46 protein-coding genes and 1 tRNA gene are annotated in these 54,297 nt (G+C 58.0%); 16 read left to right on the top strand and 31 right to left on the bottom strand.

Annotated features, from left to right (window positions below; translation table 11 throughout):
- The first annotated feature begins 391 nt into the window (after positions 1 to 391).
- From mobC to B5F27_RS08180, 5 genes are all read left to right on the top strand, one after another.
- The gene (gene mobC, locus B5F27_RS08200) at positions 392 to 847 is read left to right on the top strand and encodes a plasmid mobilization relaxosome protein MobC (protein ID WP_087366334.1); all 456 of its coding nucleotides are present in this window, start codon (positions 392 to 394) and stop codon (positions 845 to 847) included.
- Positions 795 to 2,372 carry a relaxase/mobilization nuclease domain-containing protein gene (locus B5F27_RS08195; RefSeq protein ID WP_087366332.1) on the top strand — a complete coding sequence of 526 codons (1,578 nt, stop codon included), beginning with the start codon at positions 795 to 797 and terminating at the stop codon, positions 2,370 to 2,372. The genes mobC and B5F27_RS08195 overlap by 53 nt, the downstream gene beginning before the upstream one ends.
- Positions 2,353 to 3,681 (top strand): phage/plasmid primase, P4 family, encoded by a 1,329-nt coding sequence (locus tag B5F27_RS08190; RefSeq protein WP_242962128.1) that lies wholly within the window; start codon positions 2,353 to 2,355, stop codon positions 3,679 to 3,681. The genes B5F27_RS08195 and B5F27_RS08190 overlap by 20 nt, the downstream gene beginning before the upstream one ends.
- 390 nt (positions 3,682 to 4,071) lie before the next feature.
- Positions 4,072 to 4,362: a helix-turn-helix domain-containing protein gene (locus B5F27_RS08185; RefSeq protein WP_087366344.1), complete on the top strand. Its 291-nt coding sequence runs from the start codon at positions 4,072 to 4,074 to the stop codon at positions 4,360 to 4,362.
- 14 nt (positions 4,363 to 4,376) lie between these two features.
- Complete coding sequence (locus B5F27_RS08180) at positions 4,377 to 5,762, top strand: site-specific integrase (RefSeq protein WP_087366330.1); 1,386 nt, start codon at positions 4,377 to 4,379, stop codon at positions 5,760 to 5,762.
- Between the two features lie 521 nt (positions 5,763 to 6,283).
- Here the strand turns inward: B5F27_RS08180 and B5F27_RS08175 are convergent.
- From B5F27_RS08175 to B5F27_RS08150, 6 genes are all read right to left on the bottom strand, one after another.
- Positions 6,284 to 7,135 carry a hypothetical protein gene (locus B5F27_RS08175; protein WP_087366327.1) on the bottom strand — a complete coding sequence of 284 codons (852 nt, stop codon included), beginning with the start codon at positions 7,133 to 7,135 and terminating at the stop codon, positions 6,284 to 6,286.
- 9 nt (positions 7,136 to 7,144) lie between these two features.
- Positions 7,145 to 8,599, bottom strand: coding sequence for a restriction endonuclease subunit S (locus tag B5F27_RS08170; RefSeq protein ID WP_087366324.1), 1,455 nt, complete (start codon positions 8,597 to 8,599; stop codon positions 7,145 to 7,147).
- A complete protein-coding gene (locus B5F27_RS08165) occupies positions 8,596 to 10,071 on the bottom strand; it encodes a class I SAM-dependent DNA methyltransferase (RefSeq protein ID WP_087366319.1) in 1,476 nt (491 codons plus the stop codon). Before B5F27_RS08165 ends, B5F27_RS08170 begins: the two co-directional genes overlap by 4 nt.
- Positions 10,072 to 10,086: 15 nt before the next feature.
- Positions 10,087 to 12,636, bottom strand: coding sequence for a DUF4268 domain-containing protein (locus tag B5F27_RS08160; RefSeq protein ID WP_087366316.1), 2,550 nt, complete (start codon positions 12,634 to 12,636; stop codon positions 10,087 to 10,089).
- A gap of 5 nt (positions 12,637 to 12,641) precedes the next feature.
- On the bottom strand, positions 12,642 to 14,984 hold the full coding sequence (locus tag B5F27_RS08155; RefSeq protein WP_087366313.1) for a DEAD/DEAH box helicase family protein: 2,343 nt from the start codon (positions 14,982 to 14,984) through the stop codon (positions 12,642 to 12,644).
- 494 nt (positions 14,985 to 15,478) lie between these two features.
- Positions 15,479 to 16,297, bottom strand: a complete 819-nt coding sequence (locus B5F27_RS08150) for a helix-turn-helix transcriptional regulator (RefSeq protein ID WP_087366309.1) — start codon at positions 16,295 to 16,297, stop codon at positions 15,479 to 15,481.
- A 360-nt stretch (positions 16,298 to 16,657) separates the two neighbouring features.
- On the opposite strand from B5F27_RS08150, the gene B5F27_RS08145 reads away from it, so the two are divergent.
- From B5F27_RS08145 to B5F27_RS08125, 5 genes are all read left to right on the top strand, one after another.
- On the top strand, positions 16,658 to 17,260 hold the full coding sequence (locus B5F27_RS08145) for a CHC2 zinc finger domain-containing protein (protein ID WP_087366341.1): 603 nt from the start codon (positions 16,658 to 16,660) through the stop codon (positions 17,258 to 17,260).
- Positions 17,257 to 18,597: a phage/plasmid primase, P4 family gene (locus B5F27_RS08140; protein ID WP_087366307.1), complete on the top strand. Its 1,341-nt coding sequence runs from the start codon at positions 17,257 to 17,259 to the stop codon at positions 18,595 to 18,597. The genes B5F27_RS08145 and B5F27_RS08140 overlap by 4 nt, the downstream gene beginning before the upstream one ends.
- 983 nt (positions 18,598 to 19,580) lie before the next feature.
- The gene (gene mobV, locus B5F27_RS08135) at positions 19,581 to 20,531 is read left to right on the top strand and encodes a MobV family relaxase (RefSeq protein WP_164474873.1); all 951 of its coding nucleotides are present in this window, start codon (positions 19,581 to 19,583) and stop codon (positions 20,529 to 20,531) included.
- 15 nt (positions 20,532 to 20,546) lie between these two features.
- On the top strand, positions 20,547 to 20,858 hold the full coding sequence (locus B5F27_RS08130; protein WP_087366304.1) for a helix-turn-helix domain-containing protein: 312 nt from the start codon (positions 20,547 to 20,549) through the stop codon (positions 20,856 to 20,858).
- 13 nt (positions 20,859 to 20,871) lie between these two features.
- On the top strand, positions 20,872 to 22,257 hold the full coding sequence (locus tag B5F27_RS08125) for a site-specific integrase (RefSeq protein WP_087366301.1): 1,386 nt from the start codon (positions 20,872 to 20,874) through the stop codon (positions 22,255 to 22,257).
- Positions 22,258 to 22,419: 162 nt separating this feature from the next.
- On the opposite strand, the gene B5F27_RS08120 is transcribed toward B5F27_RS08125, so the two are convergent.
- Positions 22,420 to 22,495, bottom strand: a tRNA-Lys gene (locus tag B5F27_RS08120).
- Between the two features lie 242 nt (positions 22,496 to 22,737).
- Between B5F27_RS08120 and B5F27_RS08115 the strand changes: the two genes are divergently transcribed.
- Positions 22,738 to 23,919 (top strand): DUF3048 domain-containing protein, encoded by a 1,182-nt coding sequence (locus B5F27_RS08115; protein ID WP_087366297.1) that lies wholly within the window; start codon positions 22,738 to 22,740, stop codon positions 23,917 to 23,919.
- A gap of 19 nt (positions 23,920 to 23,938) precedes the next feature.
- The gene (locus B5F27_RS08110; protein WP_087366294.1) at positions 23,939 to 25,033 is read left to right on the top strand and encodes a DUF3048 domain-containing protein; all 1,095 of its coding nucleotides are present in this window, start codon (positions 23,939 to 23,941) and stop codon (positions 25,031 to 25,033) included.
- A 110-nt stretch (positions 25,034 to 25,143) separates the two neighbouring features.
- On the opposite strand, the gene B5F27_RS08105 is transcribed toward B5F27_RS08110, so the two are convergent.
- Positions 25,144 to 25,818 (bottom strand): histidine phosphatase family protein, encoded by a 675-nt coding sequence (locus B5F27_RS08105; RefSeq protein ID WP_087366292.1) that lies wholly within the window; start codon positions 25,816 to 25,818, stop codon positions 25,144 to 25,146.
- A gap of 288 nt (positions 25,819 to 26,106) precedes the next feature.
- On the opposite strand from B5F27_RS08105, the gene B5F27_RS08100 reads away from it, so the two are divergent.
- On the top strand, positions 26,107 to 26,811 hold the full coding sequence (locus B5F27_RS08100) for a helix-turn-helix transcriptional regulator (RefSeq protein WP_087366287.1): 705 nt from the start codon (positions 26,107 to 26,109) through the stop codon (positions 26,809 to 26,811).
- Between the two features lie 56 nt (positions 26,812 to 26,867).
- Here the strand turns inward: B5F27_RS08100 and B5F27_RS08095 are convergent, their stop codons facing one another.
- From B5F27_RS08095 to trpS, 3 genes are all read right to left on the bottom strand, one after another.
- Entirely contained in the window at positions 26,868 to 27,809 is a 942-nt protein-coding gene (locus B5F27_RS08095; protein ID WP_087366284.1) for an alpha/beta fold hydrolase, read from the bottom strand.
- The gene (locus B5F27_RS08090; RefSeq protein ID WP_087248447.1) at positions 27,806 to 28,105 is read right to left on the bottom strand and encodes an AbrB/MazE/SpoVT family DNA-binding domain-containing protein; all 300 of its coding nucleotides are present in this window, start codon (positions 28,103 to 28,105) and stop codon (positions 27,806 to 27,808) included. The genes B5F27_RS08095 and B5F27_RS08090 overlap by 4 nt, the downstream gene beginning before the upstream one ends.
- Before the next feature lie 321 nt (positions 28,106 to 28,426).
- A complete protein-coding gene (gene trpS / locus B5F27_RS08085) occupies positions 28,427 to 29,437 on the bottom strand; it encodes a tryptophan--tRNA ligase (RefSeq protein ID WP_087366281.1) in 1,011 nt (336 codons plus the stop codon).
- A 575-nt stretch (positions 29,438 to 30,012) separates the two neighbouring features.
- Between trpS and B5F27_RS08080 the strand changes: the two genes are divergently transcribed.
- On the top strand, positions 30,013 to 30,648 hold the full coding sequence (locus B5F27_RS08080; RefSeq protein WP_087248451.1) for a phosphoribosyltransferase: 636 nt from the start codon (positions 30,013 to 30,015) through the stop codon (positions 30,646 to 30,648).
- A gap of 183 nt (positions 30,649 to 30,831) precedes the next feature.
- Here the strand turns inward: B5F27_RS08080 and B5F27_RS08075 are convergent, their stop codons facing one another.
- From B5F27_RS08075 to B5F27_RS08000, 16 genes are all read right to left on the bottom strand, one after another.
- Positions 30,832 to 31,443 (bottom strand): hypothetical protein, encoded by a 612-nt coding sequence (locus B5F27_RS08075; RefSeq protein WP_087366277.1) that lies wholly within the window; start codon positions 31,441 to 31,443, stop codon positions 30,832 to 30,834.
- Between the two features lie 107 nt (positions 31,444 to 31,550).
- Positions 31,551 to 32,180 carry a hypothetical protein gene (locus B5F27_RS08070; protein WP_087366275.1) on the bottom strand — a complete coding sequence of 210 codons (630 nt, stop codon included), beginning with the start codon at positions 32,178 to 32,180 and terminating at the stop codon, positions 31,551 to 31,553.
- A gap of 69 nt (positions 32,181 to 32,249) precedes the next feature.
- Positions 32,250 to 32,732, bottom strand: coding sequence for a hypothetical protein (locus B5F27_RS08065; RefSeq protein ID WP_144066500.1), 483 nt, complete (start codon positions 32,730 to 32,732; stop codon positions 32,250 to 32,252).
- A 392-nt stretch (positions 32,733 to 33,124) separates the two neighbouring features.
- On the bottom strand, positions 33,125 to 34,504 hold the full coding sequence (locus B5F27_RS08060; RefSeq protein WP_087366270.1) for an MATE family efflux transporter: 1,380 nt from the start codon (positions 34,502 to 34,504) through the stop codon (positions 33,125 to 33,127).
- Positions 34,505 to 34,587: 83 nt separating this feature from the next.
- Positions 34,588 to 35,412: a histidinol-phosphatase gene (locus B5F27_RS08055; protein WP_087366337.1), complete on the bottom strand. Its 825-nt coding sequence runs from the start codon at positions 35,410 to 35,412 to the stop codon at positions 34,588 to 34,590.
- Positions 35,413 to 35,420: 8 nt separating this feature from the next.
- On the bottom strand, positions 35,421 to 36,056 hold the full coding sequence (hisIE, locus tag B5F27_RS08050; protein WP_087248461.1) for a bifunctional phosphoribosyl-AMP cyclohydrolase/phosphoribosyl-ATP diphosphatase HisIE: 636 nt from the start codon (positions 36,054 to 36,056) through the stop codon (positions 35,421 to 35,423).
- Positions 36,057 to 36,120: 64 nt separating this feature from the next.
- A complete protein-coding gene (hisF, locus tag B5F27_RS08045; protein ID WP_087366268.1) occupies positions 36,121 to 36,876 on the bottom strand; it encodes an imidazole glycerol phosphate synthase subunit HisF in 756 nt (251 codons plus the stop codon).
- 6 nt (positions 36,877 to 36,882) lie between these two features.
- On the bottom strand, positions 36,883 to 37,608 hold the full coding sequence (gene hisA, locus B5F27_RS08040; RefSeq protein WP_087366265.1) for a 1-(5-phosphoribosyl)-5-[(5-phosphoribosylamino)methylideneamino]imidazole-4-carboxamide isomerase: 726 nt from the start codon (positions 37,606 to 37,608) through the stop codon (positions 36,883 to 36,885).
- Positions 37,609 to 37,635: 27 nt separating this feature from the next.
- Positions 37,636 to 38,244 carry an imidazole glycerol phosphate synthase subunit HisH gene (gene hisH / locus B5F27_RS08035; RefSeq protein WP_087366262.1) on the bottom strand — a complete coding sequence of 203 codons (609 nt, stop codon included), beginning with the start codon at positions 38,242 to 38,244 and terminating at the stop codon, positions 37,636 to 37,638.
- A complete protein-coding gene (gene hisB, locus B5F27_RS08030; protein WP_087248469.1) occupies positions 38,241 to 38,831 on the bottom strand; it encodes an imidazoleglycerol-phosphate dehydratase HisB in 591 nt (196 codons plus the stop codon). Before hisB ends, hisH begins: the two co-directional genes overlap by 4 nt.
- Before the next feature lie 43 nt (positions 38,832 to 38,874).
- Positions 38,875 to 39,936, bottom strand: a complete 1,062-nt coding sequence (gene hisC / locus B5F27_RS08025) for a histidinol-phosphate transaminase (RefSeq protein WP_087366259.1) — start codon at positions 39,934 to 39,936, stop codon at positions 38,875 to 38,877.
- A complete protein-coding gene (hisD, locus tag B5F27_RS08020) occupies positions 39,933 to 41,228 on the bottom strand; it encodes a histidinol dehydrogenase (protein WP_087366256.1) in 1,296 nt (431 codons plus the stop codon). The genes hisC and hisD overlap by 4 nt, the downstream gene beginning before the upstream one ends.
- Entirely contained in the window at positions 41,225 to 42,835 is a 1,611-nt protein-coding gene (gene hisG, locus B5F27_RS08015; protein ID WP_087366253.1) for an ATP phosphoribosyltransferase, read from the bottom strand. The genes hisD and hisG overlap by 4 nt, the downstream gene beginning before the upstream one ends.
- A gap of 183 nt (positions 42,836 to 43,018) precedes the next feature.
- The gene (locus tag B5F27_RS08010) at positions 43,019 to 43,348 is read right to left on the bottom strand and encodes a hypothetical protein (protein ID WP_087248477.1); all 330 of its coding nucleotides are present in this window, start codon (positions 43,346 to 43,348) and stop codon (positions 43,019 to 43,021) included.
- A 165-nt stretch (positions 43,349 to 43,513) separates the two neighbouring features.
- The gene (locus B5F27_RS08005) at positions 43,514 to 44,476 is read right to left on the bottom strand and encodes a GTP-binding protein (RefSeq protein ID WP_087366250.1); all 963 of its coding nucleotides are present in this window, start codon (positions 44,474 to 44,476) and stop codon (positions 43,514 to 43,516) included.
- 64 nt (positions 44,477 to 44,540) lie between these two features.
- Positions 44,541 to 45,788 (bottom strand): GTP-binding protein, encoded by a 1,248-nt coding sequence (locus B5F27_RS08000; RefSeq protein ID WP_087366244.1) that lies wholly within the window; start codon positions 45,786 to 45,788, stop codon positions 44,541 to 44,543.
- A 390-nt stretch (positions 45,789 to 46,178) separates the two neighbouring features.
- Between B5F27_RS08000 and B5F27_RS07995 the strand changes: the two genes are divergently transcribed.
- Positions 46,179 to 47,972, top strand: a complete 1,794-nt coding sequence (locus B5F27_RS07995) for an aminopeptidase P family N-terminal domain-containing protein (protein WP_087366241.1) — start codon at positions 46,179 to 46,181, stop codon at positions 47,970 to 47,972.
- Positions 47,973 to 48,072: 100 nt separating this feature from the next.
- Here B5F27_RS07995 and B5F27_RS07990 read toward each other — a convergent pair whose 3' ends face one another.
- Positions 48,073 to 49,098 (bottom strand): glycosyltransferase, encoded by a 1,026-nt coding sequence (locus B5F27_RS07990; RefSeq protein WP_087366237.1) that lies wholly within the window; start codon positions 49,096 to 49,098, stop codon positions 48,073 to 48,075.
- A 66-nt stretch (positions 49,099 to 49,164) separates the two neighbouring features.
- Here B5F27_RS07990 and B5F27_RS07985 point away from each other — a divergent pair, with 66 nt between their 5' ends.
- The gene (locus B5F27_RS07985; protein ID WP_087366234.1) at positions 49,165 to 49,908 is read left to right on the top strand and encodes a LytTR family transcriptional regulator DNA-binding domain-containing protein; all 744 of its coding nucleotides are present in this window, start codon (positions 49,165 to 49,167) and stop codon (positions 49,906 to 49,908) included.
- Between the two features lie 4 nt (positions 49,909 to 49,912).
- Here the strand turns inward: B5F27_RS07985 and B5F27_RS07980 are convergent, their stop codons facing one another.
- The 3 genes from B5F27_RS07980 to B5F27_RS07970 form a co-directional block, all read right to left on the bottom strand.
- On the bottom strand, positions 49,913 to 50,560 hold the full coding sequence (locus tag B5F27_RS07980) for an HAD family phosphatase (protein WP_087248490.1): 648 nt from the start codon (positions 50,558 to 50,560) through the stop codon (positions 49,913 to 49,915).
- 197 nt (positions 50,561 to 50,757) lie between these two features.
- Entirely contained in the window at positions 50,758 to 52,413 is a 1,656-nt protein-coding gene (locus tag B5F27_RS07975) for a putative PEP-binding protein (RefSeq protein ID WP_087366229.1), read from the bottom strand.
- Entirely contained in the window at positions 52,410 to 53,582 is a 1,173-nt protein-coding gene (locus B5F27_RS07970; protein ID WP_087366225.1) for a patatin-like phospholipase family protein, read from the bottom strand. The genes B5F27_RS07975 and B5F27_RS07970 overlap by 4 nt, the downstream gene beginning before the upstream one ends.
- Positions 53,583 to 54,297 lie beyond the last annotated feature (715 nt).

Below are 54,297 nucleotides of genomic sequence, written 5' to 3'. Positions count from 1 at the left end.
TGACAACTTTATCAGCCGTCCGGACTGGATACAGCGCCATGACCCCGCAGAAATGCGGGCGAGCCTGACAACGCCGCTGCAAAACAGGGGCAGGAACTTAATTCGGATGTGAACGGCGACCCCACCAAACAGGAGACACTGTGCACTCCCTACTTTGACCGATTGGAGACCGTTTTGAAATGGAAATTTTCAAACTTCTGGGAAAAGTAAAAAGCAAGTATCGACCCGTGGCCACAATTTCACAAATTGAAATTGATGCCGCACGCTCCGGTCGTACTTGTTGGGGAGTGCCTTCCCCAAACCCTGCTCATTTCGCGCTCTGCGCGTTCTTCGGCTGCGCCGCACCATACATAGCTCCAAAGAGGAGCTAGTCAAACAGCAAGGAGGTACAATGACCAAGACCAACACTCGTTCGACTAGCCACAAACCCCAGCACAGCGGATCGCCGAGGAAAACGCAGCTCATCAAGTTCAGAGTCACCCCAGAAGAAAAGCGGGACCTGGAAATCATGTGTGAGATTCTTCACGTCAACATGTCCACCCTGCTTCGCCGCTGCTTACGCACCAAACCCATCAAGCAAACCATTGTTGTCACCGGCGGCGGAGAGGATGCACTGAGCATCCTCTCTGACCTGCTGGGACAATGCGGTAAGATCGGCAGCAATCTGAATCAGCTTGCCCGCCACTTCAACAGCGGCGGCAAAGATTCAGAAGAAATTCGGGCACAGCTTTTGACCGAATTGTCTGCGCTCACACTCTTTCGGCTGAACGCCGAGAAAAAGATGGGAGAACTGTATGGCAACCATCAAGCATACAAGCTCGAAGAACTCCGATCTTACGGCACCTGAACACTATCTGACCTTTCAGCACAACGAGTACACCGGTCTTCCAATTCTGGATGAGAACGGCCGGCCCAAGCTGCGGGAGGAGTACTTACTGGACACCCTGGAATGCGGCGGGCAGTCCTTTGCTATGGCCTGCCTGCTGGCAAACCGGAAGTACGGAAAGAACTTCTCTCCTGACGATGTGAAAACCCACCAATATATCATCAGCTTCGACCCGCGGGACGCTGCGGATAACGGACTAACCCTGGAAAAGGCCCAGGCTCTTGGCCTGCAATTCTGCAAGGAAAACTTTCCGGGTCATCCTGCTATTGTCTGCGCCCACCCTGACGGGCACAACGGAGCTGGGAATATCCATGTTCACATTGTCATCGGCAGCGTCCGAATACGGACCATCCCGAGGCAGCCCTATATGGAAAAGCCCTGTGACTGGCAGGAGGGCATGAAGCATCGCTGTATAGCCGCGATGCTCCGGCACCTGCGGGTCGAGACCATGGAGCTGTGCCAGAAAGCCGGCCTCTACCAGATCGACCTGCTGAACGGCACCGGCGAACGGATTACTGAAAAGGAATACTGGGCGCAGCGGCGCGGCCAGCGCCGCCTCGACCACGCCAACCAGAAGGCAGCCGCTTCCGGTCAGCCCATCCGGCAAACCAAATATGAAACCGAGAAAGCGGCCCTTCGGAGGCAAATCCGTTCTGTTCTGACCAAGGCTGCCAGCTTGGAGGAATTTTCCGCTCAGCTTTTGCAGGAGCATGGCGTCACGGTTCGTGAAAGCCGCGGCCGGTTCAGTTACCTTACTGCCGGCCGCACCAAGCCCATCTCCTCCCGCAAGCTGGGCGATGACTTTTCCAAAGAGAAAGTTCTGGCTGTTCTCGCTGAAAACGCCGAACGGAAGAAAACCGCCAGGCTCTACAGCTCTGATCCTCACCCCGACCGTATCAGCCGCCTGATTGACATTCAGGCCAAGCTGGCCGCGGGCAAGGGCGCTGGTTACGAGCACTGGGCCAAGATTTTCAATCTCAAACAGCTGGCAAAGTCCATGGCACTATTCACCCGATACAACCTGAACAGCGAGGAAGAACTGGATGCCCGTGTAACTGAACTTCAGGAAAAACGAGACGAGAGTCTCAAGGTGGTCAAAGACCTGGAGAACCGCATCAAAGCCAACCGGGAATTGAGCCGCCATGCCCTGGCCTACGTTCAGAACAAGAAGTTTGCCCAGCAGGTCAAGACCGCCAAGAACCCGGAGACATTTTGGGAACAGCACCGCGCTGAACTGACAGCCTACCAGGCGGCAGCCGCCTATTTCAAGGCTCAGAAGATAACGAAACTGCCCAGCCTGAAACAGCTGGAAGCGGAACGCGAGCAGCTGATCTCAGAAAAAGCCCAGTTCTATGAGGCGTACCGCGAAGCGAAAAAGGCATGGATGGAACTAAGCACCGCACAGCAAAATCTGTTGTCGATTCTCCATCGGGAAGATCGCCAGCAGATCCAGGAAGGAGGGCTGCATGACCTGGACAGACGATGATGTCCGCGACGAAATGGATGAGCAGGAAGAGGACCAACTTTGGATTGACAGCAAGGGCAAAATCGTGGAGTCTGCATTCTGCGCCTATTTTCTGCAGAAGCGTCCACTGATGTGCCTGGACCAAAAATTATTTGATCTGGACGGTGAGGTCAACGAGGAGCGGCTGCGCCATGAAATCCATCAGGAGATCCGGCCAGCTGCCCGCAATGACACCGCCAAAAAGACCAAGCGAATTGTGGATGCCATCAAGATGGAGTGCTACCGGGAAGAATGGGACACCCAGCTGGACCGGATTCATTTGAAAAACGGAACCTACTACCTGGATGAGCGGGGCTTTGTGCCTGAAAAGGAACTCTGCCTCAACCGCTTCCCGGTGGAGTATCAGCCGGATGCACCGGCACCGGAAACCTGGCTGAGCTTTCTGAATGGCTTGCTGGTACCGGAGGACATCCCAACCTTACAGGAGTATCTGGGATATCTTCTCATCCCTTCCACCAAGGCGCAGAAAATGATGATCCTCACTGGACGGGGCGGCGAAGGCAAATCCCGCATTGGGCTGGTGGTCAAAAAGCTGATGGGCGATTCCGTTCACATGGAATCAATCCATCGGCTGGAAACCAACCGCTTCGCCAGCGCCAACCTGGAACACAAACTGGTGATGGTGGACGATGATCTCCAGATGACGGCTCTGCCCGACACCCGGAACGTGAAGTCCATTGTCACCGCCGAGGACAAGACCTGCATCGAACGGAAAGGAAAACAGGCCACCCAGGGCCGGCTGTATGTCCGGCTGCTCTGCTTCGGCAACGGCAATCTGATCGCCGTCAATGACAGCAGCGACGGCTTCTGGCGGCGTCAAATTTTGATTTCGGTGAAGGATCGTGACCCCAATCGGGTGGACGATCCTTTTCTGATTGACAAGATGGCTGCCGAGCTGCCGGGGATTTTTCTCTGGATGCTGGAGGGTCTCAAGCGGCTTCTGGCCAACCAGTATCGCTTTACCCTCAGCGAACGGACCCGAAAGAATCTGGAAGCCGTGATGGCCGATGGGAACAACCTGGATCAGTTCATGGCCTCGGACAAGTATCTTCGTTTTGCCGAAGATGCAGCTGCCCGGTCTACCCACCTGTTCTATGCCTACTCCAAGTGGTGCATGGAAAATCTGGAGACGCCCGTCTCTCAGAAGCGGTTCAGCCAGTTTCTTTTCAAGAGTGCCGGCAAGTATAACCTTACCTTCTCAAAGCACATCGGGGGCGAGTACCGGGGCTATAAGGGCGTATGTGTCCGCCCGGATTGCGCCCGCTCATAAAAAAGAGCAGGAAGTGAAAATTTCCCGCCCTACGCGCCCGCCCGCTTGGAAAACGCTGTATTTTCATTGTAATATCGTTATTTTTCAAAAATCACATCCGTCCGCTTTGCCGCCCTGGGACCTGCCCGAGAGGGCGTTTCCGGGCGCATCCGGGCGGAAGGGCGGATCGGGCGCGTATTTTTGAGTTCCTGCACAAAAAATTTCACAGGCAACAGGGCCGGAGCTGAACTGTCAGCTTCGGCTGTTACATCAATCTGGCCGGATTGAAAATCATCCGCCCGGGATGGTTTGCCGGTCAAGATAGAGAAAAGGAGCGTGCGCTTGAAAACAAATCAGAATACCGTAAATTTTGCCTGTGAAACCTTGCAATCCAATCCAGCATCCGCTACAATGGAAGTGTCAGGAGCCAAGCTCCATGCGAATTTTCTGTCAGAAATTTCTAGCGCAATTTCTGACGAAACTTCGGATTCAAACCCTGCCGTGGAACCTGAAAACAGACCGCGCGCAGCCACGCTCAAGCCTCTGGTTTACCGGGTAGATGAGATCGCCCAACTGCTGGCCATCTCCCCTCGTGCTGCCTATAACTTGTGCAACACCACCAAGGACTTCCGGGTGGTTCGCATCGGTACCAGCATCCGTGTCAACCGGGAGAGCTTTGAAGCCTGGTTTGCGGCCCTCTGAGAAAGGGTTCAGCCATGGCATCCATTATGAAGCGCGGAAGCGCTTATTCCGTCCGATACACCTACACCGACCACCGGGGCAAAAAACATGAAGGCTGGGAGTCCTTCAAAACCAAACAGGAAGCCACCGAACGAAAGATCACGATTGAAAAGGAATTGCAGGACGGCACCTTCCTGATACCCGATTCCATGACGGTACAGGAACTGCTGGAAAAATGGATTCCGATTCAGTCCAGCAAGCACAAGTGGGCACCCAAGACCTACACGCATACGGTTGCAATGGTGCAGAATCTGATCGTCCCCTACATTGGGGGATTACAGGTGCAGAATGTACGCACCTTTGATCTGGAACAATTCTACACCACCCTGAGCCAGACCCCCAAGGGCCTGTACAAGCAGGGCAAAAAGCAAAAGCTGAGTGCGGAGCAGAAGAAACGTCACCTTACCGCCGCCTCAATCCACGAGGTTCACGCGCTGCTCAAGACGGCGTTTTCTTATGCGGTCGAATGGGAGCTGATCCACAAATCCCCTGTTCCCCGCGAGGCACCCAAGTTCACCTCGGAAGAACGCACCATCTGGGACGAGCACACCATGCTGGCAGCCCTTCAGACCATGGAGGACCCCGCTCTGCATCTGGCGGTTCACCTGAGTATGATCCTTTCGCTGCGAGTCGGTGAAATCCTCGGTTTGCAGCCGGGAGATCTGGACTTTGAAGCCGCCGATGGGCGTGGAACCATCGCCATTCGGCGCTCCATGCAGCGTACCAACAAGGTATCCCTGGAAAAAACCGACTCCAGCCAGATCCTCTACGTGTTTCCCGACCAGCGGGAAGGCAGCACTTCCTCCTTGATTCTGAAAAAGCCAAAGACCAAAAAGTCTCAACGTATTTTGTACATGACCAAACCTTTAAAGGATGAACTTTTGGCCTGGCTTGAAAAACTCAAGGAGGACGAGGCCAACGCCGACGGCCGCTACCGCAACTGCGGGCAGCTGTTCCGGCTTCCCAACGGGCTGCCGGTTGCCCCGGAAGCTCTGTCCAAGTGGTACCGGGAATGGCGGGACAAGCACCCTGAATTCGAGAAGATCGTTTTTCATGGGCTGCGCCACTCCAGCGCTACCTATCAGCTGATGCAGTCCGGGGGCGACTTCAAGTCGGTCCAGGGGAACACCGGGCACGCCACCGCAGGCATCCTGATGGACACCTACGCCCACACCCAGGACAAGCCCCGGATTGAGCTGGCCGAAAAGATCGAGGCCAATTTTTATCATTCGGCTTCTTCTCCCGCTGCCCCAACCGCCCCGGCCGGGACTGCCGGAATGACCGCAGAAAGCCTTTTGGAGCTGGTCCGGCAGATGAAACCCGAACAAAAACGGGAATTTGCCCGTCTCCTGTTCTCGTAAATCCCATGGACGAATCGCCCCCGATGCACCTCATGCAGCCTATGCAAAGGGTGCAGGCCCTTCCCCGCCGATGTGCAAAATATGTGCAAAAATGTGCAGCGGCCCGAAAAAAGAAAAATCCCGCGATAAATCTTACGATTTATCGCGGGATTTTGGTGCGCTCGTGGGAACTCGAATCCCAGGCCCTCTGATTAAAAGCGCAACCCGTGCGTCAATCATCCACCTTGGATTTCTCGATTTATCGCAATTTAATGACGTATCAACGCACGATATTCAACTTTTTGTTTTGCATCAAAAGGCGGATTTTGCACCTGTTGCAACCAGTGTACAGCTCTGAAACCGTGCAGATTCCGTGCAAAAACCGTGCAGGGCACTTTTAGAAACTCTTAGGTAATTCACATATAAATGACTTGACGGCATTGTTTTGGGTGAGCTCTATAAAAGCAAGGTAAGTTTCTTGAAACATGTACCACCTAGCCACACACTTGATGGGATTTCCAGCAATAGGTAACTTGAATTATTTAGAATACTCTCTTTTGCTGTCCCTGTAAATTTATATACTTCTTAATTGTTTTGGTTTCACCATCACTTTTAAGTTCAAGATCATATTTCTGGGAATATGTGCTCCCCCGAATATCGTTATATATAAATTCCAAAATGTATTTTCCGCAAATAATTGCATTGTCTTGCTCATCAGAAAAAATGTGGCAATAAGCGCTTTGTCCTACTTTCAAAGTAAAAATATTTACACCACGCTTTTCTTTCCCTTCTCTGTAAAAGCAGACTTGAAAATTCAATGCCGGCCCATTCCCTACATTTTCGATTTCAAAAGGCATAGATATCAAATTGCCAGCCTGAAATGAATATGTAGCTCCCTCTTTATTCCATCTAAAACCTGAAGAAACAAGTATGTCTTCTTGATCCCCAGTTAGGCCATCCTTGAATTCAATTTTATCTGACTTTATGATAATATACACCTTATCAAATCGGTATTCCTCGTAAAAATTCTGTGTTTTCTCTCTTATCTGATTATCTTCCAGGCTGCCTATCAGACTATCCAGAGTCATGCGTGACTTTGATATCAGATGTGTTAGTGCAAGATATGGTCTAACCTTGTTGATTTCATCTTCATGATAACTTTTCTGTGCGGCATCTATTGACAGATATACCCCCACTATTGTTGCAGCTGAACCTAGTAACGTTCCATAAAAACCTAACGCATCACCCGCTTCCCATTCGGCACCCAAAAGCTCACATATTGGCGAGTACTTAAAAAGAATGTTGATAATTGCAGGTATCAAAAAAATTAAAGCAAAAGTTGCTAAAGCGATTTTAACTTTATGCTTGCAAATATATTCTTTTAACTCTTTCATATTTACCCACTATTCTTTCAATCTCTCACACATCACCAGCAGCTCCTCCAGCTTCTCCACAATGCGCTTTTGCTCGGCAAGGGGCGGGAGAGGGAAAGCCATGCTCAATACGCTTTTTCTATCAATACCCGGAATTACACCTTGTCCCTGCTTTTTGAGATAATGAAAGTTTGCTTGCAAGAAGAATCGAATATAGCACATATCCATCTTATTCATAAGTCTTATAGCCATGATTTGACGCGCTATATGTGCTTTGTCAACATCACAGAATACTGCTTTTCCATAACCAGAACCTTTGCATACAAGCAAAATATCGCCTTTATATGCAAAGTTTTTGGGACCTTCAGTCCATCTCGAAACGATTACTCCAGTATTTGACAAACTGCTTGCACCGGTAATGTAGACCGTTCCCCTGCCTTGGTCGTTGTATTCATTAGGCTTAAAGTCAGTCCCTGAAACTAGGCTTATGATACTCCCCAACCTCACCCACATCCACCCCTCGGGTATCTCAAAGGGCTTCTCATCCTCTGTGATCTCCGGCAGGGGTTTTTCTTTTTTGAGTTTGCCTTCCTTAATAAGCCGCCGTTTCTCGGCCTGTATTTGGGCATACAGTTCCTGGGCGGTGCCTTCTTCGGGGCGCTGTTCCACCAGTTTGCCCTGGATGGCCTGCTGGAGGATGGATTTTTTCATGTCCTCGGGGAAGCGGCGGTTGAAGTCCTCCAGTTTAGTCCATGCCTGCTCGTAGCGGTCCACCAGGGGCAGGAGTTCTTCAATTTTGGCGACGATGCGCTTTTGTTCGGCAAGGGGTGGGAGTGGAAAAATATACTGTGCCATACGTACCATAGTCAAAGTTGCAACGGTTGTCCCTCCCGAATTACTGCGGATTTGTCTCATCATCATCTCTGATGACATGATGTACTTTAAATATTCTGGCAAAATATGTCCGTAGTTTTCAAGACAAATCACACTTGCATCTTTGTAATAAAACTTATCCTTATCTTTAACTACATATGTTTTACCCAAGGTTCCAACCGCAGACACCATTAGATCACCTGATTGAGGCACACCTGATTTTGAAAATTCTTTATACAATTCTGGTGAAATAAACAACTCATTATCCACAAATCCGTCAGATGCCAACTTTGCAATTTCTCGTGCACGGTAAAATGGAACACCCTCTTTCTTCCAATCTGACTGATGCACTCTTCTTGCTGAAACAATGTTTACAACATTACCAAACCTCACCCACATCCACCCCTCAGGTATCTCAAAGGACTTCTCCTCCTCGGTAATCTCCGGCAGGGGCTTTTCTTTTTTGATTTTGCCCTCTTTTATCAGTCGCTGCTTTTCGGCCTGGATCTGGGCATACAGTTCCTGGGCGGTGCCTTCCTCCGGGCGCTGCTCCACCAGTTTGCCCTGGATGGCAAGCTGTAAAATGCTGTTTTTGAGTTCCTGCGGGGTCATTCGGCGGCACCTCCCAGGGCGGCGGTAATTTCGGCCAGGACGCGGTCGATCTCGGCGTTCAGCGAGGCCCGCTGCTCCTCGTAGCGTTGAATCAGGTCCAACGGGGCCAGGATCTCTTCTTCCTCGTGGGGATAGCCGCACTGGTCCAGGTTGTAGCCCAGCTCTTCCTCCAGCTGCCGGACGGTGAACTGTCGGGCCTTGTCGAAGCCGTCCTCCGTCAGCTCCTGACGGTCGTTCCACCACGCTTCCGCCGGGGTGAAGTGTTCGAGCTTCATAGGTTTGGTCTTGCTGAAGTGCTTGTACCCTTCGGGCATATCCAGCCGGTAGAACCAGGTGGAGCGGGTGGGGCCGGTACGGTCAAAGAACAAAATATTGGTGGTGATGGAGGTATAGGGGGAAAAGACGCTGCCCGGCAGACGGATGATGGTGTGCAGATTGAATTCATGCAGCAGTTTCTTTTTGATGTTCAGCTTGGCGTTGTCGGTGCCGAACAAAAAGCCGTCGGGCAGGATGACGGCCGCTCGGCCGCCGGGCTTGAGCCGGTACATGATCACCGACATGAACAGGTCGGCGGTCTCGCTGCTGGCCAGGTCGGCGGGAAAGTGGTTTTTCACGTCGGCCTTTTCACTGCCGCCGTAGGGCGGGTTCATCAGAACCACGTCGAAGCAGTCCTCCGGGGTGTAGTCCAGCACGTCGTGCAGCAGGGTGTTGTCGTGGTAGACCTGGGGGTTGTCCAGGTTGTGCAGCAGCAGGTTGGTGATGCAGAGCATATAGGGGAACTGCTTTTTCTCGATGCCATAGACGGAATTGCTGAAAGCCGCCTCGTCCTCAGTGGTCCTGACCTGCTTGTGCAGCTCCTTCAGCCAGCTGGTCAGAAAACCGCCGGTGCCGCAGGCAAAGTCCGCCATCCGCTCCCCGATTTTGGGGCGGATCATCCGGGCCATAAAGTCGGTGACGGCACGGGGCGTATAGAATTCGCCAGCCGTCCCGGCACTTTGCAGCTCCTTCAGGATGGTCTCGTAAATCTCGCCGAAAGCGTGGCTTTCCTCGTAGTCGTCCAGGTGCAGCTCGTCAATGGTATTGATGACCTGCCGCAGCAGGACGCCGTCCTTCATATAGTTGTTGGCGTCGGCAAAGGTGGTCTGGACAATGGCCTTGCGGATGGGGGTATCGGCATCCACCGGCAGGTTTTTCAACGTCGGGAACAGGGTATTGTTGACAAAATCCAGCAGCTTGTCCCCGGTCATCTCTTTTCCGTTTTTCTGGGCGGCCCAGTTTTCCCAGCGGCAGGGCTCGGGAATGATGGACTGATAGTTCTCGTCCTCCCATTCCCAGTCCGCCTCTTTGGTGGCGTACACCTTCAAAAACAGCAGCCAGGCAATCTGCTCGATACGCTGGGCGTCGCCGTTGATGCCGGCATCGTTGCGCATAATATCCCGCAGCCGCTTGATAAATCCAGATAAGTTGCTCATAAAAATGATACCGCCTTAAACGTTTTGCTTTAAGTATGGAACAAAAGCATCGTAGAATTTCTTACTCCACTCTGCATGGAACTTGGCCATTCTTGTCCAATCCTCTTCGTTTTCGATACTTACTCCGTCGAGCGTGAGGACAATATAGGAACTCTTTTTATCATCCATTCTGAGCCAAGACACCGGTGTTCCAAGCCTCGTTTCAATCTCCTCTTTATGCTGAAACAGGAAATCAAAAGATTGTTTGTTCCTTTCTTTTTTGAAGTGTTCCAAACACAGCTCTATCTTCGCCATCTTGTAATTTGCCACGCAGGCAAACGAGAATCCTCCAATTCCAAAGAAACCGTTGATCCAGTTTTCTTTGGATGTCGTACAACCCGAGAAACACCCATGTCCTGTACCGTCGTCATTGGCCTTCTGAATATAGGACAAGGCAAATGCCCAATATTTTCGCCGCAATTCTGCGCGGGTCCCTGCTTCCTCGGCGCTCTTGTCTGTAGTTGAATCCTTTAGAATAAAGATTAGTGCTTCTTCATCTGCACCATAGGCTTTAAAGAATTTTCTTAGAAGAGAAATCTTGGTGGCTGTACTGGTATTCCGCTCTACAAAAATATTCTCGTCGATTTTAAGAGCATTGCGCAGATCATCCGGATGGCTGCTTACATAGGCATCCAGTTCGTTATCAGGGTCCGATTTATAAGCCAGCCTCGACAGCACCGACCGGTCCTCTGTATGGAGGATTTTCAAAACCTGTTCCATCATATCGATCCAGCTGGTGACCGGCTGCTCCGTATTTTTATATCTGAAGCGCAAAATGTCCCGACCGCTCAGATCCACATCATCTCCCAGAGAATAGGAGTCCATTTGCTTTTCCGCCGGTCTATAATTTGTCTCGGGCATGGGCCAGATGGTCACCGCCCGCTGCATTAACAGCTGATTTCGTGCTTCTAGTTCGGCCAGCCCCCAATGCTGTTGCTGTCCGATCCAGCTGTTCAGGTAAAGATGACTATTGATAAACCCATTTTCCATATCTCGCTTTTCTGCGAATGGGCTGTTGCTGTATTTGGAATTGTATCCAGTCAGGGTTAGGTTTGCAATCCGGTGCAGCCACCGCTCATGGATCTTTTCATAATCTTCTCCCAACTCCTTGACCCATGCCGGAGTGAGATGCTGTGGCATGATATGTTCAATGGAGTAGACCCCCTTGTCAAATTGCTTGTAGACATTCTGGACTTCTACTGTGCCAAAATTCTCGAACCGTTCTAGGATGTAGATCTTGTTTTTGCTATTCATCTGGTAAACTGGACGAATGGTAAAAGCCTCCACAAACTCAGCATCATCCGGGAAACGGCCGCGGTCCGTCTTGGATTTAAGAGCATATTTAAACTTTTCCAGATAATTCGCTTCCGTACCATCGTAACGGATGATTTCCCGATGAAGCATCAAAAAGATTTTGTTCAGGGCGTTGGTGGGCAGGTCACAGATACTTCGACGAAACAGATAATTTTCCGTTAGAAGGAAAATCTCCCTCACCTGCGCAAGGTCCAGCTTTCCTTCTGCTTGTAAGCGAAGCACTTCGAGAAAGAAGGGACGGGTGACAGTAGTCTCCAAGCGATTTAACCGGTAAATACAGGCGTTTAGTGCCGTATCCGTCGTCTTGCCTTTAAGTAAAGTCTCATACCACCGTGCATAATCCAACAGCTCCTGAAGGAGCTGCTCGATCTCCAGCGCACGATCTTCCACAAAAGCCTTAAACGTGAAATAAACGTTGTTCATTGCAGGAATTATCTGCTGCTTGATACTCAGATAGTCCCGAATGAAACCGCTGACGTTGTAGCTGGTGTAAATTTCAATTTTATTCCAGTATTTTTCGTAAAAGTCATTTTGCTGCTTTGGCGGCTGGCCCATTAGGATAAAGTTCCGGATTTTATCACCTTCACTCAAAGCTACGCCAGTGGAGTTCAAGCTCTCAAAGATTAGCTGTGGGTTATCTTCCTGATTCAGGATAATGTTGATGATTTCAAGTTTTGTAATGGCGTCATAGAGTTCATCCAGGGTTACTTCTTCTTTCCGAAGCCGGGAGTAAAAATAATTGTAATTGATGGTAAGGTTGGAATCTGGGAAATATCCTGATTCTTCGTCGAACAGCCGTCTAAAAGCTTCCCGATCATTTTTTACCGGCTTTAGTTTAATCCGGGTCTCATCTTCCTGCCACTCGTCGATCAAATAAGTTTTATAGATCTTTTCAGCAAGATTTCCTTTGGAAGGGGTGAGAATCCCTTGCTTCATCAAATTGTACATTGCAAGCAGCAATAACGAGATTGTAGTAAGCCGCTGCTGTCCATCAATCACAAGCAGTTCGTTGAATTCACCATCATTGTGAACCGATACAATGCTGCCAAAGAAGTGACTTTTCCTACCTTTGCGGACTACTTTTACCAAATCATTATACAACTGCTTGCAGTTTTCTGTCTTCCAGTCATAGTTCCTTTGGTATACAGGGATGACAAACCGTTTATCCGATCCCTGCATATATGCAACCAGTTTTGTCTCAGAACCCTTCATTTTTATTACACTATCCCTTCCTGATAAATCGCCTGTTCCAATTCTCGTACCGCTTTGAGATACCCTTCCTTCCCGCCAAAATAGCTTGCGATCTTGGCGGGCTTGCCCATCTTGAGGAAGGGGTCCAGCTTGAGGACTTCCGTTTTCTCAATCTCATAGATACCGATGTTGCAGTATTTATCCAGCAGCGCCTCCAGGACCTGATAGGCCGCGCCGCTGTACTTGCTCAGGAAGTCACGCTTTTTAACGTTGTTGGCCCGCTCCCTGCGGGTCAGGGGTTTCTTGTCGAACGCCACATGACAGATGAAGTCGAAGTCATCCACATCGGTCATCCCCTGCTCTGCTTTCACCTGTTCCAAGTCAATGCCCCGCTGGCGCAACAGATCGCGGATGGCTTCCTTCTTGTCTTGCGTGCTCCATTGGTGGATGAAGTTGTCCAGAGAGGCATACCGGCCAAGGATGTTTTCTTTGGTATAGTCTATGATGCTTTCCTGCCGCAGCAGTTTGCCGTCGGTGTCGTAGATGGAAACGGTTTTCTGAATGATACGGACCTTACAGCCGTTTTCGTCCACGATGGGGGTAGGCAGCTTTGCGCTGCCGTCGTGATCATCCTTGCCCGGCGTTTTTTCCTGCGGGGGCAGGTCCTTCCCTTGTCCTTTGGCTGTTCCGAATTCCTCGTCAATCTCCAGAGGGCCGTCCCAGTCGGGGTCAGCAAACAGCCGGGTGACGTTGCGGAAATCCATCACGGCGAAATGGGTCTTGCCCTCTTTTTCCCGCAGGCGGGTGCCCCGCCCAAGGATCTGCTTGAACTCGGTCATTGAGCCAATCATCTCATCCAGCACGATCAGCTTGGTCATTTTGATATCGGCCCCAGTGGACAGCAGTTTGGAGGTCGTTGCAATCACCGGATATTTCTCTGTTGTAGAACGGAAATAGTCCAACTTGCTCTTTCCGACCTCGTCGCTGCCGGTGATCCGCACCACATAGTCCGGGTTTTGTTTCACTATGTCCTGGTTCAACTGGGCCAGCATATCCCGCATACGCAGGGCGGCATCCTCAGTGGCGCAGAACACGATGGTGCGGGCCATCCGGTCGGTGCTCTTAAGGTATCGGGTGATCTCCTGGGCCACTTCGCGGATGCGGTCCTCTATGATGATGTTGTAGTCGTAGTCGCTGTTGGTATAGATGCGGTCAGGGATCTCATTGCCGTAGATGTCCAGCTGTCCCTTTCGAGGCCGCCAGCCCTCTCCAATGTTGGTCATAATATTGATGACCTTGAACGGCGCAAGAAAACCGTCCTCGATGCCTTCTTTCAGGCTGTAGGTATAGACAGGCTCGCCAAAATAGCTGAGGTTGGAGATGTATTTGGTTTCCTTGGGGGTGGCGGTCATGCCGATCTGCACAGCATCCGAGAAATATTCCAGCACCCGCCGCCAGCGGCTTTCCTCCTTGGCCGATCCTCGGTGACACTCGTCCACGATGATCAGGTCGAAGAAATCCGGCGCAAACAGCTCACTGAAGTGTTCCTGGTCATCGTCTCCCACCAGCTGCTGGTACAGGGAAAAATACACCTCATAGGATGTGACGGTGTTTTTCTGGTCCTTTTTCACATTGACCTTGTGGATGGTCTTTTGCAGCGGGGCAAAGTCCTGTTCGATGGATTGGTCCACCAGCATATTGCGGTCTGCCAGGTAAAAGACCTTGTGTACCGTTTCGCTCTTCAAAAGCCGGTAGACGATTTGGAATGCGGTGTAGGTTTTGCCGGTTCCGGTGGCCATCACCAGCAGCAGCCGTTTTTGTCCCCGGGCGATGGCGTCAACAGTCCGGTTGATGGCGATCCTCTGGTAGTAACGTGGCGGGTAGGTAGCCTGGCTGGAAAAATAGGGCTGTGCCATGGCCGCCTCCTGAGCGGGCGTCAGGCCGGATTCCCGCTTATAGCGGTCGGACAGTTCGGCCTCCGTGGGGAATTCATCCATTCTAAATTGCCGCTCGGCCCCGGTGAGGAAATCGTGCTCGGCAAAGCCGTCCCCATTGGAACTGAAAGCAAAGGGCAAATCCAGCATTTTGGCATAGTCCATCGCCTGCTGCAGCCCCGCCGATACCTGGTGATTGTTATCTTTTGCTTCCACCACTGCGATGGGATTGTTTGCGCTGAGGTAGAGCAGGTAATCCACCCGTTTGCCAGGCTGCCGCACCGCAAGGTTACCCTTCAGGCTGATCTTGCCATCGGTAATTTGGGTCTCCATGGTGATCTTTTGGCGTTCCCATTTGGAAGTCAACGCAGGGGTAATGTATTGCAGCTTAATATCCTCTTCTGTCATGTTCTGCTTCAGAATGATCGGCTCCATAAACGTCCCCCCTTTTCCCTACATGACAGGAACAAACCATCGCGCTTCGACAAACTGTTTTATTCAGTATAGCATAATGGACAGGGCGGCTCAAGGTGACAGATGCCATTTTAGCAAAGATGCCGGGTCATAAATTGGACCGCTTTGTGTTTTCTTTTGCCCCACGGTCCTCTCCATCCTTGCGACGGCTACTCATTTATGGAGTAGCTGCCCGGCAATGCGCAAAGAACCGCTTGCCGCCCGTTGCAGCCGGAAGAATCCAAAGAAACCGCGTAGGGGTTTCGTGGCACACGACTTTGCTGGCAAAGTCTAGTGTGTTATACCTTTGCAAAGGAGAGGGCAGCACGGATAGGCTCCGCGCTCCCATCTCAGCAGTAAAGATAGTAGAACACAGGCTGGCAGATGGTGCAAACTGCACCTGTCTGCCAGCCTTTTTGCCCTCTGCGGAACAAAGGTATACAAAGCCCCGCCGCAGCGGCCGTGTTATTGTTGTATTAAAGTTGTGTTTTGCCCTGCTTCCCACGTTGGCTTATGCCGTGGTTGTTATACTCTGCCTTCTTGCAGATTTGCAGCAATTGGCGCTTTTCCTCGTCTGTCAGTTTTTCATAATTGATTTGGGCCAAATCGCAGAACATCCTTGCCCGTTTTTCTTCTCTATTGCCTTCAAGTTGGGTAAGCCTTTCCAAATATTTTTTGAAGGTCTCCGCCGAATCCTTTTCTGACGCGCTGGTGCTGTCTTTGCCGTGCGTCTGCTTCAATTCTCGCAAAATTCGCTCTACATCGTCGGTGATTACTTGGGCAAAATACTTATCTTCGTCGATCTGTGCTGCCTTCAAAGTTCGCAGGGTGTTGTCCTCTTTCGGGTCGTACTTTTCTATGATTGAGGTCCGTACCGATTCCAGCAAGGCGTTCAGGTTCCGAATCTGCATAGATACCATGCCATCCACATAAATCTCCATGTCTGCCATCAGGCGCGGAAATTCCGGGTGGGTAATAAGCTCACAGAAAAGCCGGTTGTTTATCCTTCCACTTTTTAGCATTTCTATTGCTTCATCGCTCAGGTGCAGGTCCGCAAGGACTGCGTCTGGGTGTTTTTTGTTTTCCACCAGACCCAGAAGATAGTCTGATGTTACGTCGTAGAAGTTGGCCAGCGTAGTAATGGCAAATAGGCTGACATCTCCCGACTCGTTGGTTTCGTACTTACCAAGGGCCGCTTTTGACAGGCCCGTTTGAGCTGCCAGTTCTTCCAGGGTGCAGCCCCGCTCAATCCGCAGGTCCTTGAGGCGTTCGCCTAACGTCAGCTTTGTATGCATTTCTTACCTCCATCCGATGGGTGGGTTGGCGATTTATTACTTTAGTATACCATATTGATGCTGTTTTGTCCAAGAGCGTGGAAATCGAGGTGTTTTGAGGCAAATTTCCAACCTCTTGGACATACGGGAAAGCTCTGGATTTTCTGTTATACTGTCTCCAATGCAAAATTGAATGACCGTCCTCACCGCCCAAACCGCCACGACCTCCACCCGGAGCGAGCGCCCGAAAGGGATGACACAGCGCCCTCAGAGATGAAGGGTTGCCTGCCAGAAGCGATGAGGGAGACCGGCAAACTTTATCCGCCCGGGCACACGGCAAGGCACCGTGTGCCCTCACCCTATCAAGATTGCGAGGTGCAAGTGAATCTTTTTCAAACTGTCAAAGCCGCCGTCACCGTGAAGCAGGCCGCGGCCTTATACGGCCTGCCAGTCACACCGAATGGCATGGTCTGCTGCCCCTTCCATGAGGACCACACGCCCAGCATGAAGCTGAACGACGCCTGTTATTACTGCTTCGGCTGCGGAGCCACCGGCGATGTCATCGACCTCACCGCCCGCATATTCGACCTTAGCAGCCTACAGGCTGCCCGGAAACTGGTTCAGGATTTTGACCTCAGCCCGGACAAGCCCCCATCCGGCGCGGTTGCACTGCCCAAGCCACCTATCGCCCCCTCGAACGCCCAGCAAGAGGATATTGCCTACTGTCTCCGGGTCCTCCATGACTACCATGGCACTCTGACCAAATGGCGAACAGAGTTTGCTCCCCGCTCACCGGAGGAAGCGCTGGACGAGCGCTTTGTGGAAGCCCTGCACATGCTGGATGTCGTAGATGACCTCATGGATCGTCTGGCTTTTGGGCCGACCTCTCAGAAGGTGACCACTGCCAAGCGCTTGCTAGATGGTCAGCTGCTGCCCAGAATGGAAGCCCGTTTGGATACCCTCAAAGCAAAGGAGACCGCATGAAAAACAACACCTACCAGCCCAGCTCCAACGACCCAGTTTGGTTGGAAGAAGGGCACCGGATCAACGAAGCGGTTTTCTGTGAGACCTTCATGTCTATGCACAAAATTGTTTTCTGCAACGGCTTTTTCTTTACCGAATACGGTCGTGTCACCGACGAGATGCCCCTGCGCAGCATGATTTATGAGGAGCTGCGGGACCATGCCAGCAACAACGTAGCCCGCAAGGTGGGCAATATCCTGGACCTGCTCAAACTCTCCGCCCAGGTAGATGACTTCCCGCCAGTCACCAACTGTATCCACCTGGCCAATGGGACCCTGAATCTGAACGGCAGCTTTCAGGAGGGCAAGCCAGAAGTGGTCCGCAACCGGCTTCCCGTTCGGTATGACCCCGCAGCGGCCCAGCCTGCCCACTGGCTGCGGTTCCTGTCCGACCTGCTCTACCCGGAGGATATTCCCACGGTTCAGGAGTTTATCGGTTATTGCCTCATTCCCAGCAACAAGGGCCAGCGGATGATGGTCATCAAGGGCCGGGGCGGCGAAGGCAAAAGCCAGATCGGCGTGGTGTTGTCCAGGCTGTTCGGCACCAATATGAAAGACGGCAGCATCGGCAAAATATCAGAGAACCGCTTTGCCCGGGCCGATCTCGAGCACATTCTGCTCTGCGTGGATGACGATATGCGCATCGAAGCCCTGCGGCAGACAAACTACGTCAAATCCATTGTCACCGCCCAGGGCCAGATGGATCTGGAACGCAAGGGTAAGCAGAGCTACCAGGGCTGGATGTATGCCCGGCTGTTGGCGTTCAGCAATGGAGACCTACAGGCTCTCTATGACCGCAGCGACGGTTTCTACCGGCGGCAGCTAGTCCTGACCACCAGGGACAAGCCCGCTGACCGGGTGGACGATCCTGATATCGCCGAGAAGATGGCTACTGAGGCCGAAGGGATTTTCCTGTGGGCCTTTGAGGGGTTGCAGCGCCTGGTCAGGAACAGCTTTAAGTTCACCGAAAGCGACCGCGCCCGGCGCAACCGGGAGCTTGTCAAACGGGACAATAACAACTTATTTGACTTCATGGAGGCGGAGGACTATATCCGTCTCAAAGCGGACGCCTGTATCAGCTCCAAGGACCTCTACACCATTTATAAGATGTGGTGCGAGGAGAACAATCTGGTTCCACTGAAAGCCCGAAGTTTCAGCGATAACCTGATCGCCAATCTGAAAAAGTACAACCTGGAGCACACCAACAATATTGTCAACTCGGCAGGCCGCCGTGTATGGGGCTACCTGGGAATTGAAGCCCTGGTCCGGCCGGAGATGCCTACCTCTTCCTGGGGATAAAACTGTATATGGGAGAACTTGGCCTTTTTGCTATGTACGTATGTACGAGGCCAGTACAGACGCATCCGGCATAAGGCTCCAGAGAGTGTAACCGTTTGTTACTCCCTTGAAGTGGCTGTGACCAAATTGGTCACTACCAGAATCTCTTGATTTGACGCTCGAGTTCTGATTCACGAAATTGAAGTGGCTGTTCCCATTTTGGGAACAGCCAAAATCATGTATATGGGAGCACTTCGCCTTTTTGCTATGTACGTATGTACGAAGTCTGTACACGCACGTACATAGCGAAAATCCTAAAACACGCCATATACGCAAATCCTTTATAAGGCTAAAGTGGTAGTGGGCATTTTGTCCACTACCACACTGAGTTGATCAAATTTTCACGGTGGCAACTCGGCTTTAGTGGCAGTGGATCTTTTCGGAAGTGCATCTGCTTTGGTCCAATCCTTGTAATCAAGTGGTCAATTTGACCACTTGATCTTGCACAATAGAAGTTCGAGTTGATGTAAAAGAATCAACGGACAGATTTTGTCCGTTGATTTTCTGGAATGCCGAGATGTTCACCTTTCACCGCTATGTACGCACTAACCCCCCCGTACGCACGTACATAGCGAAAAGCCCAAAACGTGCTATATACGCAATCCTTTATGACACTGAAGTGGCCTGGGTCAAAATGACCCAGGCCACTCCTCTCCGATCAAGTTCCCATTTTGAGAACTTGATTTGAGATGGAACACCTTCTATCCCCTTATATAAATCAGTTGGTCATTTTGACCAACTGATAAAAGAGGATGTATCAATAATCAAGTGGTCAAAATGAACACTTGATTTTAGTTTGGTTGGTGCTGGACATTTTGTCCAGCACCACTTTTGTAATCGAAGCTCATCCATCCAAAAGAAAGGAGTTTGTACTATGCCCGTCACCAATATGATTGAATTGCCAAAAAGGAGGGCCGTCCTTGAGCCAACCACAATATGCCATCATGCGCTTCGCCAAGTACAAGGGGCCGGAGATATCCAACATCGAAGCCCACAACGAGCGTACTAAAGAAAAGTACGCCAGCAACCCTGATATTGACCGCTCCCGCAGCAAGTACAACTTCCACCTGATCGAGCCAACCGGCAGGTATAGGGCAGAGGCCGAGAATCAAATCCAGGCTGCCGGATGCCGTACCCGAACAGACAGCGTCCGGGTGGTGGAGGTTCTGTTCACCGCTACGCCGGAGTTTTTCAAAGGCAAGAAGCTGCCCGAAGTCCGGCGCTACTTTGAAGAAGTGCTCTGCTTCTTCGAGCAATACCAATCCAGAGAAACGATCATCTCCGCCGTGGTGCATATGGACGAGAAAACGCCCCATATGCACCTTTCTTTTGTTCCGCTGACCGCAGACGGCCGCCTGAGTGCCAAGGAGATCGTGGGCAACAAAAAGAAGCTGACCTGGTGGCAGGACAAGTTCTGGGAACACGTGGTCCAAAAATACCCCGACCTGGAGCGCGGCGAGAGCGCAAGCCAGACGGGACGCGACCACATCCCACCCCGCATTTTCAAGGAGATGACCCGCCTCAACAAGCAGCGCCAGAAGTTGGAGGAACTGCTTACCGGCATCGGGCCTCTTAATAGCAAAAAGCGGGCCGCCGAAATCTCCAAACTGCTGGACGGTTATATCCCGGCTGTGGAGAAGATGCACACTCAGCTCAAGAAGTACAACGTAGCCTTCACCGAGACGGCCACAGAGAACAAGCAACTGAAAAAGAAGGCCGCCGAGTTGGAGCAATCTCTGGAAGCTGCCACCAAAACCAGCGTCCTCAAGGAGCTGCGGGACGCACAGCTCCGGCGCGATTATGAGGATGCTCTGGCATTGCTGGAACGGATACCGAAAGAGGTTTTGGACGAATTCAGGAGGCCCAAAGCCGCCCAGCGTACTGCCGAACTTTGAACCATGAAAAGGAGAATGCCAATGAAGAAAAATAACAACACACCCACAAATTTCACCTCAGAAACCTTGCAAAACACCCCCGAAACCGGTACAATGGAATCAGTCACCCAAAACAATGCCGTCAAGTCTCCGAACTCTGACCTGAAACAGCCCGAACGGAAAGCCTGTGTCTACACGGTGGAGGAGGTGGCGCAGATGCTGGCCATCAGCCTGCGCTCTGCCTATAACCTGTGCAACAGCACCACCGAGTTCCGTGTCTTACGGGTAGGCGGAAGCATCCGCGTCCCCAAGCACAGTTTTCACGCCTGGCTGTTCCGGGCAGCCTGACAAGGAGGCAGTTATGGCATATATCACAAAACGAGGCGGCTCTTATGGCGTCCGCTACACCTACCAGGACGAGCACGGCAAAAGCTGCGACAAATGGGAAAGTTTCTCCACCAAAGAGGAGGCGATGAACCGCAAAAAGCAGGTCGAGCACGAGCTGGCCAGCGGCACCTTCCTGATCCCTTCAACGGTAACGGTCGGTGAGTTCCTGATGGACTGGCTGCCCAAACAGTGCAGCAAGCATAAGTGGGCACCCAAGACTTATCAGTCCAATCTGTCCACCATCCAAAACCTTATTGTTCCCTATATCGGAAACATGGAGATGCAGAAGCTCAAGCCTTATCACTTGGAGAACCTGTACAGCACTCTGAGCAAGACGCCTTGCGGCCAGTATATCGAAGGCAAAAAGCAGAAGCTGACCCCCAAACAAAAGCAGCGGCTGCTTTCCGGTACCACCATCCATGAGGTCCACCGATTGCTGCACACCGCATTCCTCTATGCGGTGGAGTGGGGCATTCTACTGAAAAGCCCCGTCCCTCTGGAAGGCCCCAAAAAGACTACCCAGGAGCGGAGCATCTGGAGCGTTGAGGAAATGCGGGCGGCCCTCGCCAGCATGGAGGATCCTATCCTTCATCTGGCGGTCCACCTGACTCTGGTTGGCGCACTGCGGGAAGGCGAAGTAGCAGGGCTTACCCCGGAAGACATCGACTTTGACGCTGCCGGCGGGGTCGGTACCTTTTCGGTCAACAAGTCGATGCAGCGGGTACAGAAAGAATCTCTAAGCCAAGTAGGCGACAGTTGTGTGTTAAAAGCATTTGAGGACAAGCGAGAGGGCAGCAAGACCCTTCTGATTCTAAAAAGCACCAAAACAGATGCTTCTCGCCGGATCATCTTCCTGACCACCGCCCTTCGGGAGGAACTGAAATGCTGGCTGGAACAGTTAAAGGCCGACGAGGCCCGTGCACCAGAACGCTACCACGACAGCGGAATGCTTCTCCGCCTGCCCAACGGTCAGGCCGTGGAGCCGGTCCTCATCCGCAAAAAGTTCCTCAAGTGGCAGGACGCGCACCCGGAATTTCCCCGCATCGTTTTTCATGGGCTGCGGCATTCCAGTGCCACCTACCAGCTGATGATCTCAGGCGGCGATGTGAAAGCCGTACAAGGCACGACGGGCCACGCCAGTGCAGATATGCTGGTCAATACCTATGCCCATATCCAACAGACTTCCCGCAAAGAGCTGGGGCAAAAGTTCGAGGAGAGCTTTTACAAGGAAACCGGTAAGCCCGCTCAACCGTCTGAGATAGCCGGTGAGGCCGCCATCTCCATGTCCGCCTTGCTCGATCTGTTGAATAACGCCGATCCTGCGGTGAAGGCACAGCTTCGCCTGGCCCTCATGACCTGATGCAAATTCGGGCACAAACTGCAAAGGAATTCCACAGGATATAAAATCCTCCTGCGAAAAGCCTGACCGTGCAGAAACCGTGCACCGACCGTGCACTCCCCGCCTTTGAGCGGGTACATAAAAAGAAAAAGCGTCAAATCTTACGATTCAACGCTTTCTCTTTGGTGCGCTCGTGGGAACTCGAATCCCAGGCCCTCTGATTAAAAGTCAGATGCTCTACCGACTGAGCTACGAGCGCATATTTTGGGGCAGAAAAACTGCACAGTGCTATACTGCCCGACTATTCTACCACAGCTGAAGCCAAATTGCAAGACCTGACGCAAAAAAGTCCGCCGGCGCGGCAGGAAGTTCCTCTTTACAAAGGAAAACAAAATAGTTACAATGGGAGATATACAGCGTGCCCGGTTTTGCACGTTCCTGTGCGCCAGGACACCGGGCGGAGCCCCGTCCCCCACACCACTGTAAAGGAGCGATAGATTTATGAAGATCACTCGCCGTCTGCTGCTGCGCTGCTCGGCAGTTTTTGCCGGCTGCCTGGTTTTTACCGGCGCCAGCACCAAGGGCAGCTTCATGGATTGGCTGCAAAAGGTGTTCGGCAAGGAGGAAGCCGCTTCCTCCAGCGCCGCCTCCTCTGCCGCCTCCTCCCAGCCTGCTGCCAGCAGCGCCCCGGCGCTGCCCCCCTACGATGCCGACCCCCTCACCGGTGAGGCCAAGACCGGCAACGGCCGGATCATCGGCGTCATGGTCAACAACATCTGCAACAGCGCCCGCCAGAACGCCCGGCCCCACCGTGGCCTGTCGTCGGCCTCCATCCTCATCGAGTCCAAGGTGGAGGGCAACATCAGCCGCCTGTGCGCCCTTTATAACAATGTAGACGCCATTCCCGAGGTGGGTCCCCTGCGCTCGGGCCGGGACCAGTTCCTCCAGCTGATTATGCCCTGGCAGGGCCTGTATTACCACGACGGCGAGAGTGTGTTCTGCACCCAGTACATCAGCCAGTGGAATTATTCCGGCCTGAACATCGGCGGCAAGAGCTACTTCAACACCCCCACCCATCCCCATGTGGCCCACCGGGACAGCCGGGGCGGCGTGGTGGCCTATGAGCACACCGAGTTCACCTCGGGGCCCGAGATCCGTCAGGCCACCCAAAACGCATCCATCGGCCTGACCTACAACTACGACACCACCTTCTTCCCCTTCACCGACTACCGCACCGGCGAGATCGAACTACTGGAGGGTTATGAGGCCGCCCGGTCGGTCACCGTCCGCCATTCGGCCAACTATCAGTCCGCCTTCAGCTACAGCAGCCCCGACAAGGTCTACCGGATGCAGATGTACAGCGCCCGCACCGGCCAGTTTGAGGCCGCTGTGGACGAATTGAACGGCCAGCAGCTGGCCTTTGAAAACCTGGTGGTCTGCTTTGCCCCCATCGCCGCCTATCCCGGCGACTCGGGCGACGTCCAGCAGGTCCAGTACATCGCCGGCGGCGAAGCCTACCTCTTTACCCGCGGCCGGGTGCGGGTCTGCCAGTGGTCCAAGCTGGCCCCCGACCTGCCTCTGGAACTGACCGACAACGGCCAGCCGGTGTCCCTGAACCGCGGCCGCACCTATCTGGCCATCGTGGACGAGGACGAGCAGGGTTACTTCACCTTCAACGCCTGATTTTGGAAGGATTTTCGCCATGAAGAAACACACTCTGGCATGGGCGGCCCTCTGTTTTTCAGTGCTGATGCTGACCGGCTGCGCCCTGTTTGCCCAGCAGAGCCGCTCTGCCGCGGAGGAGGATACCCTTGCCCTGGACCCTCTCACCGGCGAGGCTGCCCGCTGGCCGGGCCAGCGGCCGGCCGCCGTCTTTATTGACAACGGCCCGGAGGCCAGCCGTCAATGGGGTATCGGGGAGGCGTCGGTGGTCTTTGAGGCCCTCACCGAGGGGGAAAACGCCACCAGTCTCTGTCTGGTCTACCCTTCCCTGGAGGCGGTTCCCAAGACGGGGCCGGTGGCCCAGGGGCGGGACCTCTATCTCCAGCTTCTGGCCTGCCAGCAGGTAATCCCCATTCAGCGCGGCGCCACCGTCTACGCGGCCAATTTCGAGGATTATTACGAGGTTCTCCCTCTGGACGCTCTGTCCCTGGGGATCAAGGGCTTCACCTATGAGGGGGTCTGGGGCCAGCCCGACCAGATCAGCTGGACCACCAGCGGCGCCGACCTGCTGCCTCTGGCCGACAGCGCCGGGGTTTCCCTCCATGTACAGCCCAAGACCGACCCGCTGTCCGCCGACAGCGACGCTTCCGGCGGAGAATCCACCGCCAAGCTGCCCCCGCTCCTTCCCTTCGGCGAGACCGCCAACGGCAAGGAAGGCGCTTCCTCGGTGGAACTGGTCTTTTCTCCCTCCAGCTCCACCCACTTCACCTACGACGAGGGCACCGGCCAGTACCTGATGGCCCGGTCGGACGGGTCCCCTCAGACCGACGCCAACACCAGCACCCAGGCGGGTTTTGACAACCTGCTGATTCTCTACAGCGCCCCCTCCCTGCGGGACGACGGCTATTGCTGGGGATACGATCTGACCATGGGCGCCGGGGTATACCTGAACGGCGGATCGGTATGGAGCATCCTCTGGATGCCCGGGGTGGACTCCACCCTCGCCATCTACAATTCGGACGGCACCGCCCTGAACATCCATCCCGGCACCAGCTACATCGCCCTTATGGGCAGCGTGGCCGGCCAGGAAGTCATCCTGCGGGACAGCCAGGGCACCGAGATGACCGCCAACTGATCCCCCTTCTGCATCAGCAAATCAAACAACGCCGCCCTCTGCCGGACAGGCAGGGAGCGGCGCTTTCTTTTGACGGTGCAGGAGCGCAGGGCGCTCCCTTTGGCCCGGTTTTACCGGTAGGATTCGTTTTCCTCGGTCTCGGCCTGGCCCCGCAGGGTGTCGGCGTAGCCGTAGGGCACGATATCGATGGCCTCCACCATCCGGTCCCGCATCCACAGCTGGACGTCGGTCTGGACGGTATAGCCGCAGCCGGGGTCGGCCATCCACTGTTCGGGGCGGCGGCTGGGCAGGGCGTGCTGGGACAGCATGCTGACGATGACGCCGCCATGGGTGACGCAGGCGGCCTCGGTGACGTCCATCCGGATCATATACTCAAACAGTTTCAGGAGGGACTCGCCGCACCGCCGGTGGAAATCCGCCGTGGGCTCGGCCCCCTCGGGGGTGAAGCCGGAGCCGGGGGTGATCCAGCGGGAGAAATCCGGGTCCTTCACCAGCTCTTTCACCGGGCGGTTCTCAAACACGCCGAAATGAGCCTCCCGCAGGTCGTGGACGGTGAACTGATGGGCCGCCTCCGGGAAAAGGATGTTCGCCGTCTCGACCGCCCGCAGCATCGGGGAGGAAAAGACGGTATCCACCTCCGGGTAAGTAAACCGCGCCTGCAGCTCGGCCAGCTGGGCCCGGCCCTCGTCGCACAGGGGCAGGTCGGTCCCGCCGCCGATGTACCGACCCTCCAGATTGCCGGCGGTCAGGCCGTGGCGGATCAGATGCAGCTTAAAGGTCTTCATGCAAACAACGCACCTCTTTCGTACCAGAGCCCCGCGCTCCAAAAAAATTTTGCGCCCGCGGCGCGCCGCAGACACAAGATAGGCGGGGAATATGGTTAAGTGTATCATATATCTGGTGGCAGGGCAAGTCTTTTGACAAAAACGACGAAAAATCACGCAAAACATCGGCGATTTTTTCCTTTACAAGTCGTTTTCCCTTGTGTATAATCAACATGTTGTTGAAAGAAAGGTAAAAAGGGCTTTTTTCGTCGGCTATGCGGAAACCATCAAAGCCCGGGAGGATCATTCATGGAATTCAACCGTATCATCAAGCTGCTGCGCACCGAGCGGGGCATCACCCAGAAACAGGCCGCGGAGGATCTGCATATTTCCCAGGCCCTTTTGTCCCACTATGAAAAAGGCATCCGGGAATGCGGCTTGGACTTTGTGGTCCGGGTTGCGGACTACTATGGGGTGTCCTGCGACTATCTGCTGGGCCGCAGCGCAGACCGCACCGGCGCCGTCCTGACGGCCGACGACATCCCCAACCCCGACAAGATGAAGGACAGCGTCTACCACGGCAGCGTTCTGCCCACCATGAACAAAAAGCTGATTTCCAACAGCCTGAACGTCCTCTACGCCAAGGTGGGCCAGTGCCACAACAAGGCCCTGGTCACCGAGATCAGCACCTACCTGATGATGTCGGTGTACAAGATGTTCCGTCTGCTGTACACCAGCGGCCCCCACAACTCGGCCAGCATGTTCAGCATCAGCGAGGGCCAGTGGAACGGCTATTCGGACGCCGTGATGCGGATGGCCGAGGCCAACGTCAACGTCCTGCTGTCGGGCGGCAGCATCAAGAACGGCGAGGGCCTGGACGACACCGAGCCCCTGGCCATGACCACCGAGAGCCTGACCCGGGAGTTCCCCCTCTATGCTTCCAGCCTGCTGAACCTGATCAAGACCAGCGAGACCCGCATCCGCGGCCTCACCCCGCCGGACGAGAACAAGTAATCCTAAAAAACACCAGCGCCCCCGCGTCAGTTAAAACGCGGGGGCGCTTTTTTGCGTCAAGCCGGCAGATTGTTCTCGATAAAGGCGCCGATGTCCTCAAAGACTTCCTGGCGGTTCAGCTCCACCAGCAGCTCATGCCGGGCCCCGGGATAGAGTTTGACCTCCACCGACCGGACCCCCGCGTCCCGGAGGCTCTGGGCCGCCTTGCGGACGCCGCGGCCCTTGTCTCCCACCGGGTCATCGTCTCCCGCCACAAACAGCAGGGGCAGGTCTTTGGGCACCTGGGCCAGCAGCTTTTTGTCGCACAGGCGGGCCAGGCCGGTGAACAGGCTGTGATAGCCGTTGAGGGTGAAGCGGAAGCTGCACCGCTCCTCGGCCAGGTAGCGGTCCACCTCGGCCTGGTCCCGGTTGAGCCAGTCTTTGGAGGTGCGGGCCGGCTCAAAGCTGCGGTTGTAGCTGCCAAAGGCCATGCCGTCCACCAGTTTGCTGCGGTAATGCCAGCCCTTGAAAGCCGCCATCAGGCGGCACAGGGCCCGGCCCGCCAGGACCACCATCCGGGGCTGCCAGCCGGTGCCCATCAGGATGGCGCCGGTCAGTTCCTCCCCGTGTTCGCAGAGGTACTGACGGGCGTAAAAGGAGCCCATGCTGTGGCCCATCAAAAACCATGGCAGTCCCTCCAGCTGGGGCAGAGCTTTGGCCCACCGGGTGACTCCATAGATATCGTCCAGCAGCAGACGGTTGCCGTCCGGCTCGCCGAAATAGCCGTATTCCTCCGGCGACGCCGCCGAGCCACCGTGGCCCAGGTGGTCGTGGCCCACCGACGCAATCCCCCGCCGGGCCAGCCAGCGGGCCAACTCCTCATACCGGCCGATGTACTCCACCATGCCGTGGGTCATCTGCAGCACCGCCCGGGGCCTGCCCTCGGGCAGGCAGACCATGACGTTGAGGCGGGCGCCGGGGCGGACCGAGGGAATCTTATAATACTGCACGCCGCTCACGGCTCCACACTCCCTTCCCCGACCATTTGCCCGGGCTGCAGGGAGGCAATCTTTGCGCAGCAGGCCGGGCAGATGCAGCAGCCTTCAAACACCACTGCGTGATCGTCCACCGCACCGCAGAAGGCGCAGGCCTTGGGCGGGATGTATTTGCGCATGACAATAGCACCGTTTTCCGCAAAGATCTCCACTTTGCTGTCGCCGGTCAGACCCATGGCGGTGCGCAGCTCCTTGGGCAAGACCACACGGCCCAGATTATCGATCCCGCGGACGATCCCGGTGCTCTTTTTTTTCTTCATGTCGTTCTCCTTTTTGCGCGATCATTCGCGACCTATCCCTTCAGAAAGGGACCGGGCGCCGACGCGGCGCAAACACCGGTTCTTTCCTGTTTTTTCCAGTATACAGGAAGGAACAGCATTCGTCAAGAATTCCGTCTTTGTTCGACAAGAAATACTTTCGGGCGGGGCGCTTCGCCGCCCCTTATGGAGAAAAAGAGCGAACCAAAGCGTTTTTCACCGCACAAAACCGCATCCCCTGCCGCAAAAGCGCAAAACGGCCCGCGCCGCGCCAAAACAGGGCGCAAACGCGGGCCGAAACGGGTTTCTTTCTGTCGGATTGGCTCACAGCTGGAGCAGGCCAACCTTGCGGTAGACCTTCTGGATCATGCGGTCGGCGATGCGGGAAGCTGCCGCTGCGCCCTCCTTCAGGACGCCGTCCACATAGGCCTTGTCGGCCAGGATGCGGGCGTATTCGCCCTGGATGGGGGCCAGGCCGTCGGCCACTGCCGCGCCCACGGCCTCCTTAAAGACGCCGTAGCCCTGGCCGTCAAACTCCCGCTCCACTTCCTCGATGCTCTTGCCGGTGAAGATGTGGTAAATGGCGATCAGGTTGGAGACGCCGGGCTTGTTGGCGGGGTCGTACCGCACCACGCCGTCCGAGTCGGTCACTGCACGCTTGAACTTGCGGGTGATGGTATCCCGGTCGTCGGTCAGCAGGATGAAGGCGTTGACGTTGGTGTCGCTCTTGCTCATCTTGTGGGTGGGATCGGCCAGGGACATGATCTTGGCGCCCTCCTTGGTCACATAGCCCTCGGGCAGGGTGAAGGTGGGGCTGTAGGCGTTGTTGAACCGCTGGGCCACGTTGCGGGCCAGCTCCAGGTGCTGGGTCTGGTCCTGTCCCACCGGCACCAGGTCAGCGTTGTAGATCAGGATATCGGCGGCCATCAGGGCCGGATAGGTGAACAGGCCGCCGTTGACGTTGTCGGGGTGCTTGGCGCTCTTGTCCTTGAACTGGGTCATGCGGCTCAGCTCGCCGAACTGGGCATTGCAGCAGAGAATCCAGTTCAGCTGGGTGTGGGCCGGAACATGGCTCTGGACAAAGAGGATGCTCTGGGCCGGGTCGATGCCGGCGGCCAGCAGCATGGCGGCCGCCTCGCGGGTGTTGCGGCGGAGGGCCGCGGGGTCCTGGCGGACGGTCAGGGCGTGGAGGTCAGCCACCATATACAGGCAGTTGAACTGATCCTGAAGCTTGGCCCAGTTGCGGACTGCCCCGATATAATTGCCCAGGGTAAAGGTGCCGGTGGGCTGGATGCCCGACAAAATAACGCGTTTGCGCTCGCTCTGCTCGCTCATAAGAAAGCCTCCTGCAAATCAACTGTAAGGGAAATCTGCCCGGCGGACCGTCCCGGGGACCCGGGGCCGGGGTATTCCGGCCAACAAAAAAGTCCCTGACAAAGCCCGGCCTGCCGGTCTTGTCAAGGACGAATCAACATTGGATCCGCGGTGCCACCTTGCTTTGCGGCCCACTGGCCGCACCCTCTGACGGGATGCCAACACATCCCCGGCGCTGACGTGCGCCCTGCCGTCGCGGGATACCCAGGTCCTGCGCCCTTCCCCCGCGCCCTCGGCGGCCCATAGCGGCGCGCATCGGCCCGCCTGCTTTTCAGCTGCCGCAGGCTCTCTGATGGGAATGCTGTCGCCGCATCTTCCGCTTCATCGGTTTGTACATTAGACTATAGCACGTTTGCCATGCCCTGTCAAGGGCCCGCCGCCGACAGTATATTAACCTGAATTTTTTCCTAAAATTTGTGAATTTTGTGTATTGTGTGCAAAAGTTTTTCCCGCTAAAATAGGGATATGTAAGACAGGTCTGCAGGCTGCCCCAGGGGCCGGCCCTGCGCAAAAAACAGACAGGAGGGGTTTCAAACATGATGAATCTGGTCAAGCTGCCCACCAAGAACAAGCGGATGTTCCTGCGCGTCGCCAAAGGGCACTTCGCCACCAGCCACAGCCACATCAACTACTACATTGATGTGACCATGCAAAAGACCCGCCTGTCCGAGGCCGCCGAGGCCGCCCGGGAGCTGGTCCATATGTACAAGACCACCACCATCGTGGACACGGTTCTGTGTCTGGACGGCACCCAGGTCATCGGCACCTGTCTGGCCAACGAGCTGACCAAAGACGGTTTCCGCAACATGAACGCCCATCAGACCGTCTACATCATCACCCCCGAGTATACCACCGGCAGCCAGATCATCCTGCGGGACAACATCATCCCCATGGTGCGCGGCAAGCACGTGCTGATTCTGGCCGCCTCCCTCACCACCGGCTACACCGCCAAGGCCGCCATGGAAGCGGTGGAATATTACGGCGGCCAGGTGGCGGGCCTGTCGGCCATCTTTGCCACCACCCATGAGTTCATGGGCATGCAGGTCAACTCCATCTTTGACCCCAACAACCTGCCCGACTACACCAGCTATGAGTCCCGCGACTGCCCCATGTGCAAGGCGGGCCAGCCCATTGACGCGCTGGTGAACAGCTTCGGCTATTCGTCCCTGTAATATTGCCCTTACCTGGACCGCGGACTGCTTTCCCCTCTCAGCAGCCGCGGTCTTTTTGTGTCCCGGGGCAAAAAGATTTCCCGGCAGACATCCGCCCTGGGGCGCAGGTCTGCTGGGAAACGGTATGGCTGCCTCCGGCCCGCTCACCGGCCGGAGAAGTTGTTTCGATGAAAAAGTTAAGGGTTACTTGCTGGCGGTGTTCATTTCTACCACGATCAGGTAATACACGGCATCGTTGGGCATGGTGACTTTCCGCCCACTGACCGCATAGGTGACGTTCCCAATGTTGAAGAAGGGGTTGTCACTCCACTGCTTGAGGCCCTCGTCCACCCCCAGAATGACGGCTGCCGCCGCCTTTTCGGGGCTGTCCAGGGTGCCCAGTTCCTCAATTTTGGCGATATCTACCGACAGGCCCACCTGAGAGGCAATGGCCGAGGCTGCACTGCTGGCGCTGACGCCAGCCTCCAGCTCCTTGTCCGAAACCACAAAGGCGGTGCCGTACTTGGTGCTGTCCTCGCGGTAGCCCCGCTCGGCGGCAATGAAGCCCAACAGCGTGTTGGCATCCCGCACGCCGCGGCTCAGCATATAGTCTGCCGTCGCCTCCACGGCCTCATTCAGGTCGTCCAGAGTCTTGGCCTTGGCCTCGCTGTCCACCTTCCGCAGGGCACTGTTGACCTGGGAAACCGTCATTGCGCTTCGGTTGCTGGCCGTGCCGCCTCCGCCGCATCCAGTCAGCATACCAACTGCCATCACAGCCGACAGCGCCAGGGCCATCCATTTCTTTGCTTTCATCATCCTTACACCTCATTTCCGGAGCATCCCGCGCTCCCGGTTTCATTTGCGGATTTTCAGGCGAAAAACCCCCGGCTGGGCCGGGGGCGACTGCATCGTTGCATCAGACTTTAGGAAGCCATCTTGATCTGTGCGGCAAAAACCCAATATACCGTGCCGTCCGGTGCAGTTGCTTTTGTGCCGCTCACATTGTAAGTCATACGAATGTGGTTATCAGTGATATCCGACAACAGGCCCAGGGTGCCATCCACTGCCAGAACCAGAGTCGCTGCATATTTTTCAGGGGTGTTGATGGGTGCCATAGCCGTCACTTTGCTGCTATTTGCCCCAATGTAAGAAGCCAAGCCGCCAGCGCCTGTATTGGTTTTCAGCTGATTTTCCTCGACCACCGAGGTCAGACCAAAGGTCACACGGGGACCAATAATGCCCAATCCGCCCAGGATCTGATCCAAAATGCTGCTGGCAATGCTCTGTGCTGTCCAGCCCATGGAATTGCGGACACTACGGTCAAACGAACTAATCGAACCGGTGGAAACAATTTCACGCGCCGCATTGCGCACCGCATTATTCAGGGTGCTGTCGCTGCTCACGGTGATATCACTGCCCACATCTTCCAGCAGATTGTTTACCTGGCTGGTGCTCACCGAGCCGCTGACACCGCCGCCGCCTCCGCAGCCGGCCAGCACACTGACGGCCATCACCGCGGCCAGAGCCAGCGCTACAAACTTTTTCATCTTCATACTTGTTACACCTCGTTTCATTCTGTCGGAATCTTGTAAAACAGTCTTTCAAACAGGCAGGGCAGCCTGTCACGAACCCTTGGTCATCACAAACAACAGCATTTCTTCCCCGTCCCGGGTGGTAAACGAGGCTACAGCCGCCGCATAGGCATCGCCGTGGCCCTCTTTATACAGCTGCTGGGCAAAAGACGCCGCCGTCTGTTCGTGGCGGTTGGGGTTTCCCCAGGGGCTGTTGGGCCAATAAGAGCTGTCATACACGCTGCAGATCAGGGGAGGCGTTCCGATTTCCCGCGCAATCTGGCTGCGGACGGCAGCGGGCTCCGGGTCAGGCCGCTGGGCGCCCTCCAGGTTCTGGGCCGCCTGTTCCACCGCCTGATTCAGGGCGTCCTGTTCGGTCACGGTGATGTTCAGCCCATCCTTCTGCAGAATATCCTGAATCACATCCTTGTTCAGATGGATGAGCCCGCTTTGGGCTCCCAGTCCGCACCCGCTCAGCAGGCAAACCGCCAGAACCGCCGTCAAAAGCAGCAAAAGCCATCGTCTGTGTCTCATAGCAGCGTTCCTTTCTGTTGACAGGAGGAAAAATCGCCTTCCCGAACCATTGGAAAAGATTCCCTCCATTGGTTTAAACGTACCATATTCAAGTTATATTGTCAACAACTTTACTTCGCTATCAACAAAAATACAACCAAATTAAAAAAACAAAGCCCCCGGCGGACAAGCCGCCGGGGGTATATAGCAAGGGTCCGTAATAAGCATTTCAGGGGCCGCCGGTGCGGAACGCCGCAGGCGGACGGGCCCGGAGCGGAACCATTCTGCGCAGACTGTGCATCTTGCCTCGGTTCGCTCCAGTTATGCGGACATCATATCACATTTTTCACAGATTGTCAACGATTTCAGACCATTTTGTCCGTCCGGTGCGCACTGCTTTTTGTGACCGGCGATCAGCCGCGGTCCGCCCTGCTGCCCCGGATGTAAGGGTCATGCCAATAGCTCCAAACCAGCTGCGCGCACATAAAGCACCAGATCACCGGCTCGCAGAGGATCACGGCATTGTAGCCGAACCGGGGGATGAAGTAGAGCATGAACAGAATCTTGCCCACCAGCTCGATGCCGCTGGAAATCAGGGGCAGGATCTTCTGGCCCAGGCTCTGCAGGGCATAGCGGGTGGCCAGCAGGACACCCAGCACCGAATAGAAGGGCGCAGTCCACCGCAGGTAGCGGGCGCCGTTTTCCAGGACCACCGACTCGCTGGAGCCCGAAATCAGACCCACCAGGTTCCCGGCCCACAGCCACATCAGGACGGTCATGACCACGGCGGTGCCCAGGCCAAACAGCCAGATCTGCCGCATTCCCTTGCGGATGCGGTCGGCCTTGTCGGCGCCCCGGTTCTGGGAGACGAAGGTGGAACCGGCGTTGGCCATGGCGATGACCGGCATATCGGTGATGGTAAACAGCTTGCGGGCGGCGGTATGGCCGGCAATCACCAGGGTTCCCAGGCCATTGATGCCGTATTGCAGGATCACCGAGCCCGCCGACACAATGCTGCTCATCAGGCCCATGGACAGGCCCTGGGTCACCAGTTCCCGGTAGAGGCCCTTTTCAATGGAGAAGTGTTCCCGGCCGGGGACTAGGTGTTTGGCCCACTTGTAGATGTAGACGAAGCAGAGCACCACCGACACGGCCTGTGCCAGAACGGTGGCCAGGGCCGCGCCCCGGACCCCCATTCCCAGCCCGGCCACAAACCAGTAGTCCAGAGCCACGTTGAGGCAGGAGGAGAAAATCAGGAACACCAGAGGCATCACGCTGTTGCCCACCGCCCGCAGCAGGGCGGCGCACAGGTTGTACATGAACATGACCACCACATACTGGGCGATGGGGCGGATGTAACTGTAGGCCTCCTCGATGATCTCGGCCGGGGTGTCCAGCGCCACCAGCAGAGGGTGCAGGAACAGCAGGCCCACCAGGGTGATGAGGGCCGAGGACACCAGGCCAATGACCAGCGAACCGGCCACCGTCTTTTTCACCTTGTTGTAGTCCTCTGCGCCGTAGGCCCGGGCGGTGACGATGGCCAGGCCGTTGCCGATGCCCAGGCCAAAGCCCACCAGAAGCTCATAAATCGACCCGCAGGCGCCCACCGCCGCCAGGGAAGTATCTCCCAGGATGTTGCCCACGATCATGGTGTCGGCGGCGTTGTACAGCTGCTGGAACAGGTTGGAAATAAAAATGGGAATGGCGAACACCAGCAGATTGCGGAAGATGGGCCCGTGAATCAGATCCACCCGCCGGCCTTTGGATCGCCCCAGAGTTTGTGTTGTATCCATTGCGCCTCCTGTTTGTTTGTGCAGACATCAAGACACGGCTCCCGCATAGGCGGAAGCCGCGTTTTGTTGTCTGTTGAATTGGATCAAATTTCCTCGGTTTCAAAGCCGGCGCCGGTCAGAACCTGCACGCTGGTGAAACCTGCCGCCTTGATCTGGCGGGCGGCCTCCTCATAGCCGTAGGTCAGGCCGTCCACCGAGTGGGCGTCGGCGGTGATGATGACCTTGCCGCCCATCCGGTTCCACTCCTTGAGCATCCACTCGCTGGGGTAGAAATCATCCCGGTAGCCGCGGAAGACGCCGCCGGTGTTCACTTCCAGCACACAGCCGGCCGAACGGGCTGCCTCCAGGGCGCCCAGAGCGGCGGCGCGGTAGCGGTCGCAGTTCTCGTCGAAGAATTCGCCGTCCCGGTTCAGCTTCTTGATCAGGTCGATGTGGCCCAGAATGTCGGGCTTCTGGGCGGCCACTTCGGCCACCGAGCGGAAATAGGCCTCGGTGGCGGCCAGGCCGTCCCCGCCGAAGTCTGCATCAATGCAGGCCTGCAGGTCCTGCTTGCGGAAATCGATCTCATAGTAGCGGTCGGTGTTGGCCCCGTGGAGATAATGCACGCTGCCGATCCAGTAGTCGTACCCGATGCGCTTGTCGTCCGAGAACTGGTCCCACTCCAGACCGCAGAGGATATCCACCTTGCCCTTGTACTCTGCCTTCAGCTTTGCGATGGTGGCCTTGTACTGGGCCGTGCGGCGGGGGCTCATGCAATATTCCCGGTCGCAGGGGGTATGGCTGTGCCCCGTGAAGCCCAGCGTTGTCAGGCCCTGCGCGCAGGCGGCGGAGGCCATCTCCTGCAGGGTATTTTTTCCGTCGCACAGCGTCGAGTGGCAGTGGACGCTGGATTTCATGAAGTTTGCCATAGCCTTGCTCACTGCATCCTTTCCTGTTTGACCTTATGGTCAATGACGTGTCGTTTTTCCAGCTCACGGGTGATGTCCTCCACCGTGATGCCGGCCTGTACCATCAGCACCAGAACATGATAGGCAAGGTCGCTGATCTCATAGACCGTCTCAGCCTTGTCTTCCTTTTCTCCGGCGATGATGACCTCGGTGCACTCTTCGCCCACCTTTTTGAGGATTTTTTCTTTGCCCTTTTCAAACAGGTAGGTGGTATAACTGCCCTCCTGGGGGTGGGTCTTGCGGCCCTTGATCAACTGATACAGCCCCTGCCAGCTGAACTGCTTGAGCTCATCGCTGACATAGACCGGGTTGAAAAAGCAGCTCTCGGCGCCGGTATGGCAGGCCGGGCCGCTCTTGACCACTTCCACCACCAGAGCGTCGGCGTCGCAGTCGGCGGTGATGGATACCACCCGCTGCACATTGCCGCTGGTTTCCCCCTTCCGCCAGATCTCCTGGCGGCTGCGGCTCCAGAACACCGTCCGCCCCTCCGCAATGGTCAGCGCGAGGGTTTCTGCATTCATGTATGCCAGGGTCAGCACCTCTTTGGTGTAGTGATCCTGCACGATGGCCGGGATCAGGCCCTGGCTGTCAAATTTCAGTTCCATACTCTCTCCTGCCCGTAAATGGGACATTAACAGTTTATCGTATTCCGGCCCGATATGCAAGGGGTCAGAGGCGCATTTCCACACCATTTTTTGCAAGATATTCTTTCAGCTCCCGGATGGTGAGCAGTTTCTGGTGGAAAATTCCGGCCGCCAGGCCGGCGTCGATCCCCTTGTGGCGGAACAGTTCCAAAAAATCTTCCTTTTTTCCCGCGCCCCCCGAGGCGATGATGGGCACGTTCACCCGGGCGCTGACAGCGTCCAGCATTTCCAGGTCAAAGCCGCCCCGCACCCCGTCGGTGTCGATGCTGTTGAGGCAGATCTCCCCTGCGCCGTTGGCAGCGCACTCGGCGATCCACTCCAGAGCATCCCGGCCGGTATCCTCCCGGCCGCCCTTGGCAAAGACCCGGAACTGTCCGTCCACCCGCTTGACGTCGGCGGACAGCACCACGCACTGGCTGCCGTACCGCTGCGCCGCCGCCGGGATGAGGCCGGGGTCCTTCAGGGCCCCCGAGTTCACCGACACCTTGTCGGCGCCGCATTTCAGCACCCGGTCAAAGTCCTCCAGGGTGTTGATGCCGCCCCCCACCGTCAGGGGAATGAAAATCTCGCTGGCCACCCGGGTCAGAATATCGGTAAAGAGGGCCCGGCCCTCAAAGCTGGCGGTGATGTCGTAAAACACCAGCTCGTCGGCTCCGGCGGCGTTGTACATCCGGGCCATCTCCACCGGGTCGGCCACATCCCGTATCCCCTCAAAGTTGACCCCCTTCACCACCCGTCCGTTGCGCACGTCCAGGCAGGGAATGATCCGCTTGGTAATCATAGGCGTTTATCCTTTCTTTTCGCACCGGCGGACGCAGGCGGCCAGGTCCAGCGCCCCGGCATAGAGGCTTTTGCCCAGAATGGCCGCCGCCGTTCCCATCTGGTCCAAAGCTTCCAGCTCTTCCATCCGACTGATGCCGCCGCTGGCGGTCACCGCCAGGCCGGGCAGGGTCTGGCGCAGACGCCGGTACAGGTCCAGGTTGGTCCCCTGCATGGCGCCGTCCCGGGCGATGTCGGTGCAGATGACGGCGGTGCAGCCCGCCTCATACAGCCGGCGGCAGAAGTCCAGGCCGTCCACGTCGCTGACTTCCTTCCAGCCGTGGATGGCCACCCGTCCGTCCTTCATATCCACCCCCACCGCCAGCCGGTCCCCATAGGTCTGGAGCATCCGGGCGGTGAAATCGAAATCGGTGACGGCCACGCTGCCCAGAATGCAGCGGCCCACCCCCAGTTCCAGATACTGTTCAATCCGTTCCTGGATGCGGATGCCGCCCCCCACCTCGATGTAGAGGCCGCCCTGCTGCGCAATGGCCCGGATGGCCTCAAAATTCACCGGGGCGCCGTCCTTGGCGCCGTCCAGATCCACCAGGTGGAGGCAGCTGGCCCCCGCCTGACGGAATGCCTCGGCCTGGGCGCAGGGGTCGGCCCCGTAAACCGTCATGCGGTCGTAGTCCCCCTGGGTCAGGCGGACCACCTGGCCGCCCCGCAGGTCAATGGCCGGAAAAATCTTCATGGTGTCCCCTCCTTTGTGGCTGCCGGCTCACAGTCCGGCAAAGGCTTTCAGCAGCCGCAGGCCGGTGTCCCCGCTCTTTTCGGGGTGGAACTGGGTGCCGTACACCAGCCCCGACCGCACCACCCCGGTGACCGGGATGGAATAATCGCTGACCGCCAGGGTGCTGGCGGCGCAGTCCTTGGCGTAGTAGCTGTGGACGTAGTAGACGTACTCCCCTTCCTTCACATACCGGAACAGGGGGTCGTCCCGCAGGATGTGGAGGGCGTTCCAGCCGATCTGGGGCACCTTGAGGGCCGGGTCGGCCAGGTCGGGTTCCAGGGGGCAGACCGTCCCCGGCACCAGACCCAGGCCGGGATGCTCCCCATATTCATAGCTCTTGTCGAACAAAAGCTGCATTCCCAGACAGATGCCCAGCAGGGGCTTGCGGGCCGCCTCGGCCTTCACCACCGGCACCAGGCCGGCGGCGGTCAGCTTTTCCATGGCGTCCCCAAAGGCCCCCACCCCGGGCAGAATCACCCGGTCGGCGGCCTGAATCACGGCGGGGTCGGCGGTGACCACCGCCTCCAGACCCAGACTTTTCAGGCTGGAACGGAGGCTGAACAGGTTCCCCACCCCGTAATCAATCACGGCAATCATACCAGCAGTCCTTTCGTTGAGGGGATTTCGTCCCGGTGGGCCTGGTCCACCCGTACGGCGGCCGCCAGAGCCCGGGCGGCTCCCTTATAGCAGGCCTCCAGAATGTGGTGGCTGTTCTCGCCCGCAAACTGGACAAAGTGGAGGGTGGCAGGGACGCTGCGGGCAAAGCCCAGCCAGAACTCCTTGACGCACTCCACGTCAAAATCCCCCACCTTCTCGGTGGGGCAGGTCACCGACCAGTTCAGGGTGCACCGGCCCGACAGGTCCACCGCACAGAGGACCAGAGCCTCGTCCATGGGCAGATAGAAGCTGCCGTACCGCTGAATCCCCCGCATATCCCCCAGACCCTTGCGGAAGGCCTGGCCCAGGGCGATGCCGATGTCCTCGGCGGTGTGGTGATAGTCCACCTCCACGTCCCCGTGGCAGGTGAGGACCAGGTCAAACCGGCCGTGCCGGGCGAACAGTTCCAGCATATGGTTCAGAAACCCGCAGCCGGTGTCCACCTGATAAATCCCCGCCCCGTCCAGATCCAGGGTCAGCTCGATCTGGGTCTCGGCGGTGTTGCGTTCCACTCGTACTTCCCGCATGGTGTCGTCCTCCCTCGTTGTGTTGACGGGCCGGCAGGCCCTCTCACGGCCCGCCCAGAATCTCGTCCAGCCGGGCCATCAGGATTTCCATTTGTTCCAGGGTGCCCACCGTAATCCGCAGCCAGTCCGACGTGCGGGGCCCGCTGAAGTGGCGGACCAGCACTCCCTTGTCCCTCAGCGCCTGATACAGGGCGCCGCCCTCCATCCGGTCGGTGCGGGCAAAAAGGAAGTTGGTGCGGCTGTCGGTGAGTTCAAAGCCCCGCCGGGCCAGCTGTTCCGCGGCCCAGGCCCGGGTCTCACAGATCTGCTGGCGGGTCTCATTGAAATAGCCGGTGCTCTCCAGGGCCGCGATGCCGGCGGCCAGGGTCATCCGGTTGATATTGTAGGGGTTGAGGCTGGAGCGGACCCGTTCCAGGTCGGCGATCAGCTCTTTGCAGCCCATGGCAAAACCCAGCCGGGCCCCCGCCATCTGGCGGGACTTGGAAAAGGTCTGGACCACCAGCAGGTTGTCATAGCTGTGGATGAGGGGCACGCAGCTCTCGGCCCCAAAGTCCACATAGGCCTCGTCCACAATCACCACGTTGTCGGGGTTGGCGGCGGCGATTTTGGCAATCTCCTCCGGCGGCAGGGCCAGACCGGTGGGGGCGTTGGGGTTGGCGATGACGATGGTCTCCCCCCGGCCATAATATTTGGCCGGGTCCAGCCGGAAGTCCTCTTCCAGCGGGATCACGTCCTCCGGGATGTGGAGCAGCCCGCACCAGACGGCGTAACAGCCATAGGTCACATCGGCGTGGGCCAGCGGGTGGGTCTTGTCGCAGAAGGCCCGCAGGGCAAAGAACAGGTTTTCATCGCTGCCGTTCCCCGCCATCACCTCGTCGGGGTCGATGCCGTAATACCGGGCAGCGGCCTGGCGCAGGGCGGTGCAGGCCGGGTCGGGATACAGCTGCAGCCGGCCGGTCTCGGCCTGAATGGCCTCCACCACCGCCGTGGCGGGGGGATAAGGGCTCTCGTTGGTGTTCAGTTTGATGTAGGACCGGTCCTGCGGCTGTTCCCCGGGGGTATACGGCTTCAGGCTGGTCAGGGTCGGGCTGAGATAACGGCTCACTGGGACGCGCCCCCTTCTTCCTCATAGCGGATGGTCACGCTGCGGGCGTGGGCATGGAGGCCCTCTTTTTCCGCAAAGGCGGCGATCCGGTCCTTGACGGCCCCCAGGGCCTCCCGGGTGTAATAGATGAAGCTGGACCGCTTGACGAAGTCGTCCACACCCAGCGGGCTGGAAAACCGTGCGGTGCCGCTGGTGGGCAGGGTGTGGTTGGGCCCGGCGAAGTAGTCGCCCAGCGCCTCGGGGACGTTCCGGCCCAGGAAGATGCTGCCGGCGTTCCTGATCTTGCCCAGCACCGCAAAGGGGTCCTCCACGCAGACTTCCAGGTGCTCGGGGGCGATGATGTTGCAGACCTCAATGGCCTTGCCCAGATCCTGGCAGACAATAATCTTGCCGTTGTCGTCCACGCTGGCCCGGGCAATGGCCGCCCTGGGCAGCTGGGGAATCTGGACTTCCAGCTCGGCCTGAACCGCTTTGGCCAGGGCCTCGCTGTCGGTGACCAGCACCGGGCTGGCCAGCTTGTCGTGTTCGGCCTGGCTCAACAGGTCGGCTGCCACCCAGGCGGGGTTGCAGCCGCCGTCGGCCAGCACCAGGATTTCACTGGGGCCGGCGATCATGTCGATGCCCACCTTGCCGTAGACCATCCGCTTGGCGGTGGCCACATAGACGTTGCCGGGGCCCACAATCTTATCCACCGCCGGGACGCTCTGGGTACCGTAGGCCAGGGCCGCCACCGCCTGGGCGCCGCCGGTCTTGAAAATCCGGGTGACCCCCGCCACGCTGGCGGCGGCCAGAATGGCCGGGTTCACCTTGCCGTCCTTCCCGGCGGGGGTGGTCATGACGATTTCGGGCACCCCCGCCACCTTGGCGGGAATCACATCCATCAGGACGGTGGAGGGATAGGCGGCGGTGCCCCCCGGCACATAGACGCCGGCCCGCTCCACCGGGGTGTACTTCTGGCCCAGAATGACCCCGTCCTGCTCGGTCATCACAAAGTTATCGTGGAGCTGGCGGCGGTGAAAGGCCTCGATATTGGCCGCCGCCATCCGCAGCGTCTCCAGAAAATCCGGATCGGCGGCGGCCAGGGCCTCCTCCATCTCGGCGGGGGTCACTTCCAGGGCGTCCAGGTCGGCCCCGTCGAACTTCTTGGCGTAATCCCGCAGGGCGTCGTCCCCCCGGGCCCGCACATCGGCGATGATGGCCTCCACCACCGCCTCCACGTCTTTTTCCGCCCGCAGGTCCCGGTTGAGGATCTGATCGGGGGTCAGGTCTTCCAGACGGTACAGCTGAATCATCTTGTTTCCTCCTTCTGGCGGCGGGCCAGGGCCCCGCGCAGCTGTTCCAGCATCCGGTCGGCCGACCGGCGCTTGAACTGATAGCTGGATTTATTGGCAATCACCCGGGCCGAAATGGGCATGAACTCGGTTACCACCGCCAGCCCGTTCTCCCGCAGGGTGGTGCCGGTCTCCACGATGTCCACAATCACGTCGGACAGCCCCAGAATGGGGGCCAGCTCGATGGAGCCGTTGAGCTTGATGATCTCGATATCCCGGCCCAGGGAGGCGTAATACTCCTTGGCGATCCGGGGGAACTTGGTGGCCACCCGGATGGGGCGGCCGGGGTCGTCCCGATAGCCTGCCGGGGCGGCCACGCACATCCGGCACTTTCCCAGCCCGGTGTCCAGCAGCTCATAGACGTCGGCCTCGGCCTCCGACAGGATATCCTTGCCCACAATGCCGATGTCGGCGGCGCCGTGTTCCACATAAATGGCCACGTCGCTGGGTTTCACCAGGAAACACCGCACCCCGGCGGCCCGGTCCTCCACCACCAGCTTGCGGGAGGCGTTGTAGTCCTCGGGGGTGATGCAGCCGCCGGCGGCCAGCAGGTTATAGACCTTGTCGCCCAGGCGGCCCTTGGGCAGGGCCACATTCAGCAGGCCCTCGCCGGTTTCCTGCACCGGGGGCGGCGGGGCGGCGAGGCGGTCCAGCTCATCCAGATACACCGCAAAGCCGATGGCCCCCACCCCGGGGGTAAACTTCCGGGCCAGCAGGTCGTACCGGCCGCCCTTCAGCACCGGGCGGGGCGCTCCCCGCAGGTAGCCCTGCACAATCAGGCCGTTGTAATACTCCATCTCCCCCGAGAGGCTCAGGTCAATCTGGAGGCTCTGGCCCTCGGCGGCCAGCTGGCTTTCCAGGGCCCGCAGCTGGGCCACCGCCTCCTCCATGGCCGGGTTCCGGCAGGCGGCTACGGCCCGTTCCAGCACCTGAGAGGCCGGGCCGCAGAGGGTCAGCAGTTCCTGCAGGGCCCTGGCCCCTTCTTCCTCCAGGCCGGCGGCCCGGGCGGCGGCAGCCAGTTCGTGGCTGTTTCGGGCCCGCAGCCGGGCCAGAATCCCCTGCCGGGCGCTCTCGGGCACCTTGAAGGCCTCCAGCAGCCCCGACAGATAGCCCATATGGCCCACTTCCAGCTGCCAGGCCGAACCCATGGCGTCGGACAGCAGGGCCAGGGACCGGACCGCCAGGCTCACGGCCTCGCCGGTCTCGGCCTGCCCCACCTGACCAATATATTCCAGGCCCATCTGGGCAATTTCCTTGAAGGTATGGCTCTCCGCCGAGGGGCGGTAGACGTTCTCACTGTAATAAAACCGTTTGGTCTCCCCCGGCGCCGGCTGGGCGCTCTTGGCAATCGAGAGGGTGACGTCCGGCTTCAGGGCCAGCAGGCGACCGTCCAAATCGGTAAAGGTGATGACCTGCCGCGAGGCCAGAAACGTCTGGTTCTCCTGGTACAGGGCGTATTCTTCAAACTGGCCCATATGGTACTTGCGGCAGCCCGCCGCTTCGTACAGGGCGCGCAGTCCAAAGGAGGCCCGCTCCTTGGGCTGCAGGAGGGAAAGTTCAAATTCCATGGCAGCAGTTCCCTTTCTTCCGGATAACCTTGGGTGGATATGGGTCTATTATACTTTACTACGCTATCATTGTAAAGTAGCAATGTACCAGCTTTCCGCCGGGTTTCCGGGGCGGTTTCCGGGCGATTTGCACAGCTGTCAAACCAAAAAGGGGCGCACCGGTTTCCCGGTGCGCCCCATGGCTCATTGTGCGTCTTTCTCCTCGGCCTCGTCTGCAGCGGGCTCAGCCGGCTCCGCTTCGGCCTCCACGGCCGGTTCTTGGGCGGCGGTTTCGGTCTCTGCCTCGGCGGCCTTGCGGATGGCCTCGGCGTGGGCCTTGCCGGCGGCCACCCCTGCCTCATAGGCTGCGGCGGTCTTGTCGGCGGTTTCCTTGTCGGTCTCGGCGTCCTCCGCCAGGTCCACCGTCACCTGGACGGGGAACTTTTTGCCCATTTTCTTGGCCAGGACGGCGGCGCCCAGGCCCGCAGCGGCCACAGCGGTCACCGCGCCCAACAGTTGAAACAAAGCTCTCATTTGCAAACCCTCCTATGCATTGGCATGCGGTCTTGGGGGCCCGGCCCCCCGACCTTTATCGTTGACCGGCCATCCGGCCGGCAAACAGGACTTGTCCCCAGCCTGCGGCATCAAGCCGCAGCGGATCTGCAAAACGCCGGCAGCGCGGCTGCAGGGCAGATGCCGTCAGGAGAAGGCGACCACGTCGTTGAGGGGCTTGTGGGCCGGCTCCACCGAGGTGGCACTGAGAACGGGGCCCTTGCCCCGGTAGATGTTGTGGAACTTATAGCTCACCCGGGCGGTGACGGTGACCCAGCTGCGCTGTTCCAGGGCCTTGTAGCCGTCGTAGCTGCAGGGGAAGCCCACAAACTGGATGTCCTGCACGCAGCAGGTCATGGCGAAACGGCCGGGCACAAAGCTGTTTTTGCCGGCCCGGTTGGTCTGGCAGACCTGGGCCAGGAAGCGGACGGTCTTGCCCACATACTTCTGGGGGTCCTCCTGGCAATCCATATACCAGATGCCGAAATCGTCGTCCCCGATCTCGATGACTGGCGCCTCGATGTCGAAGGGCAGCGGGTCGGGGATGTCGTCGTAGGCCACGCTGCCGTCGGCGAACTCATAGGCGATGTCGCACCGGCGGGAGGCCTGGCGCACCAGACGGTGCAGCTCCTGGCGGGCCTCGTCGGTGTTGACCTTTTCGGCCCGGTTAAAGACAATCAGCTCGCTGCGGGCGATCTTGTCCAGCATCAGGCTCCGCATGGCGTTGTCCCGGGCGTAGGTCAGGGCGGTGGTGCCGTCGGCGGTGGCGATGACCTGATAGATCAGCCAGTCGTTGGGCAGGGCGTCGGCCAGGTCCTGCAGCAGCCACATGCCGTTGTACTCGATGACCACCCGGCCTGCGTCGGTCTCTTTGGCCAGATTGGCCAGGTTCTGGGCGTTCAGCTCGGACTTCTCCTCCAGAACGCGGATGCTGGTGCCGGGGAAAGCGAATTTTTCGGGCTTGTACTCCTCTTCGCCTTCCTCGCAGACCAGCAGCAGGGTCTTGTCCCCCGAATCAAAGTTGGGGTCCTCAAACGTCTCCTGAATGAATTTGGTCTTGCCGCTCTCCAGGAAGCCCACAAACAGGTAGACGGGAATTTCCTTTGCCATAAACGAAACAATACTCCTTTTGGTGATGGGTCAAACAGGGGTCATGCCGCCGGGCGGCAGGCGCTCAGCAGCCGAACAGGGCTGCAATCCCCTTCTCGTCCAGCTTGGAACCGATGACCACCAGCTTGCCGCCCACGTCGGCGCTGCGGCTGCGGATCTCCCGCTCGCCGGGGACGTAGTCGAACTCCAGCCAGCCGTCGGCGCCGCCGTTGACGATGCCCTTGGAGCGGAGGATCATGCCGTACTTGCCGCTCTCCAGCTCGTCCAGAGCCTGCTCGATGGCCGCACGGGAATAGGTGCGGGCCGTCTCGACGCCCCAGCTGGTAAAGACCTCGTCGGCGTCATGACCGTGGTGGTGATGGTGGTGGCCGCAGCTGCAGGTGCCGTCCTCGTGGTGGTGATGCTCATGCTCCTCGTGGTCATGGTCATGGTCGTGATGGCAGCAGTGATCGTGCTCCTCATCTTCCTCGTGCTCATGCTCGTGGTCATGGCAGCAGCAGTGGTCGTGGTCCTCATCCTCGTGGTCGTGATGATGGTGATGATGCTCGTGCTCATCCTCGTCGTCATCGTTCTCGCCGTCGTGGTGATGATGGCCGCAGCTGCAGACGCCGTTCTCATCGTAGTGGTGGTGATGGTGGTGCTCGTCCTCGTCCTCATCGGCATGGGCGGCGTTGGCATCGGCAGCCATGGCCAGCAGCTGAGCCACAAAGTCGTCCTTCTCGGACATGGCCTTGAGGATCTGGTCGCCGGTCAGGTCGTCCCAAGGGGTGGTGACGATGGTGGCGGTGGGGTTCTTCTCCCGCAGCATGGCCACAGCGGCGGCCACCTTGTCGGGGTCGGCGGTGCCGGTGCGGCTCAGCAGGATGCAGCTGGCGTTGGACACCTGGTCGTTGTAGAACTCACCGAAGTTCTTCATATACAGCTTGACCTTGTTGACGTCGGCCACCGTCACAAAGCTGGACAGCTCCACGTCCAGATGCTCGGCCACAGCCTCCACGGCACGGGTCACGTCGGACAGCTTGCCCACGCCCGAGGGCTCGATGACGATGCGGTCGGGGTGGTACTGCTCCACCACCTTGCACAGGGCCTCGCGGAAGTCGCCCACCAGGGAGCAGCAGATGCAGCCGGCGTTCAGCTCGTTGATCTTGATGCCCGACTCCTGCAGGAAACCGCCGTCGATGCCGATCTCGCCGAACTCATTCTCGATCAGCACCACCTGCTGGCCCTGGAAGGACTCACGAATCAGCTTCTTGATCAGGGTCGTCTTGCCTGCGCCCAGGAAGCCGGAAAAAATATCAATCTTGGTTGCCATGATGTTTATTGCCTCGTTTTCTTCTCACACAAAAATCGTTTGGGACATCGGAGGGGGTTCAAGGGCCTTTTCCGGGCGGAAAGGGCGGGCGCAGACCGCCCGTCCCTCTGCCAAAGCCAAAGGCGGCAGGCGGACTTTTTGCCCGAGCCGGGCGGCGGCCGCGGCCTGTCACTCCCTGTGTGCCTCCGTGAACTTCATACACCTTTATTATAACAAACCTGTCAATGGCCGAAACGGCGATTTGAGGAATTTTTTGTAAATTTTTTGAGACCGTCCAAAGGGTTTGCATTCTGTCCGCCGGAATGCTACAATAGGGAGGCAAGTGCAAACCAACAGGGCCGGGCCATGGTCCCGGCCGGATTCTCATATTTAGAAAGAAGGGCTTACTTTATGTCTACTGTCAGCGAACGGCTGGCCGCCCTGCGCAGCGCCATGCGCGAAGTGGGCTGCCAGGCTTATCTGATTCCCACCGGCGACCCCCATTCCAGCGAGTATCTGCCCATCCACTACAACAGCCGGGAGTATTTCTCCGGCTTCACCGGGGAGAACTCCACCCTGGTGGTGACCCTGACCGCCAGCGCCCTGTGGGCGGACGGCCGGTTCTTCGTCCAGGCCGAAAAGGAGCTGGCCGGCACCGAAATCCAGCTGATGCGGATGGGCGAGCCGGGGGTTCCCACCGTGGAAGCCTACTGCGCCGACGCCCTGACCGAGGGCCAGGTGCTGGGCCTGTGCGGCCTCACCGCCTCCTGCCGGCTGGTGCGCAGCCTGCAGAAGGTGCTGGACCCCAAGGGTGTGGAGGTCCGCACCTACAATCTGGAGGACCAGCTGTGGACCGAGGGTCGTCCCGCCCTGCCCGCCACCCCGGCCTGGCTGCTGCCCGCCGAGTACGCCGGCGCCACCCCCGCCGAAAAGCTGGCCCGTCTGCGGGCCAAGCTGACCGAGCTGGGCTGCGCCGCCCAGATGGTGGGCAAGCTGGACAATCTGGCCTGGCTGCTGAACCTGCGCGCCATGGACATTGAGTGCACCCCCTATGCCATGGCCTATTGCTTTGTGACCCAGAACGACGCCGTCCTGTTCATCAACACCGACCGTCTGGCCTCCGAGGCCAAAGAGGCTCTGGCCGCCGACGGCGTCCGGCTGGCAGGCTACGACGAGATTCTGCCCTTCCTGAACGGGTACGGCGAGGCCCAGACCGTTCTGGCCGACCCGGATTCGGTGAACTTTGCGGTGTACAGCGCCCTGGAGGCCAACCCCGCCCTGACCGTCAAGGCCCTGGCCGATCCCCTGCTGCCCATGAAGGGCATCAAGAACGAGACCGAGCTGGCTCACACCCGGGAGTGCCACATCCGGGACGCCGTGGCCATGGTGCGGTTCCAGAAGGAGCTGGAGGAGCGGCTGGAGGCCGGCGAGACCCTCACCGAGCTGACGGTGGACGAAATCCTCCACAAGTACCGCAGCGCCCAGGACAAGTTCCTGGTGGAGAGCTTCCACACCATCGCCGCCTACGGCGCCAACGCCGCCATGATGCACTACCACGCCACCGAGGCCGACCACGCCGTTCTGGAGCGGAAGGGCTTCCTGCTGGTGGACTGCGGCGGCACCTATATGGACGGCACCACCGACATCACCCGCACCTATCCCCTGGGTCCCCTGACCGAGGAGGAACGTCTGTGCTACACCTGGACGGTCCAGAGCCACATCGACATCGCCAAGGCGGTCTGGCTGGACTACTGCACCGGCCAGATGCTGGACACCATCGCCCGGGAACCCCTGTGGCAGCACCTGATCAACTACCGCTGCGGCACCGGCCACAGCGTCAGCTTTGTGGGCAATGTCCACGAAGGCCCCCACAGCCTCAACGGCCGCAACCAGGTGGTCTTTGAGCCGGGCATGGTCATCACCGACGAGCCGGGCGTCTACGAGGGCGGCCGTCTGGGCATCCGCATCGAGAACGAGCTGGAATGCCTCCACAAGGAGACCAACCAGTACGGCCGGTTCCTCTGCTTTGAGCCCCTGACCTGGGTGCCCATCGCCACCTCCCCCATTGTTCCCGGCGTCCTGACCAAGGATCAGCTGGACTGGCTGAACGCCTATCACCGCCGTGTCTTTGAGCAGCTGGCCCCCCGCCTGAACGACGAGGAGCGGGACTGGCTGGCCCGCAAGTGCGCCGCCATCGGCGCCTGAGCCGCGCCGCGGTTTCCTGAATTCATCCCAAACAAAAAAGCCTCCCATCCTGGCTGAGCTGGATGGGAGGCACTTTTCGTCCAAAGGCAAAGGGCTGCGGTCAGGATTCCGACGAACCGGACTGCCGCTTTTGGGCTGAAGCAGCGCCCAGGGCGTTGGCGGCCTCGGTGGTCAGGGTATCCCACTTTTCCATGGCCCCCGACACCATATTTTCCAGCGGCCCGCTGGGCAGGCTGCTCTCCGAGATGTCCACCAGATACCGCCGGATGGCGGCCTTGTTCTCCTCGTACAGGCCCAGTTTTTCATACAGGGCTTTGTAGTAGGGAAAGACGGTGGTTTTCATCTTGACGATGGCCGCCGGGCTGATCTGGGTGTGAATGATGCTCTGGGGGTTCTGGACGTAGTAGTAGCCGGGCTGGTCGATGGCATAAAACCGGCGGGCATACTGGATATACTGCAGGTTGAACAGCAGATCCTCGGCCCAGTGCACCTGGCTGGCAAAGAAAATCTCGTGGTTCGCCAGGATCTCGCTGCGGTACAGCTTGTTCCACAGGACGCTGTAATAGTAGGAGGCGGGCTTGTCCATCAGGTGAAGGGCAAAGCCCTCGGTGTCCAGCAATCCTTTGGGCAGGAAGTTGTAGACCCGGATTTCCGGTTCCTCATCCTGGTCCGGGCCGGGGTCCTCTCCCGGCAGCAGGGCCGCCAGTTTTTCCTGCAGGCGGCGGCCCGAGGCCATTTCCCGGGGGATCACCATTTTGTAGGGCGCAATGACCAGGTCGGCGTCCTGTTCCTCGGCGGCACAGACCAGATGTTCGGTGTAGTCGGGGTCCATATAGTCGTCGCTGTCCACAAACTGGATATACTTGCCCTGCGCCAGCCGCAGGCCCAGATTCCGGGTGTCGGACACGCCGGAATTGTCCTTGTCCACCAGCAAAATCCGGGGGTCCACCTTCCGGTACATCTCACAGACCGGCAGGCTGATGTCCTTGGACCCGTCGTTCAGGACGATGATCTGGATATTCTGGTAGGTCTGGGCCCGAATGCTCTCAATGCAGCGGGCAATATGATTTTTTGCATTGTACACCGGCAGAATGATACTGACCAGCGGCTTGTCCTGTTGTGACATCCCGGTAACCAACCTTTCTGTTTTCATCTGTTGCGTCTGCACCTTTCGGTGTCAGGAGGTCATTTCATGATTTTTCATATCGCAGTCTGCGCAGAGGACCCGTCCCTGCGGACCGCCCTTCAAAGGCACTGTGAGGATTATTTTGCGCGGCGGGCCGACGCCTGTCTGGTGGAGCCTCTGGAGAGTCCCGAGGCCCTGCTGGCCCGGGACGCCGAGAAGGCCCGGTATCAGCTGTACCTGATCGAGCTGCGCGGCCAGCCGGGCGGGACCCTGCCCGCCGGGCTCAGCGCCGCCATGGAGCTGCGGCACCGGGGACGGCACACGCCGCTGGCCTTTGCCGCCCGGACGCCGGCCTGGGCCTATTATGCCTATCGCGCCGACGCCATGCAGTATCTCCTGTGCCCGGTGCGGTATGAGGCCATCTCGGCCCTGCTGAACCGGGCGGTGGAGCCGGAATACGGCCCCGCCCTGACCCTGCCCACCGCGGCCGGGCTGCGGGTGCTGCCCTTTGCCCAGATCGAATACATTGAGTGTACCCAGCACGTCGTTCATTTTCACCTGACCAGCGGCGAGTCGGTGGCGTCTCTGTCCCAGCGGGTGCCCTTTCTTCAGCTGGCCACCCCGCTGCTGGCGGACGGGCGTTTTGTCCAGACCCACCGGTCTTATCTGGTGAACCTGGCCGAAGTCCGGCTGCTGACCCCCGGCGAGGTACAGGTGGCCTCGGGGGCCCGGCTGCCGGTGCCCCAGGGACGGGCGGAACGGGTTCGTCAGGCCCTGCTGGCCTGGCGCAGCAAGATGCCGGACCGCTGAGCCCTTACAGCCGGGACCAGTCCAGCTGGTCCCATCCGGTCAGGAACTGCTCGCTCAGGGCCCGGATGGCGGCCTCGTCGGGCTGGCTGGCCGCATCGGCCACCCCAATCACATGGAACCCTGCATCGTGGGCGGTGCGGGCGGCGTACAGCGCATCCTCGCAGACCACGCACTGGGCGGGGTCCTGCCCGCCCAGCCGTTCCAGCGCCTGATAGAACACCCGGGGCTCGTGCTTGGTGTTCCCTTCCTGGGCCGACAGAACAAACTGAAACCGGTCCAGCACACCCAGCCGGCCCAGCACCCGCTCCACCATAAACTGCCAGGTGGCCGAGCAGACGCACAGTTTCGCGCCGGATTCATCCAGCCGGGCCAGCATTTCCTCTACGCCCGGCTTGAGGCTGACGGTCCGGTACAGCCGGTCCACCGCATCCACCGCCGCCCGGGTATAGCTGTCAATGGTCAGCGGCAGGTCATAGGTGGCGATGAGATACTGTGCCGTCTCAAAGGCGCTCATGGGCAGCAGAATCCGGCCCAGGTCGGGGGCCGGCGTCTTGCCGAATCCACGCACCAGTTCATAGGGCACCTCGGACCAAATCGGCATGCTGTCGGTCAATGTGCCGTCCATATCAAAAATCCAATAAGGATACTTCATCGTTTCCCCTCCACAATGTTCACATTGCCCCGATTATACACGATTGGGTCCAGGTTTGTACAGAGGCCGGCCGCCATCTTTTCCCCAAAGAGTCTTTTGTTGTTGCAAGACCAGAAATCTCTCACGTAAACAAAGCGCCTGCAAACGCAGGCGCTTTGCTATTTTATGTATTTTGGAAATTTCCCCGCCGAAGCGCTTCACCCCTGCTCGGGCGGACCCTCGCGGTCGGGGCGGGCCTCCGACTCCAGCAGGGCCTTTTTGACGCTGAGCAGGTTCTGAGGACCCATGGAGAAACTGCGCAGGCCCATATGAAGGTACTGCACCGCGTTGGAGGAGTCGCCCACCGCCAGGCCGCAGATGGTAACGGGAATATGACCGTTCTCGGCGGCATCCACCGTCATGCGGATCAGGCGGTACATGGCTTTGCTGGTGGGCTGGAAATAGCGCTCGGCGCTGGTGATTTCGCGGCCGGCGGCATGGGTGTACTGGGTCAGGTCGTTGGTTCCGATGACAAAGAACTGGCACCCGTGCCGGATGAAATCGTCGGCGGTCAGGCAGGCCGCCGGGATGCTGAGCATGATTCCGAAGGGCACGTCCGACTTATAGGGGACGCCCCGTTCGTCCAGGTTCTGGCGGCAATGGGCCACCAGCCGCATGGCGGCATCCCAGTCCTCCACGTTGGTGACCATGGGGAACACAATCCGCAGCGGGCCCCGGGTACCGGCCCGCATGAGGGCGCGAATCTGGGCCTCAAAATTGCGGGGGCTGCGCAGGCTGCTGCGGATGCCCCGCATCCCCAGATGGGCCGACTGATCCCCGCGGTAGACATTGGAGAGGGTGCGGTCGGAACCAAAGTCAAAAGTCCGCACCGTAATGGGTTTGCCGCCGGCGGCGGCAATACAGGCTGTATAATAAAAGTACTGTTCCTGCTCGTCGAAGGTATCGCCGGCCAGAATCTGATAGTCGCTGCGCAGCAGGCCCACGCCGGCGGCGCCCGACTGGATGGCGCTGTCGATGTCCTCGGGGCCAAAGCAGTTGGCCAGCAGTTCAAAGGGCGTGCCGTCCCGGGTGGTACAGGGCATATCCTGCAGCGGGGTTGCCAGATTGCCTTCCTCCTCCCGCTGGCCGGCACAGATGCGGGCCACCATCTGCTGGCGGGTATCTGCGTCAGGGTCCAGAATGCACACCCCCTCGTCGGCGTCCAGCACCACAATACGGCCGTCGCAGTCGTCCAGGAAATCCCGTCCCACCTGCACCAGGCTGGGAATTTTGCGGGCGCGGGCAATGATGGCCGCATGGCTGAGGGCGCTGCCCTCGGATGTAATGATGCCCAGAATCATCCCCGCCGGGATGCTGAACAGGTCGCTGGGCATCAGCTGATCGGCGGCCAGAATCACCGGATGGTCCAGCGTCAGGCGCATCCGGGGCCGGTCGCACAAAATATTGATGACCCGCTGGGTGGCGTCCAGAATATCCACATTGCGCAGCCGAAGATAGGTGTTGTCGGTCATGGCCAGGAGCTTGTCGGCATAACGCTGGCCCACCCGGTTCATGGCCTCGGCCGCGCCGGTGCCCGCCTGAATATAGGAGTGGACCTCATTCAAAAAGCTCTCGTCCTCCAGCAGCATGCTCTGAAACCAGAAAATCGCCTGCTCGCTGGCGTCCGCCCGGTTGGCCATGGATTCCAGTTCGCTCTGGGCGGTGCGGATCGCATCTTCCAGCAGCTGCATCTCTTTTTCCGGGTTCTGGGGATTGCGGTTGATGGAGGTTCTGTCCCGGTTGCTCTTGCTGATCAGGCTCACCTGGCCCAGCACCAGCCCGGACGAAACAGACACACCCTGGTATTTTTTCATGCGATCACCTCCGGTACAAGAGGCCCTGTCAGCGCACGGCGGACAAGGGCTTGCAAAAACAAATGCGGCAGCAGCGCGGCCCGGGCGGCCAGCGCGCCGTTTCCGGTCCCGTCAAACAGCGGGTCAAAGGTGGACAGCCGTTCCCCGTCGCAGGCGGCCAGGAAGGCCTCTCCCAGAGACTGTACCGTATACAGTTGGGTGGGGTCCACGCCGGCCTCCTCGGCGGCGGCCTCCAGCGGCGCCAGCGGCTCATCCTGCAGGTCGGCCAGGGCCAGAGCCAGCACGGCGGGAATATGGGCCGCCGGCCAGCGGTCTTTCACCAGATCCCGCAGAGGGTCAAACCGTCCCCGGAACTCTGCCGCCGCCTCGGCGCTGCCCACCAGGGAAATGGGATACGCATCGCCCCGCAGGCGGCCAAAGGCCCGCATGGTATCATAATAGCCCAGCTCGATATTCCGGCGGGACACATCGGGTTCAAACCGCAGGATATCCCCCAGTTCCCAATGGCTGCGGATCAGGGTGGTGGGCAGACCGGTGCGGTTGGGTTTGGTGATGCCCACCCCTTCCAGGTCCACGCAGACCAGTTCTTCCGCCCCCAGCCGGGCCGCCAGGCCGGCGGGCATATTGTCGGCATAACCGCCGTCCAGGTATTCCACCCCGTCGATATTGCGGGCACGCAGCGCCGGGAAACAGGCCGACGACGCCAGCAGGTAATCCTTCACCTTGCCCACGGGGATTTCTTCCAGGCTCAGTTCCCGGGGTTTCAGGCCCCGTTTTTCCACCGTCACCAGTCCAAATTTCACCGGCGACGCCCGCAGGGCCTCTTCGTCCAGAACCCGGCTGACAATTTCCTCCAGCGGGGTGACATCCAGTCCGCCCTCGGCCACAAACTGCCGCACCGCTTCCCTCAAACCATCCAAACCGGTGCCGGGCGCAGGCAGTTCCATCACGTCGGAACTGCGGATGGACAGCCACATATCCCGAGCCGTCTCATACTGGTCCAAAACATACATGGCACCGTTGAGACAGCCCACGCTGGTACCGGTGACCACATCGGCGGTCCAGCCCAGCTCATCCAGCGCGCGCCACACGCCCACCTGGTAGCTGCCCCGGGCTCCGCCGCCCGCCAGCACAAGGCCGCGGCAGGTCTTTTCTTCTGCTGCACCCATCTGCATTCCCTCCCTTGATGCGCGGCTGCATTCATGCCGTTTGGGGCCTGAGCGGTCCGCTGTGGATTCATTCCAAGATTTTATTGTTTAAGTATAGCATAAAAATGTTGCAATTTCTGTACCTTCCGCAACAGGCAAAATCCACAAATTTTTAATCTATTTTTTGTCGTCCGGCTTTTTCGTGAAAAAGCCTTGCAAAAAGCTTCACTGGGTACCATAAAGCTTCCGGATCTCCCAAGGTTCCGCGGGGCCGTTCCGCTTCGGCTCGCTCCCGGCGTTTGTGCCTGCGGCACGGTACGATGCAAACTGTCTCAAAACCTGGTTTTCTGACCCACAGTAGAGCTTCATAAAATATCAAATCCCCGCTCCTTTTCACAAGAACGGGGATTTTTACTTCTCCCGCGGCAAGCCTCTTGCGGTGCCCTGAATTTTCTGCGCATCAAGCATGATGCTTGAAAGTTCAGACCGCGGCTCCGGGTTGCCATTGCTCAAATTTTCTGCGCCGAACGCAGTCCGCTTGAAAATTTGGACCGCAGCCCCTGCTCTGCCTCGGCTGCGCAGCCAAGGGCTGAAACACAGGGTACATTCTCTACACCGGATATTTCCCCCACAACAAACAATGCGAGGGCCAGCTCGTGAGAGCCAGCCCTCGCAGAGGGACCCTATCTTTCGTGACGCAAAAGTTCTTTTGTTTTGGTGCGATCAACAACAGAAG

The organism is Faecalibacterium sp. An192, from assembly GCF_002160175.1.
In the GTDB taxonomy this organism is placed as follows: Bacteria; Bacillota; Clostridia; order Oscillospirales; family Ruminococcaceae; genus Faecalibacterium.
This window is presented reverse-complemented; position numbering and strand designations above follow the sequence as displayed.

Excerpts from the sequence above, each read along its gene's own strand:
- B5F27_RS08060 (WP_087366270.1), bottom strand. The coding sequence starts at position 34,504 with ATGGATACAACACAAACTCTGGGGCGATCCAAAGGCCGGCGGGTGGAT.
- B5F27_RS08100 (WP_087366287.1), top strand. The coding sequence starts at position 26,107 with ATGGAATTCAACCGTATCATCAAGCTGCTGCGCACCGAGCGGGGCATC.
- B5F27_RS08070 (WP_087366275.1), bottom strand. The coding sequence starts at position 32,180 with ATGAAGATGAAAAAGTTTGTAGCGCTGGCTCTGGCCGCGGTGATGGCC.
- B5F27_RS08195 (WP_087366332.1), top strand. The coding sequence starts at position 795 with ATGGCAACCATCAAGCATACAAGCTCGAAGAACTCCGATCTTACGGCA.
- B5F27_RS07980 (WP_087248490.1), bottom strand. The coding sequence starts at position 50,560 with ATGAAGTATCCTTATTGGATTTTTGATATGGACGGCACATTGACCGAC.
- B5F27_RS08170 (WP_087366324.1), bottom strand. The coding sequence starts at position 8,599 with ATGACCCCGCAGGAACTCAAAAACAGCATTTTACAGCTTGCCATCCAG.
- B5F27_RS08150 (WP_087366309.1), bottom strand. The coding sequence starts at position 16,297 with ATGCATACAAAGCTGACGTTAGGCGAACGCCTCAAGGACCTGCGGATT.
- B5F27_RS08075 (WP_087366277.1), bottom strand. The coding sequence starts at position 31,443 with ATGATGAAAGCAAAGAAATGGATGGCCCTGGCGCTGTCGGCTGTGATG.
- B5F27_RS08155 (WP_087366313.1), bottom strand. The coding sequence starts at position 14,984 with ATGGAGCCGATCATTCTGAAGCAGAACATGACAGAAGAGGATATTAAG.
- B5F27_RS08110 (WP_087366294.1), top strand. The coding sequence starts at position 23,939 with ATGAAGAAACACACTCTGGCATGGGCGGCCCTCTGTTTTTCAGTGCTG.
- mobC (WP_087366334.1), top strand. The coding sequence starts at position 392 with ATGACCAAGACCAACACTCGTTCGACTAGCCACAAACCCCAGCACAGC.
- hisD (WP_087366256.1), bottom strand. The coding sequence starts at position 41,228 with ATGATTCAGCTGTACCGTCTGGAAGACCTGACCCCCGATCAGATCCTC.
- hisH (WP_087366262.1), bottom strand. The coding sequence starts at position 38,244 with ATGATTGCCGTGATTGATTACGGGGTGGGGAACCTGTTCAGCCTCCGT.
- B5F27_RS08185 (WP_087366344.1), top strand. The coding sequence starts at position 4,072 with ATGGAAGTGTCAGGAGCCAAGCTCCATGCGAATTTTCTGTCAGAAATT.
- B5F27_RS08055 (WP_087366337.1), bottom strand. The coding sequence starts at position 35,412 with ATGGCAAACTTCATGAAATCCAGCGTCCACTGCCACTCGACGCTGTGC.
- B5F27_RS08080 (WP_087248451.1), top strand. The coding sequence starts at position 30,013 with ATGATGAATCTGGTCAAGCTGCCCACCAAGAACAAGCGGATGTTCCTG.
- B5F27_RS07990 (WP_087366237.1), bottom strand. The coding sequence starts at position 49,098 with ATGTCACAACAGGACAAGCCGCTGGTCAGTATCATTCTGCCGGTGTAC.
- B5F27_RS08160 (WP_087366316.1), bottom strand. The coding sequence starts at position 12,636 with ATGAAGGGTTCTGAGACAAAACTGGTTGCATATATGCAGGGATCGGAT.
- B5F27_RS08165 (WP_087366319.1), bottom strand. The coding sequence starts at position 10,071 with ATGAGCAACTTATCTGGATTTATCAAGCGGCTGCGGGATATTATGCGC.
- B5F27_RS08125 (WP_087366301.1), top strand. The coding sequence starts at position 20,872 with ATGGCATATATCACAAAACGAGGCGGCTCTTATGGCGTCCGCTACACC.
- hisG (WP_087366253.1), bottom strand. The coding sequence starts at position 42,835 with ATGGAATTTGAACTTTCCCTCCTGCAGCCCAAGGAGCGGGCCTCCTTT.
- B5F27_RS08000 (WP_087366244.1), bottom strand. The coding sequence starts at position 45,788 with ATGGCAACCAAGATTGATATTTTTTCCGGCTTCCTGGGCGCAGGCAAG.
- B5F27_RS08175 (WP_087366327.1), bottom strand. The coding sequence starts at position 7,135 with ATGAAAGAGTTAAAAGAATATATTTGCAAGCATAAAGTTAAAATCGCT.
- B5F27_RS07995 (WP_087366241.1), top strand. The coding sequence starts at position 46,179 with ATGTCTACTGTCAGCGAACGGCTGGCCGCCCTGCGCAGCGCCATGCGC.
- hisB (WP_087248469.1), bottom strand. The coding sequence starts at position 38,831 with ATGCGGGAAGTACGAGTGGAACGCAACACCGCCGAGACCCAGATCGAG.
- B5F27_RS07985 (WP_087366234.1), top strand. The coding sequence starts at position 49,165 with ATGATTTTTCATATCGCAGTCTGCGCAGAGGACCCGTCCCTGCGGACC.
- B5F27_RS07970 (WP_087366225.1), bottom strand. The coding sequence starts at position 53,582 with ATGGGTGCAGCAGAAGAAAAGACCTGCCGCGGCCTTGTGCTGGCGGGC.
- hisIE (WP_087248461.1), bottom strand. The coding sequence starts at position 36,056 with ATGGAACTGAAATTTGACAGCCAGGGCCTGATCCCGGCCATCGTGCAG.
- B5F27_RS07975 (WP_087366229.1), bottom strand. The coding sequence starts at position 52,413 with ATGAAAAAATACCAGGGTGTGTCTGTTTCGTCCGGGCTGGTGCTGGGC.
- mobV (WP_164474873.1), top strand. The coding sequence starts at position 19,581 with ATGCGCTTCGCCAAGTACAAGGGGCCGGAGATATCCAACATCGAAGCC.
- B5F27_RS08090 (WP_087248447.1), bottom strand. The coding sequence starts at position 28,105 with ATGAAGAAAAAAAAGAGCACCGGGATCGTCCGCGGGATCGATAATCTG.
- B5F27_RS08190 (WP_242962128.1), top strand. The coding sequence starts at position 2,353 with ATGACCTGGACAGACGATGATGTCCGCGACGAAATGGATGAGCAGGAA.
- B5F27_RS08065 (WP_144066500.1), bottom strand. The coding sequence starts at position 32,732 with ATGAGACACAGACGATGGCTTTTGCTGCTTTTGACGGCGGTTCTGGCG.
- B5F27_RS08180 (WP_087366330.1), top strand. The coding sequence starts at position 4,377 with ATGGCATCCATTATGAAGCGCGGAAGCGCTTATTCCGTCCGATACACC.
- B5F27_RS08130 (WP_087366304.1), top strand. The coding sequence starts at position 20,547 with ATGCCAATGAAGAAAAATAACAACACACCCACAAATTTCACCTCAGAA.
- hisA (WP_087366265.1), bottom strand. The coding sequence starts at position 37,608 with ATGAAGATTTTTCCGGCCATTGACCTGCGGGGCGGCCAGGTGGTCCGC.
- hisF (WP_087366268.1), bottom strand. The coding sequence starts at position 36,876 with ATGATTACCAAGCGGATCATTCCCTGCCTGGACGTGCGCAACGGACGG.
- trpS (WP_087366281.1), bottom strand. The coding sequence starts at position 29,437 with ATGAGCGAGCAGAGCGAGCGCAAACGCGTTATTTTGTCGGGCATCCAG.
- B5F27_RS08105 (WP_087366292.1), bottom strand. The coding sequence starts at position 25,818 with ATGAAGACCTTTAAGCTGCATCTGATCCGCCACGGCCTGACCGCCGGC.
- B5F27_RS08140 (WP_087366307.1), top strand. The coding sequence starts at position 17,257 with ATGAAAAACAACACCTACCAGCCCAGCTCCAACGACCCAGTTTGGTTG.
- B5F27_RS08005 (WP_087366250.1), bottom strand. The coding sequence starts at position 44,476 with ATGGCAAAGGAAATTCCCGTCTACCTGTTTGTGGGCTTCCTGGAGAGC.
- B5F27_RS08010 (WP_087248477.1), bottom strand. The coding sequence starts at position 43,348 with ATGAGAGCTTTGTTTCAACTGTTGGGCGCGGTGACCGCTGTGGCCGCT.
- B5F27_RS08115 (WP_087366297.1), top strand. The coding sequence starts at position 22,738 with ATGAAGATCACTCGCCGTCTGCTGCTGCGCTGCTCGGCAGTTTTTGCC.